We start from the raw sequence: 55917 nt of genomic DNA, 5'->3' as shown, positions 1-55917 counted from the left end.
GATCGCCTCGCGGATCGTCGAGACCGGGAAGACCTCTCCCCACGGCACCTCGATCGTGTGGACCTCGGCGAGCGCACGCTCGGCGATCTCCTTGAGCAGATGCCCGAAACGGCCGAAGATCGGCACGAGCACACGGTCGCCGGGGCGGATGAGCGACACCATCGCCGCCTCGATTCCGGCGCGGCTCGTGCCGTCGATGAGCAGCGTCGCGTCGTTCTCGGTGCCCCAGACCTGCCGGTACAGGCCTTGCGTCTCGGTCATGGTCGCGGTCATGAACGGGTCGTACTGCCCGACGAGCGGCGCGCCCATCGCGCGGAGGACGCTCGGGTACGCCGAGATGGGGCCGGGGCCCATCAGCAGGCGGGCGGGCGGGTCGATCGGGCCGGGGAGGTGGGTCATCGGGGCTCCGTGGTGCGGGGGTCGGGCTTCGGGCGATGTGCCGCTATGCAGCGGGCGGGAGGATCGGGCACAACTCCGGCAATCCGGGCGTGGCGGGCCGTGGATGCCGAGCTCTGCCGGTTCTGCAGGAGTTGTGCCGCGTTCATCACGCCGCACCGACCAGCGCCGCCAGCCGCCGGGCGAGACGCACCAGCGCGATGTCGGTGCCGGCGCGCGACACCAGACAGACACCCACGGGCGCGCCGGCGACCGTCAGCAGCGGCACCGAGACCGCGGGGAGGCCCGCCGCCGCCGCAGGGGCGGTCATGCGCAGGGTCGCCGCGCGGACGGCATCCACGTCCGCCGTGCGCAGCGGCGCGGGGCCCGGCACGGTCGGGAAGATGAGGACGGCGCCGTCGACGAGCTCGGACAGGTGCGCGGCGATCGGCTCGAGCGCGGCGCGGGCCGACGCCTCCTCGGCCGGGGTGATCTGCGACGCGACGCGGAAGCGCTCCGCGACCGCCGGTCCCACCGCCCCGGGATGCGCCCGCAGCCACTCGCCGTCGTTGCGCCAGGCCTCGGCCCCCTGGACCGTGCGGAACGCGGTAAAGGTGGCATCCAGGTCTCCCGAATCCACGGCGCGGAACGGGGGCGGATCGTCGGATGCCGCGAGCGCGGCGAGCAGGCGCGAGAAGGCCGTGCGGGTGTCGGGTTCGACGCACGCGAGGATCTCCTCGGGTACGAGGAACCGCCACGGGAGGTCGTCGCCGGAAGCGCCGTAGACGTTCTCGGTGGAGGCCGAGCCGTCGTAGCTCAGGCACCAGTCGGCGACGCGCTGGAGGGTCTCGCCGTCGCGGGTGAGCCAGCCGATCGTGTCGAACGACTGCGCGAGGGGCAGCATCCCCTGTCGCGGCACGAGGTCGTGGGTCGTGCGGAGGCCCCACAGGCCCTGATACGACGCGGGGACGCGGATGGACCCGGCCGTGTCGGTGGCGAGTCCGACGTCGGCGTGGCCGAGGGCGACGGCGGATGCCGGTCCGCTCGACGAGCCTCCGGGGAGGGCTCCGACGACCGCCCCGTTCGGTGGGGTGCCGTAGTGCACGTTGTCGCCCGCGATCGAGTAGGCGAACTCGTCGGTGCGGGCGATGCCGCGCAGCGACGCTCCCGCGCGGAGGAGGTCGGCGACGGCCGGGGCGGTGGCCTTCTCGGGACGCGCCTCCTCGAGGAACGTCGGGTTGCCCGCGCCGATGCGGAACCCCGCGATCGCGAACAGATCCTTGACGGCGACGGTGAGTCCCGCGAGCGGACCCTCCCACGCGCCCTGCAGGAACGGATCGCCGACGCTGCGCCAGATCGTGCGGTCGAGCGCGGGGGTGCGGGGCGTCACGTGGGCCGCGATGATGAGCCAGCGCCCGTCGACCCGCTGCCACACCTGCGTCTGCAGCCCCCGGCCACCGCCGCGGAACGCCGACACCGAGACGAGCAGGGCGACGTCGCCGTCGGTGCTCGCGGCTGGGGCGATGGATGCCGCGGCCTCGCGACCGGCCGCCTCGTCCGGGGAGCCGGATGCCGCGGCCTCGCCGCCGCGGGCGAGCGGACGGTAGTGCACCTCGGCGATCTCGCGCGGGGGAACGCCGCCGCGCAGCGCGCGGAACCCGCTGATCGCGTCGTGTCCGACGAGGAGCCCCGCGGTGTCGCCGCGGAGCGTGTCGTCGCCGGGGGCGAAGAACGCGTCGAGGGCGTCGAGGTCGTTGGCGACGATCGCCCGCTCGTACGCGTCGAACGCCTCCCGCAGGTCGCCCGGGATAGTGGCATCCGTCACCGTCGGTCACTCCTCGATGCGTCGCTGAAGGTTGAGTGTCCAAGACACGCGGATGCTCGCGCGACCCATCCGCGTGTTTTGGACACTGAACCACGAACTTGTTGCCGCGGAACGATGCCGGGCGCGGCGCCGGCGGCGTCCGCGGCCTCGGCACGGGCGAGGGCGGCGGCGAGCGCGGGGGTCATGCGGCACCCCCGTCGCCGGCCAGCGCCACCGGCTCCACGGCAGCGACCCCGGCGAAGTCCGCCTCGCGGATGCGGGCGTGGACGCCCGACACGATGTCGACGACCTGCGAGATGTCGAAGTCGGTCGCGGCGCTGAGGTACGCGTAGGCGAGGTGCTCGTCCATGCCCCAGCGGCCGCCGAGCAGCGACAGCGACGCGCGGACGCACGCGCGCATCGCGGCATCCAGGTCGGGATCCATCCCGGTCGGCACGAGGTACTCGGGTGTGCGGACGAGCGGGCCGGTGACGTTCCCGAACGCCGCGCGAGCGGCATCCGCGGGGATCACCTCGAAGCGCAGCGTCGCCCGGAGCGACGCCTCGAGCGCGGTGAGCGCGACCTCCCCGTCGCCCTGCGCGAAGTGCGGGTCACCGACGTACGCGAGCGCGCCCTCGACCTGCACGGGGAGGAACAGCGTCGTCCCCTCCACGAGCAGGTTGATGTCGATGTTGCCGCCGTGGGTTCCGGGCGGAACGGAGTGCGGGCGCTCGTGCCCCGCGACCGCGACGCCCATCGTCCCGAGGAACGGCGCGAGCGGGAACGCCACCACCGGGTCGGAGCCGTCCGCGAGGGGCAGTGTGCCGTACAGCGCCCCGTCGCGTTCGGCGACGGAGGCGAACACGCTGACGTTGCGCTCCCCCCGGGGCAGTTCGCCCACGAGCGCCCCCTTGCCGTGCCGGTTCGAGATCACGCCGTACGGCACGCGCGGGGCGAGCGTCTCGACCGTGATCTTCAGCAGATCGCCGGGGTGCGCGCCGCGCACGTGCACGGGACCGACGACGACGTGCGGACCGTCCGCCCTCACGTCACGGGGGACGGATACCGCGATCTCGATCGCGTCATCGAGCACCTGCTCCGCCGGAACACCGTGCGACGCGAAGTACGCCGCCGGGTCCTTGCCCTGATCGTCGAGGATGCCCTCGTGGCTCACGGTGTCGAAGGTCACGGTCTCCCCCGACGCGATCTCGAGCACCGCCGTGTCGGCCGCGCAGGGCAGCCGCCCCCACAGCACCGTCTCGGGCGTCGCGCGGACGTAGTGATCGCCGGGGATCGGGCCGACGCCCGGCTGCAGGATCGGCACCGCGCTCATGCCTCGACCACCGTGGTCACCAGCTCGCGCCCCGCGCGGAGCGTCACGGGCTCGCCGCGGCGGAACACCGACTCGCCGCGCAGCCATGTCTCGCGCACGACACCGGTGAGCGTCTGCCCGTGCCACGGCGAGACCGGGTTGCGGTATTCGAGGGCCGTGGCATCCACCACGAACTCCTCGTCGGGAGCGAACGCCACCAGGTGCGCCGGAGCGCCGGGCGCGATGACGCCGAGGCCCGCAAGTCCGGCGATGCGCGCGGGTCCGGTGGTCACGAGCGGCAGGAGGTCTTCGAGCGGGATGCCACGCCCCCGCGCCGCGGTGTGGACCGACGACAGGCCGGTCTGGAGTCCCGCGATCCCGCCCCAGGCCAGCCCGAAGTCGGGGTTGGACTTCAGCTCCACCGTCGCGGGCGAGTGGTCGCTGACGATGGCGTCGATGGTGCCGTCGACCACCCCCGCCCACAGCAGGTCACGGTTCGCGGCGCCGCGGATCGGCGGGCAGCACTTGAACGCCGCGGCACCGTCGGGCACCTCGGCGGCGTCCAGCGTGAGGTAGTGCGGGCACGTCTCGACGGTCAGGCGCACGCCCGCGGCCTTCGCGGCACGGACGTCGTCCAGCGCCTCGCCGTCGGACACGTGCACGATGTGCGCGCGGGCACCGGTGCGGCGAGCGGTCTCGATGACCCGGCGGATGGCCGCGCGCTCGCTGACCGGCGGGCGGCTGGCTTCGAAGTCGGCGTAGTGCGGGCCGAGGGCGCCGTCGGCGTGCAGGTGCGCAGGGTCCTCGGCGTGCACGATCAGCAGGCCGTCGAACTCGGCGAGCTCGACGAGGCACGCCTCGAGCTGCTCGGCATCCAGGTGTCCGAATTCGTCGATGCCGCTCGGCGACAGGAAGCACTTCACCCCGACGACCCCGGCATGCGACAGCGCGCGCAGTGACCCGAGGTTCTCGGGGACCGCCCCTCCCCAGTACGCCACGTCGACGGCGAGCTTCCCGACGGCGGCGGCACGCTTGGCATCCAGGGCTTTGGGGGTCGTCGTGACCGGCGAGCTGTTCAGCGGCATGTCGACCACGGTCGTCACTCCTCCGGCCGCGGCGGCCGCGGTGCCGGTGGCAAAGCCCTCCCACTCGGTGCGTCCGGGTTCGTCGAGGTGCACGTGGGAGTCGACGAGGCCCGGCAGCAGCACGGCGTCGTCGGGCAGCACGCGGTCGGCCATCGGGTCGAAGACGGTCACGTCCGTGATGCGACCCTCGTCGATCACGACGGTCGCGGGGACGAAACGCCCGTCCACGAACGTGCGGCGGGCGGCGATCCTGGTGCTCATGCCGATCACGCTAAAGGCCCCGCGTTTCGCCGATGTAACCGTCATCAACATTTGCGGGAACAGGTGAGGGCGTGTGGGGCGCTGGATGTGGCCCCGGGGCCACGAACGACGCCCCGGGGCCACGAACAACGCCCGGCGACCGCTCTCCAACCCCAGCGCTCTCGGAACGTACGCCCGCCCCGCACCCGAAATGTTCCCCACAGCAACATCGCGGACACATCCGGCCACAGCCCCGTAACGCGGCGCCCGTAGCGTTGCGGCCATGCACCTCACCGCCTTCAACGCGGCCTCTGCGGCCGACGCGACGGACGTCGTCCGCGTCTGGGCCGACATCCCCGGGTGGGTCGACGCCGTCGTCGCCGGTCGCCCCTACGCGGACGTCGATGCCCTCGCCGCCTACGCCGGAGACCTCGCCGCCACCTGGGCCCCGGAAGACCTCGAGCAGGCCCTGCACGCCCACCCGCGCATCGGCGCGAGGGTGTCGGGCGAGAACGCCGAGGCCGTGGCATCCCGTCGCGAACAGGCCGCGATGACCACCGCCGCCGATGACGACGTCGCCGCGATCGCCGCCGGCAACGCCGCCTACGAGGAGCGATTCGGTCGCGTGTTCCTCATCCGCGCGGCGGGGCGGACGCCGGGCGAGATCCGCGCGGAACTCGAGCGGCGCCTCGGCAACGCCCCCGACGCCGAGACCCTCGAGGCGACGCGGCAGCTCGCCGAGATCGCGCTGCTGCGCCTGCGGACGACCCTCGCGGACGACGCCCCCGACGAACCGGAGCCCGCCGAATGACGCACCTCACCACGCACGTCCTGGATGCCGCGACCGGCACGCCCGCGGCCGGTGTCGGCGTGACACTGGCGCACCTCGACGGCGCCATGATCGCCGAGGGCGTCACCGACGCCGACGGACGCCTCGCGCTCGGCCCCGACCGCCTCGACGACGGCGACTACGCGCTCACGTTCGGGACGGGGGCGTACTTCCGCTCGCGCGGCGTCCCGTCGTTCCACCCCGTCGCGACGGTCGCGTTCACCGTGAGCGGCGCGGGTCACCTGCACGTGCCGCTGCTGCTGAGCCCGTTCGCGTACTCGACCTACCGCGGCAGCTGAGGAGGAGCCATGAAGGTCATCGTCATCGGCGCGGGCATCGGCGGGACCTCCGCCGCCCTCGCGCTGCTCAAGCTCGGCCACGAGGTCGTCGTTTACGACCGCATGCGCGAGAACCGCCCGGTCGGCGCCGCACTGTCGCTGTGGTCGAACGGCGTGAAGGTGCTCAACTGGCTCGGACTCGGCGCCGAAGTCGCCGCGCTCGGCGGCCAGATGGACGACATGGCCTATTACGACGGCCACACCGGCGAGGAGATGTGCCGGTTCAGCCTGGCATCCGTCACCTCTCAGACCGGGCAGCGGCCCTACCCGGTCGCGCGCGCCGATCTGCAGGCGCTGATGATGGATGCCGTCGGCCCCGGCCGCATCCACCTCGGGATGCAGCTCGTCGAGGTCTCCGACGACGGCGAGACCGTCACCGCCACGTTCGCCGACGGTTCGACCGACACGGCCGACCTCCTCATCGGCGCCGACGGGGCTCGGTCGCTCGTGCGGGACTACGTCACCGAGCCCACCGGCATCCGTCCCGAGAGGCGCTACTCCGGTTACGTCAACTACAACGGCCTGGTGCCCGCCGACCCCCGCATCGGACCGCCGCACCAGTGGACGACCTACGTCGGCGACGGTAAGCGCTGCGCCGTGATGCCCGTCGCCGGCGACCGCTTCTACTTCTTCGTCGACGTTCCGGGACCCTCGGGCGTGCTCGAGGACCGCTCGGCCGCGCTCGAGGCCGCGTTCGGGGCGTGGGGCGCGCCGGGTGTCCGGGCGCTCCTGGAGACAATCGACCCCGACGCCTCGCTCAACCGCGTCGAGATCTGGGACATCGACCCGTTCCACACCTGGGTGCGCGGGCGCGTGGCGATCCTCGGGGATGCCGCGCACAACACCGCCCCCGACATCGGGCAGGGCGCGTGCTCGGCGCTGGAGGACAGCTTCGCCCTCGGCATCGTGTTCGCCACCACGACGCTCGGCGTCGAGGATTCGCTGAAGCGGTACGAACGCATCCGCACCGAGCGCGCCGGCGACCTCGTGCTGCGGGCCCGCAAGCGGGCGCACGAGACGCACGCGTTCGACGTCGAGGCCACGCAGGCCTGGTACGACGGCCTCCGCCGCGAGGACGGCACCGGCGTCATCCGCGGCATCGTCGGCAACATCGAGGGCAGCCCCGTGGAGCTCGGCGCGTCGGTGCTGCGCTGACGTCGGAGGGCGCCCGGCTCCGAGTCGGCGCGGGCCGAACTCCTGAGAAGTCGGGCGGTTCTGCGGCATCCGGCCCGCGAATTCGCGGGAGCGCCCCCGTCTGACGAGGGAAACTCAGGAGTTTCGCACTGGCGTCGACCTCGGCGCGGCAGTCATGCGCTCAGCGCGGCCTTTGATTCGGTGTCCGAGACACGCGGATGCCACGGACGACGGTCCGCGTGTCTTGGACACTCAACCGGGGTGCGGTACCGACGCGTGGACGCGCGCGCGGGTCAGACCCGCGCCGGGTCACACGTGGAAGACCGTGTGGACGTCGCCGCCGAGCACCTGGCGACCGCCGAGGGCGTCGATCTCGAGCAGCACCGCGGTGCCGGTGACCTCGCCGCCCAGGCGGGCGACGAGAGCGCGGCCGGCCTCGAGCGTGCCACCGGTCGCGAGCACGTCGTCGAGCAGCAGCACGCGCGTTCCGTTCGGGATGTCGTCGTGCATCTCGATCTCGGCGGTGCCGTACTCGAGGGCGTAGGAGACGGATGCCGCGGGCCTCGGCAGCTTGCCCGCCTTGCGGATCGGCACGAGCCCCACGCCCGCCGCGATGGCCGCGGCTCCGGCGAGGAGGAACCCGCGCGCCTCGATGCCCGCGACCACGTCGAAGCGGCCCGCGAAGGGCTCGAGCAGCGCGTCGATCGTGGCGCGCAGGGCCGTGGCATCCGCCAGCAGAGGCGTGATGTCGCGGAACGTCACCCCCGGCTCGGGGTAGTCGGGGATGCTGCCGATCAGCGATTCGGCGCGGGAGAGAGCGGAGGCGTCGGGCACCGTCCCAGCCTAGACGCGGGCGCACCGACCGCGCCGAGTGTCCAGAACACGCGGATGCCACGCGGCGCCGTCCGCGTGTCGTGGACACCGAACCCCTCACTGCGCCCGGTCACCCACGCGCGTGTCCAGGACACGCCGTAAGCCCGCGGGCCGATGCGGCGTGTCTTGGACACTCGATCCGCGGCCCCTCGCCCCACTGCAAGCGCTTGCACTACCCTGGATCCCATGACTTTCACGCAGCAGGACGCGCGCCCCGAACTCGAGTCCGCTCCCGGGTCCGAGTGGTGGCGGACGGCCGTCATCTACCAGATCTACCCCCGCTCGTTCGCCGACGCGTCGGGTGACGGACTGGGCGACCTGCCCGGCGTCACCGCGCACCTCGACGACCTGAAAGAGCTCGGAGTGGATGCCATCTGGCTGAGCCCCTTCCAGCGGTCGCCGCAGAAAGACGCGGGGTACGACGTCGCCGACTACCGCGACGTCGACCCGATCTTCGGCACCCTCGCCGACTTCGACGCGATGCTCGCGGGTGCGCACGAGCGTGGCATCCGGGTGATCGTCGACCTCGTGCCGAACCACTCCAGCGACCAGCACGTGTGGTTCCAGGAGGCGCTGAAGGCCGCCCCCGGCAGCCCCGAGCGTGCGCGCTACATCTTCCGCGACGGCAAGGGCGAGAACGGCGAGCTGCCCCCGAACAACTGGGAGTCCGTGTTCGGCGGCGGCATGTGGAAGCGCGTGACCGAGGCCGACGGCACCCCCGGCCAGTGGTACCTGCACATCTTCGACGAGTCGCAGCCCGACTTCGACTGGACCAACCCCGAGGTGCGCGCGGAGTTCCGCGACATCCTGCGGTTCTGGCTCGACCGGGGGGTCGACGGGTTCCGCGTCGACGTCGCGCACGGTCTCATCAAGGCCGCGGGGCTCCCCGACTTCACACCCGACCCCGAGGGCGGCTCGATGGGCGGCGACGCCGCCGGCGTGCCGTACTGGGGTCAGCCCGGCGTGCACGAGGTGTGGCGCGAGTGGCACGAGGTGCTCGCCGAGTACGACGGCGACCGCGCGCTGTGCGCCGAGGCGTGGCTCCCGACCGTCGCGCAGACGGCGCTGTGGGTGCGCCCCGACGAGATGCACCAGGCCTTCAACTTCGCGTATCTCGAGACGAAGTGGGATGCCGAGGCCCTCCGCGACGTGATCACCGACTCGCTCCACGAGTACGCCGCCGTCGGCGCGCCGAGCACGTGGGTCCTGTCGAACCACGACGTCGTGCGCCACGCGTCGCGCCTGGCTCTCACGGCTGAGAACCCGCAGGGCGCCGGCATCGGCCCGAAGTCCCCCGGCAAGCCCGACCCCGTGAAGGGTCTGCGTCGCGCCCGCGCGGCGACGTCGCTCATGCTCGCGCTGCCCGGCTCGTCGTACCTGTACCAGGGCGAGGAGCTCGGCCTGCCCGAGGTCATCGACCTGCCCGACGACGCCCGTCAGGACCCGACGTGGTTCCGCACGAACGGCGAGCGCTACGGCCGCGACGGCTGCCGCGTCCCGATCCCGTGGACCGCCGACGCTCCCGCCTACGGCTTCAACGACACCGGCGCCGCCTGGCTGCCGCAGCCCACCGAGTGGGCGGAGCTTGCACGGGACGTGCAGCGTGAGGACCCGGCATCCACTCTGTCGCTCTACCGTTCGCTGCTCGCCGAGCGCCGCGCGCACGGCCTGGGCGCGGGGTCGCTGGAGTGGCTCGACGGGTACGGCGACGACGTCGTGGCGTTCCGCAACGGACCCGTCACCGTGATCGCCAACCTCGGTGACGCGGCGGTGGACCTGCCGGCCGGCGACGTCCTCGTCGCGAGCGGACCGCTGGACGGCGACACGCTCCCGACCGACACGACCGTCTGGATCGCCGCGGCCTGAGCCGCCGGCATCCGGGATCCGCGAGACCGTGGTCGGCATCGACGAGGTCGCCCGCCGGGCGGGCGTGTCGACGGCCACGGTCTCGCGGGCCCTCAGCGGGCGCGGGCCGGTCTCGCCGGCGACCCGGGAGCGCGTGCAGGCCGCCGCGGACGAGCTGGGGTACGTCGTCTCGGCTCCCGCGTCGGCGCTCGCCACCGGACGCACGCGCGCGATCGGCGTGGTCGTGCCGTTCCTGGACCGCTGGTTCTTCAGCACCGTGCTGGCCGGGATCTCCGACGCGCTCGTGCGCCGCGGCTACGACATCACGCTCTACAGCGTCAGCGGCGAGCGCGCAGAACGCCGCCGCGTGTTCGACGACCACCTGCGCCGCCGTCGCATCGACGGGGTGATCACGATCGCCCTCGAGCTGGACGGCGGCGAGTCCGCGCTGCTCCGGGGTCTCGGCATCCCGATCGTGGCGATCGCCGGGCCGACTCCGCTGCTCACGACCCTCACGGTCGACGACCTCGCCGTGGGGCGGCTCGCCACGCGGCACCTGCTCGACCTCGGACACCGCCGCATCGCGCACATCGGCGCGGACGCGACGACCGACGCCGTGTCGTCGGTCCCGTCCCTGCGTCGGCGCGGGTTCACCGAGGAGATGGATGCCACCGGCGCCACGCCGCAGTACACCGCCGGCGACTTCACGATCGAGGGGGGATCCGCGGCGGCGCGGGATCTGCTCGAGAGCGCCGACCGCCCGACGGCGATCTTCGCGGCGTCGGACGAGATGGCGATCGGCGCCGTGCTCGCCGCCCGGGAACTCGGGCTGCGCGTGCCCGAGGACGTCTCGATCATCGGTGTCGACGGCAACGACCTGGGCCGCTGGTTCGGCCTCACCACGATCGACCAGTTCGCCCGCGGCCAGGGCGAGCGCGCGGCCGAAGCCGTGCTCTCGGAACTCGACGGCGCCGAGCCCGTCACGCGCCGCGGCACGCTGCCGTTCGCGCTGCTCGAGCGCGGTTCGACGGCGGCGCCGCCGAGCTGCTGAGGCCGCGGCGGGGCGCGGCATCCGGCACAACTCCTGCATTCCGCGGCTGACGGACCCGCAGAGGCGGAGCAGGATGCCATTCCGCCGGAGTTGTGCGCGGCCCCAGGCCCCGCCCGCGCGCCCGGCACAACTCCTGCACACCCCGCGCGCCAGGCCGCGTCGGAGCACCGGCGCCCCGGAACCGCAGGAGTTGTGCGCGCCCCGCACCGGCGGATGCGGCCGGTCAGCACCGCGGCGGATGCAGCGTGTCAGCGCTGCGAGGCCGCCAACGATCCGGTCGTGCTCGCGGCCGCCGGGTCGTAGATCAGGCACAGGATCTCGCGGTCGCCCTGCGCCCAGGTGTCGGCGGTCGGCGAGACGTAGGAGTAGTCGAGGGCCGAGTCGGCGTACGGGATGCCGACGAAGTCGCCGAACACCGCACCGCACCGATCGGTCGCCTGAGTCTGCAGCGCGTCGTCGCCCGGGAAGGTTCCGTCGTCGACCAGGAACGACGAGAACACCTCGTAGGTGTGGGGCTGGGCGCAGTCCAACACGTTGTCGCTGGTGATGAAGCCGCTGGCCACGTCGTCGAGGCACGAGCCGACCGGGAGGGCGAACGACTCATCGGGCTGTGCGGGATCCTCGGCCTGGGTGGAGGTCTCGTCGCTGGGCGGGACGAACGGATCCGCCGAGGAGCCCACACTGGACGAGGTTGCCGCCGCGAACGTGAAGAAGAGGAAGAGACCGATGGCGGCGAGGACGGTCAGCACCATCATGACTGCGCCCACAACGATGCCGCCGATCGCGAGGCCGCGGCCCTTCTCCCCCGTCCGCTTCACCTGCGCGAGGGCCACGGAGCCGGCGACGATACCGCCGATCGGGAACACGAACCCGAGGACCAGGGCCACGATCGCAACCGTGTTCGTCCGCTGCGGTGCGCCCGGAACCGGGGCAGGAGCGCCGTACCGGAGGTCCGGAGGAACCGGCGCGGACCCGACCGGCGGGGCGGGGTATGCAGCAGCAGAAGCCGTCGGGTCGCCCGCGATCGGGGCGGCGGCGGGTTCGGGAACGACTCCGTCCGGGACGCCCCCGACCAGGACCCCCTGTTGCGCCAGTCGCACCCCGGCCAGGTGCGCCGCGTCGCGGACGACATCGCCCGCCTTGGCCGCGCCGATGGCCCCGCCCTTGAAGAAACCCCCGACCGCGGAGTGCTCGAACGCGGCCAGGGTGCCCTCGGCATCCGGGGTGAAATGCACGTCGAACCGCACGTGCATGTCCTGCCCGGCGAACGCGCCCGCGACGATCGTCGTGCCGAGGCTCCCGCGCGAGACGTCGAGCGAACCGCCGGCCGTCGGCTGTACGGTGAAGCCCTGCTCGGCCAACGCGGAGCCGACGGCATCCCGTGCCTGGTCCAACGGAAGAAGAAGACGCAGCTCTGCGGTCGCCACGGGTGCCCCCTGATCTCGTCACCCCGCAGGTGACATGGTCGCGATCAGGCTATCGCCCTGCGGTCAGCGGATCCGGCCGACCAGATCGTCGCGTGTCAGGGTGTCGGCCTCGCCGAGGACGGCGCGGGCCGCGTCGCGAGCGTCCTCGACGTTCCACAGCAGCACCCCGACCACGCGCTCGTCGTCGAGGTAGTAGACGACACCGCGGTCGGTGTCGATCCAGTCCTCGACCGTCTCGAGCGACGCATCGAGCGTGCCGACGGCTTCGTAGCGGATGCCGAACACGGCCGAGTAGTAGTACGGCGTGTGCGTGTACGCCTCGGCGGCACCGGCGAGATTCCGGCCGACGGCACGGCCCATCTCGTTGGCGTTGTCGACGTGCTCGACGCGGCGACGACCGAGCAGTCGGTCGGGGTAGCTCGCGACATCGCCGGCGGCCCACACGTCGTCGGCCGACGTCCGCAACTGGGCGTCGACCACGATCCCGTCGTCCACGGTGAGTTCCGCGGCTTCGGCGAGGTCGGTCGCGACCTCGATGCCGAGCCCGCTCACCACGGCGTCCGCGCGGACCTCGTCGCCGCCCTCGAGTCGGAGCCGGATGCCATCGGCATCCGCCTCTCCGCCCTCGACCTTCGATCCCGCGACGATCTCGACCCCGGCGTCGCGGAACAGCTTCTCGAACCGCTCCGCGAGCGCGGCCGGGAACACGGCGTCGCCGAGCACGGCGCCGGTGTGGATGAGGACCGTGTCGACGCCGTTCTGGACGAGCGCGGCCGCGAGTTCGGAGCCGATGTACCCGCCGCCCACGACCGCGATGCGCCCGACCTGCTCGGACAGGGCGCGCAGCCGCCGGTAGTCCGCGGCGGTGCGGAAGGTCAGCGCCCGCTCGCCGCCGGAACGATCGTCGATCGGGAGGGGAACGGGGTGCCCGCCAGTGGCGATGAGCAGCTTGCCGTACGTGAACGTTCGGCCGTCGGCATCCACTTCGTGCGCCTCGGGGCGGATCGCCGTCGCCCGCGTGCGCAGCCGGATGTCGGCGCCGGTGTCGTCGGCGGTGCCGAGCGGTACCTTCTCCCACGTGAACTCGTCGTCGGTCCACAGCTTCTTGCTCAGGGCCGGACGCGTGTACGGCTCGTCGACGTCGTCGCTCAGGATGCCGATCGCCCCGTCGGCGTCGAGCTCGCGGATGCCGCGCGCGGCGGTGTCGGCGACCATCCCGCCGCCGACGATGAGGTAGTCGAAGTGTGTCGTGGCCATGCCGCCAGCCTCGCCTCCGCCGCGCCCCGCGCGGGACGGGTGGACAGGGGAGGTGGCATCGGGTAGCGGGTGGGCGGCGCCGGGTTTCAGTGTCCAAGACACGCGGATGCCACGGCGCATCGTCCGCGTGTTCTGGACACTGAACCGCAAACCGCACCGCGCACGGTCGGGCGTTCCCGGGGGCGGAGGTTCGGGTGTCCAGGACACGCCGTATGGCGTCGGGCAGATGCGGCGTGTCTTGGACACTCGCCCGAACCAGTGCACCGGCGCGGCACCACGCCTAGGCTCGAACGCATGAGCGTCGACCTCGAAAGCCTCTACACCGACCTGCACACGCATCCGGAGCTGTCGTTCCAGGAGACGCGGACCGCGGGGGTCATCGCCCGGCACCTCGCCGACCTCGGCCTCCCGGTCGAGGAGGGCGTGGGACGCACCGGCGTCGTCACGCGCATCGACAACGGTCCCGGACCGGTCGTGTGGCTGCGGGCCGACATGGACGGACTGCCCGTCGAGGAGCAGACGGGCCTGCCGTACGCGAGCACCGCGCGCGGCACCGACCCGGCCGGCAACGCGGTCCCCGTGATGCACGCGTGCGGCCACGACATGCACGTCACCGCCCTGATCGGCGCGCTCGAGCGCCTCGTCGCGACGACCGACGAGTGGTCGGGCACGATCGTCGCGGTGTTCCAGCCCGCCGAGGAGTACGGCGCCGGGTCGCAGGCGATGATCGCCGACGGCGTCCTCGACCGGTATCCGCGCCCCGACATCGTGCTGGGCCAGCACGTCACGCCCCTCCCCGCGGGCACGATCGGCGTGCGCCCGGGCACGCAGATGGCGGCATCCGACGGGCTCACCGTCGTGCTGCACGGCCGTGGCGGACACGGGTCGCGCCCCCACTCCACGATCGACCCGGTCGTCATGGCGGCGGCGACCGTCATGCGGTTGCAGACCGTCGTGTCGCGCGAGGTGGACCCGCGCGACGTCGCGGTCGTCACGGTCGGCTCGATCCACGCGGGCCTGAAGAACAACATCATCCCCGCCGAGGCGAAGCTCGAGCTGAGCCTGCGCTACCCCGATGACGAGGCCCGCGCCCGGGTCATGAGCAAGGTCGAGCGGATCATCCGCGCCGAGGCCGAGGCATCCGGAGCCGAGAAGACCCCGACCATCACGACCGACCACACCCTGCCGCCCACGATCAACGATCCGGATGCCACCTCCCGCCTGACCGCGGCCTTCCGTCGGGCGTTCGGCGAGGGCAGCGTCGTCGACCCCGGCATGTTCACCGGCAGCGAGGACGTGTCGTGGTTCGCGCGCGAGTCCGGCGCCCCGCTCGTGTTCTGGTTCTGGGGCGGCGTGGATCCGCAGACCTTCGCGGATGCCGTGGCCGGCGGCACGGTCGAACGGGACATCCCGACCAACCACTCGCCGTTCTTCGCCCCCGTGATGCAGCCGACCATCGACCGCGGCGTCGAGAACCTCGTGGTCGCGGCGCGGGAATTCCTGGACTGATCAGCCCGTCCGTGTGAGGGTGGGAGGAACCTCGGGGGGCCGTCCATGACCATCACGCAGAACGAAACCGACGAGAACGCCCTGCTTCCGGGCGCCGAGATCGTGGTCGGCATCCGGTCGCTCCTGGTCTGGGCCATCGTGGCGGCGACCATGCTGGCTGTGTTCTTGCAGGGCGGCATGAGCAGCTGCTCGGGTGGTGTCACCGGCAGCGGCGGCTTCCTCGACGCCACCGGACGACCGACCGACGTCACCCCGATGTGCGGCTCGGTCACGGTGAGCGCGCACCCCCTCGTGTACGTCGCGATCGGCGTGATCGTGCTGTTCTCGCTGACGAGGATCCTGGGCCGTGCCGACACCGTCGCGTGCGCGCTCGGCATCCTCCACAACGCCCGCCTGGTGATCGTGGTGCTCACCCTCGTCACGTTCGTCGTCGGGCACTGGGCGATCTCCACGCTGCACGTCGAGGACTGGAACAACTACTCCCTGTTCGCTCCCGTCCCCTTCGCGAGCTTCGACATCTCGACACGGCCGATGGGCGCGACCGGCTGAGCCGCCCCACGACGATTGACGCCCCTCTCCGACTGCTCGGGGAGGGGCGTTTCGTGTTCGACGAAGGATCACGGACCTCCCTCTCCGCATGGTCGTGCGCAGGCTCGCTCGTCCCCCGTCAAGCTAACGAGACGTGATAGCGGTTTCAATAAGTACTTGATAACGCTTTCAGAATCCGTTAGCGTCCCTCTCGTTCGACACGACGGAGAGACGAATGACGACGATGCACCCCGCCCCCACCGACGCGGCCCCGGCCCCGCGCCTCGCGTGGGGCACCGACCTCGTGGCGCTGACGTTCCAGTGGGACGACGACGCGCCCGTGGTCTGCGCGGCGATCCGCCTCGCCGGTCGCGACCTGCCGATCCACCGCATCCCGTTCGTCGAGGTGCTCACCGCGGACGCCGGCCACCGCCCCGCCTCCGGACGCCTCGCCCACACCGAACTCGGTCTGCGGATGCGCTACGTCGACCACACCGAGACCGTCCGCGACGGCGTGCACACCCTCGTCATCCGGCAGCGCTCGGGAGACCTGGAGGCGACTCTCACGCTCACCACCCGCGAGGGCGTGGCCGCGATCTCCAGCACCGTCGCCCTCACCAACGTCGGCACGGGTCGCGTCGCGCTCCGGTCGGTCGCCTCCTGGGCTGCCGGATTCACCGACCCCGGCGCGACCGACGACGCGTTCGCAGGCTGGGAGCGCCTGACGGGTGAGAGCGACTGGCTCGGCGAGGGGCGGTGGACGCGTACTCCTCTGCGCGGCCCGGACTTCGTGCCCCTCGCCGAGCACCTCACCGGGCACAATCCGCGCGGCGCCCTCACCGCCGTGTCCACGGGGACGTGGTCCACGGCGAAGGCCCTGCCGACGGGCGTGCTCGAGTCGCGCACGACCGGTCTCGCCCTCGCCTGGCAGATCGAGCACAACGGCGCGTGGCGCTGGGAGATCGGCGAAGACACCGCGGGCGGCTACCTCGCCCTCGCCGGACCCACCGACGCCGACGCGGCGTGGACCCACGTCCTCGAGCCCGCCGATTCGTTCACGAGCTTGCCCGCAACGGTCGCCTTCGCCCCGGATGCCACCGGCGCGGTGTCGGCGATGACCGACCACCGCCGCGCGACGCGGCGCCCGCACCCCGACAACGCCGCGATGCCCGTGGTCTTCAACGACTACATGAACACCCTCGACGGCGACCCCACCACCGAGAAGCTCCTCCCCCTCATCCGCGCCGCGGCCGAGGTCGGCGCCGAGGTGTTCTGCATCGACGCCGGGTGGTACGACGACTCCGGACACTGGTGGGACTCCGTCGGCGAGTGGATGCCATCGACCACCCGTTTCCCGGGCGGCCTCGTCGAGGTCATCGACGCGATCCACGCCGAGGGCATGGTGGCCGGGCTCTGGCTGGAGCCGGAGGTCGTCGGCATCCGGAGCCCCCTCGCCGACCGGCTGCCGGCCGAAGCCTTCCTGCAGCGCCACGGTCAGCGCGTCGTCGAGCACGACCGCTTCCACCTGGATCTGCGTCACCCCGCCGCCCGCGCGCACCTCGACGGCGTCGTGGATCGGCTCGTTGCGGACTTCGGTCTCGGGTTCTTCAAGATGGACTACAACATCAACCCCGGCCCGGGGACGGATCGGGACGCCGACAGCGTCGGTGACGGACTGCTCGGCCACAACCGCGCGGTGCTGGACTGGCTGGACGGTGTGCTCGACCGGCATCCGACCCTCGTCATCGAGAACTGCAGCTCGGGCGCAATGCGCATGGACTACGCGATGCTGTCACGGCTGGCGATGCAGTCGACCTCCGACCAGCAGGACTTCCGCAAGTACCCGCCGATCGCGGCCGCGGCCCCGATGGCGATCCTGCCCGAGCAGGCGGCGAGCTGGGCGTACCCCCAACCCGAGATGGATGCCGAGGAGTCGGCGTTCTGCCTCGTCACCGGCCTCCTCGGCCGCTTCTACGTCTCGGGTCACCTCAACCGGATGACGCGCGCGCAGCGCCACCGGGTCGCCGAAGCGATCACGGTCGCGAAGGAGCTGCGCGCCGAGATCGCCGGCTCCCACCCGCACTGGCCGCTCGGCCTGCCCGGCTGGGACGACCCCTGGATCGCGCTCGCCCTCCGCGGTTCCGAGGGCGATCTCGTCTCGGTCTGGCGCCGAGGCGACGACGCATCCGTGACGCTGTCCTTCCCCCACCTCGTCGGTCGCGACGTCGAGGTGACCCCGGTCTTCCCCCTGGACCTCCCGACCTGGCGCACCGAATGGGATGCCGCGACGGGAACCCTGCACGTGCGCGCCGGTGATGCCCGTATCTCCGCGCGTACTCTCCGGCTTTCGACCCGACCCGCCCCGGTCGACGAAGGCTTCGGCACCGGATCAGACTGATCACATCAACAAGGAGCAATTCAATGAAGAAGCGGTTCTTCGCTACGACGGCCGTCGCCGCCGTGGCAGCCCTCGCCCTCGCCGGCTGTTCGGACCCCGGCGCCGGCGGTGGCGGCAACGCGGGTCCCTCGGACTGGCCGGCACAGGACACCAAGCTCGACGGCACGACCCTCACCATCTGGGCCGCGCAGAACTCGAACAAGGTCCCCGACAGCGTCGTCAAGGGATTCGAGGCGGCCACCGGCGCCACGGTGGACGTCGTGACCATCCCCGACCCGTACGAGCAGAGCGTGCAGACGAAGGTCGCGACAGGCGACAAGCCCGACCTCGCCTTCTGGCAGCCCACGGCCTCACAGCTGACGGCACTGAACGCCTCGACCAACCTCCAGCCGCTGGACGGCGCACCCTTCATCGACGCCTACACGCCCGAGCTGAAGGACATCACCGGCATCCTCAACGGGACGCGGTACGCCGCGCTCATCACCACTCCGGCGGTCGAGGGCGTCTACTACAACAAGGAGGTGTTCGCGAAGGCGGGCATCACCAAGACCCCCGGGAACTGGGACGAGTTCCTCGCCGACGCGCGGCAGCTCAAGGCCGCGGGCGTCACCCCGTTCTTCGACTTCGGCGGCGGGACGCCCTGGGCCACGCAGTGGTGGGTGCAGGTGCAGCTCGCGGATGCCGCGAAGGCGGGGCTCTGGGATCGCGTGAACAAGAACGAGGAGAAGTTCACCGACCCCACGATCCAAGGCGCGATCGACACCTACCAGGGCCTCATCCAGGAGGGCCTGTTCAACGCGAACCTCACGACCGCGAAGTTCGAGGACCAGGGTCCGGCGTTGCTGTCTGGTCAGGCGGCCATGGCCGTGCAGGTGAACTCGTTCTTCGGTCAGCTGCAGTCGCTCGCCGACACCAAGGAGCTGAACGAGAAGATCGGCTTCTTCCCGATCTCCCCCAAGGGCAACGTCGGCACCTTCATCCCCGACCAGTCGAACGCCCTCGTGGCGTTCAAGACGGGGGATGCCAAGCGCGAAGCCGCCGCACGCCAGCTGCTGTCGTACTGGCTCGGCGACGGATACAGCGACTTCGTCCAGGCGCAGAAGACGGTCTCGCTGCAGAGCAACGTGAAGTCGTCCTCGGACGTGCCGCAGGCGCTGCTCGACGTGAGCGGCTCCCTCGGAGACTCGGTCGGATCGATGCAGGCACTCGCCGTCGCGAACCCCGACCTGTACCTCAACCTCGGTGACATGATCCAGGGCACCAAGACGCCCACGCAGGTCGCCGAAGCCACCCAGAAGCAGTTCGCCGAGCTGGCCAAGGCCATCGGGGCGCCCGGCTTCTGATTTCCCTCGGGGCGCCGGGACCCGACCCGGCGCCCCTCTCCCGGGAGGAACGACCCATGACATCCACTCTCGAGCGTCCCCACACGGTGACGCCGCCACCGCGTCCGACGCGGTCCGCCCCGCGCGGTCGGCAAGCGAAGGACCACCCCCTGCGGTTCCTGATCCCCGCACTGGCGGTCCTGGTGGTGTTCTTCGCCGTTCCCACCGTCTTCAACTTCGTCTACGCCTTCACGAACTGGTCGAGCTTCAAGAGCTCGATCGACTTCATCGGCACCGACAACTTCGTCTCGCTCTTCTCCAACGGCTCGCTCGTCAACGCGCTGTCGGTGACGTTGATCTACGCCGTGCTGGTCGCGATCTTCCAGAACCTCTTCGGTCTGGGACTCGCCCTGCTCCTCGAGCGCGACACCCGGACGAACCGCGCTCTCCGGGTCGCCTTCTTCGTTCCGGTGATCATGTCGGCCCTCGCGGTCGGCTACATCTTCCAGGCCATGCTCAAGCCGGACGGCGCACTCAACGGCATCCTGAGCTTTCTCACCGGCCAGAGCATCGACATCGCCTGGCTCGGCAGCACGACGTGGACGATCGTGGTCGTCGCCCTCATCCACGCGTGGAAGTGGATGGGCCTGTCGATGCTCATCTACCTCGCGGGCCTCAAGACCATCAACGACGACGTCCTCGAAGCCGCGCGCCTGGACGGCGCGGGATGGTGGACGACGTTCCGCGCGATCCGCTTCCCGCTGCTCGCCCCGGCGGTGACTTTCAACGTCGCCACGTCGCTGCTCGGCTCGATGAACGGCTTCGACATCGTCCAGGCGACCACCGCGGGCGGCCCCGGCGGGACCACCGAACTGCTCAACATCTTCATCTTCCGGACCTTCGGTCAGGGCCTGTTCGCCCAGGCCACGACGATGAGCCTCGTGCTGTTCCTCGTGGTCGCGATCCTGGCCTTCCCCGTGATCCGTTTTCTGCGCAAGCGGGAGGACGTGCTGTGACCGAGACCATGACCCTGACGACGGGCCGCGCCCGGCGACTCCCCCGACGCCGATCGCCGATCGGCCGTGCGGTCCAGCCGATCGCCGCGATCATCGTGGCGGTGGTGCTCCTCGGCATCCCGTTCCTGCTCACCGTGCTCACGGCGTCGAAGAGCCAGGCGGAGGCCTTCGTCCCCTCGCTCGCCCTGCCCACGGAGTGGCACCTTCTCGACAACTTCGCGACCGTCATCTCCGACGGCCGCATGATCGCGGCGTTCGGCGGCAGCCTGCTCGTCATGGTGCCGGCGGTGCTCGGCGTGCTGATCCTCGGCTCGATGGCGGCGTGGATCCTCGGGCGGCGCAAGTCCCGGGGACTGGCGTTCGTCTACGCGCTCGCGATCAGCGGCATCGTGCTGCCGCCGGCCGTCGTCACGATCGTGCTGCTGCTGCGCCAGCTGGGTCTGGCGGGCACCCCGGTCGGCATGATCGGGGTGTACATGGGCATGTACATGTCGACCGTGATCTTCTTCGTCACGGGCTTCGTGCGTACGATCCCGGTCGAGCTCGAGGAGGCCGCGCGCGTCGACGGCGCCTCACCGGTGCGGGTGTTCGTGAAGATCATCCTGCCGCTGCTCATGCCGGTGCTCGCTACCGCGACGATCCTCATCTGCCTCTACATCTGGAACGACGTGTTCTACGCGCTGTTCGTCGTGGGCGGCCGACTCGACACCCTGCCGCTGAACCTGTACCAGGTGGCGAGCGCCGGTCTGTATCTTCAGAATTGGCATCTGATCTTCGCCTACATCATCCTGATGAGCCTCCCGCTGCTCATCACGTTCATGGTGGCGCAGCGGAAGATCATCTCGGGCATCACCAGCGGCGCCGTCAAGTGAGAGCGGGCGCCGCACACGGACGGAGCGCAATGGACCCCTCCCGCACGAAACCGGCGACGATCGCCGACGTCGCGGCGCGGGCGGGGGTATCCGTGCCGACGGTGTCGCGGGTGCTGACGGGCGCGGCGCGGGTGAGCCCCGCCAAGCGCGAGGCCGTCGAGGCGGCCATCGCCGCCTTGGGGTTCCGGCCCAGCGCCGCCGCCCGCGTCCTGGCCTCCCGCAAGGCCCAGGTCATCGCGGTGATCGCGGGCGACACGTCGCAGTACGGCTACGCCGAGACCATCCGCGGGATCGAGGAAGCGGCACGCGCCGACGACTACACCGTGATGATCACCGTCGTCGAGAGCACGGACGACGACGAGATCGACCGTGCGATCGCGGCGACGCTCGCCCAGCCGCTGGCCGGGGTGTGCGTGCTGAAGTTCGACCCTCCCGGTGTCGCGGCGCTGCACCGCATCCCTCCGTCGCTGCCGGTCGTCGCCCTGTCCGGCGTCCGCGAGCCGGGGCTCCGCCAGGCGGTCCTCGACGAGTCGCGCGCCGCAGAGGAGCTCACCGATCACCTGCTGGACCTCGGCCACGCGACCGTGCATCACGTCCGGGTGCCGCCGTCGCGGCGCGAGGACGGTCGCACGACGGGCTGGCGTCGGGCGCTCAAGCGCCGCGGCGCGGTCGTCCCGCCGCTGAGCGACGCAACGTGGGATCCCCGTTCGGGCATCGAGATCGGCCGCCGTCTCGCCGACGACCCCTCGGTCACGGCGGTGTTCTGCGGCAACGACGAGATCGCGATGGGAGTGATCCGGGGGATCACGGCATCCGGTCTCCGCGTTCCGAACGACATCTCGGTCGCCGGGTTCGACGATCACCCGCTCGCCGCGCTGTGGTCTCCCCCGCTGACGACCGTGGATCAGGACTTCGCGGGTCTCGGTCGCCGGGGCCTGCAACTGCTGCTCAACGAGATCGCGGGCGAGACGGGCAGGCGTTTCTCGTCCGAGCGTCCCCAGCTGGTGGTGCGCGAGAGCACGGCGCCGCCGCGGTCGACCGCGGTGGTGCGCCGGATCGGCTGACGCCCGCGTTTCAACCCCCCTCTGCGGGCGCGGCCTGCGCGCTACGGTCTCGGGCGTGACGTTCAACGACAACGCCCGCGTCGGCGGCAACTCGGCAAAACGCCGCGGTGGCACCGTGGCCGCCGTCGGCGGCGGCGCGGTGGGCCTCGGCGGCATCGTGGTGCTGCTCATCTCTCTGTTCACCGGAACCGACCTGACGGGACTCATCGGCGGGGGTGGCGCGGCGGGGCCGCAGACCGGCGGCGAGCGCATCGCGAATTGCGAGACGGGCCAGGATGCCAACGCCAACGACGACTGCCGGCTCGCCGCCACGTCGCTCAACCTCGACCAGTTCTGGGGCACGACGGTCGAGGGATACACGAAGCCGCAGCTGATCATCGTCGACGGGTCGACCTCGACGCAGTGCGGCACGGCGTCGAACGCGACCGGGCCGTTCTACTGCCCGCCCGACCAGACGGTCTACATCGACCCGACGTTCTTCGCCGTACTGCGGCAGCAGTTCGACACGAACGCCGGACCCCTCGCGCAGCTGTACGTGCTCGCACACGAGTACGGCCACCACGTGCAGAACCTCATCGGTGTGATGGACCAGTACCCGAACAACGGCACGGGGCCGGCGAGCAACGGCGTCCGCACCGAGTTGCAGGCCGACTGCTTCGCGGGCGCGTGGGTCGCCGACGCCGCCGACCAGGTCGATGAGAACGGCACGCCGTACCTCGAGCCGCCCACGAGCGATCAGATCACCAACGCCCTGGCCGCCGCGGCCGCGGTGGGCGACGACCACATCCAGGCCGAGTCCGGCGGCGTGGTGAACCCGGAGAGCTGGACTCACGGCTCGAGCGAGCAGCGCCAGCGCTGGTTCGAGGCGGGTCGCTCCGGCGGTGTGAACGCGTGCGACACGTTCGCGGTCGCGGCGGGGAGCCTGTAGGCGCAGGCGCCTAGCGTCCGCGCAATGCCTCCCACGCGTCGTGCGCGGCATCCGCGAACGCCTCCACCTCGGGCACGGCCGCGGGGTCGACACAGAAGCCGACGCCCAACCAGCGGTCGTTCGAGATCGCTGCGACCCGCAGGGTGTGGTGCGGGGCGGGTTCGGACGACGTGTAGACGTGCGTCACCCGGCGACCCGCGACGGCGACCGGGACCCGCGGACCCGGGACGTTCGACACCGACAGCGCGAACTCTCGCGGTCCGTCCGCGAGCCCGCGCAGCGCGGTCCCGACGGGTCCGGCCGCGTGGAGCAGGTCGTCGAGCGACCGGGCGTCGCGATCGCGCTTGCGCTCCCGCGTCTGAGCGCTGAGCAGGTCGAGGCGACGCAGGTCGTCGGCTTCGTGCAGGCGCAAGTCGACGTCGACGAAGGAGTCTCGATTGCCCGCGGCCGCGGCATCCTCTCCGGCCTCGTGCAGGCTCACGGGGACCTGCGCGTTCAGGCGGGGCAGATGACCCCGGCGCTCGAGCACCCGACGCACCGCGCCGGCGACGACCGTGAGCAGCACGTCGTTGATGGTCGCGTGTTCGGGACGCGACGCCCCGACCTCGCGCGCCTCGCCGAGCGGCACGTCGGCGAACGCGAGCGCGCGCCGCGCGGTCAACGGGCGGTCGAACGGCGAGCGGGAACCGGGGTGGCCCAGTTCCCGAGCGAGGGTCAGCGGCATCCGCTCCCACTCCCGCCAGCGCGAGGCTCGCGCCTCGGGGTCCCGGATGCCGACGGCGTGCGCCGGAGCGTCGTGCGGCTCGAAGACCACCGCGTCGAGGAAGCGCACGGCGGTGATGCCGTCGGCCATCGCGTGGTGCAGGCGGATGGCGAGGGCCTCGCGGCCGTCCGCGAGCGGCCCGACGAGGTCGATCGTCCACAGGGGCCGCGCACGATCGAGCGGCTCCGACATGAGCCGCCCGACCACCTCGCGGAGATCCGTCGGGTCAGCAGCGGCAAACCGCCGCACGTGCGCGGCGATCTCCGGCTGCGCGTCCTCCCACGCCGGTGACCCGGAGCCGACGACCCGCTGCAGCGCCCGCGGGAACGCGCTCAGGCGGGAGAGGACGCCCGCACGCACGGCATCGAGATCCAGCGCCGGGCCGGGCTCGAGGAGCAGCAGTTTGAGAGTGTGCCCGCGCACGGCATCCGATTCGAGCGCGAGGATCCGTGCGTCGTCGGTCGAGAGGGGTTCCCCCATGCCGTCAACGGTAGCGGGCGAGGTCAGCCGAGCGGGTACACGCGCAGCGAACCCGCGCTCGCCTCGACGGACAGGTCATCGCCCGCGGGGGCGAGAACGGCGCTGAACACCCCGGCAGAGGACGACAGTTCCAGGACCGGCCCGTCGACGATGATGCGCACCGCCTCGCCGACCGGCACCGCCCACTCCCGCGTTCCCACGCGGACGACGGCATCCGTGTCGCCCTTGTCCACCACTGCGGCCTCCGCCCCGCCCGACCGGACGGTCAGGCGCCCGGCGGGAGCCGACCACTCGATGTCGGCCGCGAGGCCGGCAACCCGCCCGTCGAGGGCGAGCGGCCCGCGATGCCGGGCGACATCGGGATGCGGTGTGGCGGTGAGGACGGTCCCGCTGCGGCCGAGGCGGTACGGCACGCTGTGCGCGCCCTCCCACCCGGCGTCATGGTCGCCGATCCCGCGGATCCAGAACTGCACGCACGGCGCGCCCTCGGCGTCGAAGAACAGCGAGGGCGCGTAGAGGCCCTCGCCGTAGGTCAGGCGCCCCCACGCCTCGGCGTCGAAACGGTCGCCGTCGAATCCGCCGACGGCGTACCCCGCGTAGTGCAGGACGTCGGCGTCCCACACCGACGAGATCATCACGTCGCGGCCGTCGAGCGTGACGAACTGCGGACACTCCCACAGCGCCCCCATCCACACCGGCTCGGTCACGTCGGTGGAGCGTTCGAGCGCCACGCCGGCGTAGCGCCACGCGCGCAGATCGGGCGATGTCCACGACAGCGCCATCGCCGTCCCATCGCGGCCGGCGGCACCGACGAACATGCGCCACCCCTCGCCGTCGCGCCGGATGAACGGATCGCGGAACGCGATGAGGTCGAGCTCGGCGGGGGCGGTGACGACGACCTCGCCCTTCACCCACGGCCCCCCGAGGTCGCCCTCCGGCGTGGCAACGCGCACGCGCCCGATACCGAAGTCGGGTTCGGTGATCGCGGTGTAGAAGATGCGCACGTCGTCGCCGTCGACCACGAGGCATCCGGTCCAGATCCCGTCGTCGCCGTCGCCCGGGGCGAGGGCGACCGCGCGTTCGCTCAGCGAGAGCAGGTCGGGCCCACTGGCGTGGCCCCAGTGGCAGCCCGGGGCCCACTCGACGCGGCCGGGGACGTACTGGAAGAAGGCGTGATACTCACCGTCCCGCCAGGTGATGCCGTGGGGGTCGTTGATCCAGCCCGAGCGGGCGGTGAAGTGCAGCGCAGGGCGCATGGAGGGTCTCCGAAGGAAGGTCCCCGAGGGGAGGGTGACGAAAGATCAGGCGCGGGGAGCGGCCACGGACTCGCGCTCGACGAGCGGGCACGGCAGCAGGGTCGGAGGAACGGATGCCGCGCGCTCGCCCGAGCCGCTCACGACCGCGTACAGCGCGTCCACCGCCCACGCCCCCATCTCGTAGTGCGGGAGGGCGACGGTGGTGAGCGGCGGGAAGAGGCTCTCGGGGATCGGCGCCTGGTCGTCGAAACCGACCACCGAGAGGTCACCGGGGATCGACAGTCCCCGGTCGCCGGCGGCCCGATATGCCCCCATCGCCATGCGGTCGTTGTAGCAGAACAGCGCGGTGGGGGCGGCATCCAGGAGCGCATTCGCGGCGGCGTACCCGCCGCGCGCGTCCGAGCTCCCCTCGGCGACGAGCCCCTCGGTCGGCAGTCCCGCCGCGGACATCGCCTCGAGGTAGCCGCGCAGGCGCCCCCGCGTGGCCGGCACGTCTTCCGCACTGGCCGCGAAGGCGATGCGTCGGTGTCCGCGCGCGACGAGCATCTCGACGACGGCGGTCGCTCCCGCGCGCTCGTCGGGGACCACGGCGGGCAGGATGCCGGTGCTGTCGCGCGCGCCGATGAGGACGGCCGGGCGCGACGAGAGGTTCTCGGGCGCGACGATCTCGTCGTGGTAGACGGTGGCGTAGATGATCCCGTCCACCTGCCGGTCGAGGAACGCCTGCACCTGGACCGGCGGGACCTCCGGATCGGGATTCAGTTCGGAGTTGATGATCGCGAGCGTCAGATTGTGGCGACTCGCCTCCTCCTGCGCGCCGAGGATGATGCGACCGGCGTGCGGGGTCGTCGCGATCTCTTCGGTGAGGAGCCCGATCATCTCCGACGCCTGGGTCCGAAGGCCCCGCGCCAGGCGATTGGGACGGTAGCCGAGCTCCTCAGCCGCGGCGCGCACTCGCGCGGCGGTCTCCTCGCTGACGCGCGTGTGCGGGGTGGCGTTGAGCACGTGCGACACGGTGGTCTGCGACACCCCGGCGCGCGCGGCGACATCACGGATCCCCGCCGTCTTCTCGGTCAGCCGCGTCTCGGTCATCGTCGCCCCCCTCACGTTCGTACCATCTTCTGCCCCGCCGCGGTGCTGTGCGACGGCCGGACGGACGGAGTGAAGCGGATCGCGTTCGCCTCGGGGTCGGCATCCACCTCGTCCTCGGTGCCGGAGTCGAGGATCGTGTTGCCGCTCGAAGCCGGATCGACACGCACCGCGATCACCGCGAGCGGCCGCGCCTTGTCGGTCGACAGCAGTGCCTCGACCTGCGCCTCGAAGGCCGAGTCCTGGGATCCCGGATCGACGTCCGAGGCCACGACGTGGTTGTCGGACACCCGGTTGCCGCTCCCCCCGGCCACGCGCACGATCACCGGCGCCGCCCCGACCGGCCGCACCCGCGACGCCGCGACCACCTCGGAGAAGTGGTTGCCCATGATCGAGTTCCCGTCGCCCTCGACGTGCGCGAGTCCGAACGCGTCGTCGTAGCGCCCCTCGACCCCGAGGAACGGCGTCCACGGCTCGTGATCTCGAAGGAAGTGATTGGATGCCACGAGGTTCTCGGAGCTGCCCGCGGCGAGCACGATCATGCCCGGGTAGAACGAGTGCAGCCGGTTGTTCGTCACGCTCGAGCGGGTCACCGCGTGCAGCGAGACGCTGCTGGCTCCGCGCGGGAACACGTTGTTGGCGGTGATCAGCAGACCACCGTGGTTCTCGGCGTAGATCGAGTGGCCCGCGAATCCCGCGCCGATGAGGTTGTCGGTGATCTTCGACGCCTGCCCCCACCCGCGCAGCTCCACGCAGCTCCCGCACTCCGCGATGAAGTTGTCGTGGATCGACAGCGCGTCGGCGTTGTAGATCGTGAGCGCGTTCTCCAGGTACACGAACCCCATTCCGTTCACGCGGAAGGAGTCGTTGGCATCCTGGACGAAGATCCCGGTCTTGCCGTTGACGTAGGAGTTCTCGACATTGTCGTCGGGGCCCGGGGCGGTGAAGTGCAGACCGTCGATGCAGAATCCGACGAACTCCACCGAGCTGATGCGGGGGCTGCCCGTGCGGGCGACGAGGAACGCGGCTCCGGATGCCTCGTCGCCGGGGCGGACGTCATCCAGGTCGACCATGACCCTGCTGCCGCCCGGCCACAACTCGTGCAGACCCGACCACTCGGCCTCGGGCACGTTGAACCGGATGCTCGACGAGGTGAAGCCGTGACCGGCTCCCTCGATCCGGAGGAAGCTGACGTCGATGACGACCTGCGTACGCAGCCGGTAGTCGCCGGGCGGAATCTGGATGACGGCTCCGGGACGACCGCCGTCCTCGACGTCGCTGCCGCGCTGGCGCTCCTTCACGTCGCGGAGGATGTCGTTGATGACGGCGCCGATGTCGTGGGCGGCGTCTCCGAACGGCCATTCGGTGACGTCGTAGCGGTTGCTGTGGGGAGGCATCGGGAGGAACTCCTTGTCTGCGGGTGCCATGTCAGCCCTTGACGGCGCCCAGAGTGAGACCGGCGACGATGTGCCGCTGGAGGAAGAGCGTGAGCAGGATGACGGGCACCGAGTAGACCGTGGCGAGGGCGGTCATGCCACCCCAGTCGAGACCGAACTGGGTCTGGAAGTTCGCGATGACGACGGGGGTCGTCTGCGCGCGGACGGAGGTGAGCAGCAGCGCGAAGAGGAACTCGTTCCACGACGCGAGGAACGCGAAGATCGCGGTGACGGCCAGGCCGCCGGACACCACGGGCAGCACGACACGGATCATCGCCTGCAGTCGGGAGCAGCCGTCGACCTCGGCCGCCTCGCCCAGCTCGTCGGGCACGGCCTCGAAGAAGCTCGCCATCAGCCAGATCGACAGCGGCAGCGAGATCGTCGTGTGGGCGAGGGCGAGACCGAACGACGTATCGGTGAGGCCGAGCGAGCGCATCACCTCGATGAGCGGCGCACCGACGGCGATCGTGGGAACCATGCGCGTGACGAGCGCGGCGAGGATGAAGACGCGACCGCTCGGAGTGCGGAACCGCGTGATCGCATACGCCGCGGGCACGGCGAGCACGAGCGACAGCGCGGTCGAGATCACCGCGGTCACGACGCTGTTGATCAGCGCGGCCGGCACCCCCGCTCGGGACAGCGCCGAGACGTAGTTCTCGAGCGTCCAGACACCGGGAAGGACCGTGGGCGGCACCGCGATGGCATCCAGGGGTGTCTTGAACGAGGTCAGGAGCAAGTAGAGGAAGGGGAAGCCGTAGAGGACGACGGCGACGGCGAGCAGGGCCCACAGCACCACGCGACTGCGGCCGACGGTCTCGAGGGGATTCATCGCGCGGTACCTCCGGGACGCCAGATGAGCAGGACGGCCGCGATCGCCACGGCGAGCATGGCCACGAGGTAGACCGTGCCCATCGCGCTCGCCAGTCCGGGGTCGCCGAAGCGCGTCATCGTGCGGTAGATGAGCAGGCTCAGGGTGGTCGTGCTGTTCTGCGGGCCACCGTCGGTCTGGATGAGGATGATGTCGAACGCCCGGGCGGCGTCGATGCCACGGACGATCAGCGCCACGGCGATCACCGGCCGGAGCAGCGGAAGGATGATGCTGAACAGGATGCGGGGGTACCGCGCCCCGTCGATGCGCGCCGCCTCGATCACGTCGCCCGGGATGTTCTGCAGCCCGGCGAAGAGAACCAGGGTGATGAACGACGTGGTGAGCCAGATGTCGGGCACCGCCACCGAGAACAGCGCGATGCGGGGATCGCTGAGCCAGGCGATCTGGCCGGGGTCGGACAGGATGCCGACGCGGGTGAGCAGCTCGTTGACGATGCCGAAGTTGTCGATGAGCAGGAAGCGCCAGAGGAGTCCTGCGACGACAGGGGCGATCATCAGCGGATACATGAAGATCGTGCGGAACACCGCCGACCGCCGACCGAGGGCCGTGAACAGCAGGGCGACGGCGAGGCCCAGGACGAACTCCGCCGTCACCACCACGACCGTGTAGACCACCGTGCGCAGCGACGCCGACTGGAACGTCTCCGATCCGAAGGCCGCGACGTAGTTGGCGAAGCCGACGAACGTGCGACCCGCCCCCGCGAACGGCGAGATCTCGAAGAAGCTGTCCGAGACGAAGCGGACGAGCGGCCACAGCACGAACACGGCGAGGAAGAGCGCGGCCGGTGCCATGAGGGCCAGGGCGAAGCGCCGGTCGCCGGCGTCCTTGCTGCGGCGACGGCGAGGGGGCGGGGGGACGACCCGCGACGGGGCGGCCGGGGCCGCCCCGTCGCGAGCGGGAGGAGCGATGGTCTCCACGGGGTGCTTTCGAACGGGATCGTCAGTTGACGATCGACTGGATCTGCGTCTTGGCGTCGGAGAGGAGCTTGGCCGTGTCCGCGCCCGGCTCGACGGCCTTCTGCAGCATCGGCACGAGCACCGAATCGACGATCTCCTGCCACTGCGGCGTCGCCGGGCGCGGAGCCGAGCCGGGGGCCTCGAGGGTCTTCACCAGCGCGTCGTAGTTCTCGAACCCGGCGACACCGGCCTTGGACTCGAACGCGCTCTTGCGGGCGACGAGGCCCAGCGAGGTGTCGGCGGCGAGATCGTTGTGCTCGTACGCGAACGAGATGAAGTCCTTCGCGGCATCCTGCTTGGCCCCGCTCGCCGGTACCGAGAGGTACCAGGCACCCGGGACCCCGGCCACTCCGCCGGGTCCGCCGATCATCGGGGCGACGCCGATGGAGTCCTTGATCGGGGAGTCGGCCGGTGTCTGGCGGTAGGCGTGGCCCCAGAAGCGCATCATCGCGAGCTTGCCCTGGTAGAAGAGGTTCTGCGCCCCGGCCCAGTCGAGCTGGGCGGCGCCGGACGGCGCGTAGGGCAGCAGGCTCACGTAGAAGTCGAGCGCCGCCTTGTGCTTCGCGTCGTCGATGGTCACGTCGCCGTTCGAGGGATCGACGACCATCTGGGATTCCCCCGCCTGCGAGACGGTCGCGAGCCACTCGGTCTCGACCGCGCCCTTCACGTCGGTGCCGTAGAGGTCGACATTTCCGTCGCCGTCGGTGTCCCGCGTGAAGAACTCGGCGACGTCGCGGTACTGCTCCCACGTGGTGGGGGCGGCGAGGGGGTAGCCGTACTTCGCCTCGAAGTCGGCCTTGTTCTTGGCGTCGTCGAACAGGTCTGTGCGGTAGAAGAGGATCTCGGAATTCGTCCACACGGGCATACCGACGTGCTTCCCGTCGACCTGCGATTCTCCGACGAGTCCGTCGAACAGGTCGTTCTTGACGTCGTCGGTGAAGAGGTCGTCGAGCGGAGCCAGCCCCGGGGCGAAGGCCGGGAGCCAGATGGCATCCAGCGCGGCGACGTCGAAGGACGGCGTGCCGGACTTCAGCTCGGACTGGATGCGGTCGTACAGGCCGTCGTAGGGCAACTCGACGAGCGTGACGTCGACACCCTTGTCCTTCTTGTACAGATCGGCGATCGGCTGGAGCTCGGCCTTGCCGCCGCCCTCAACGACGACGGTGAGTGCGGTGGCTCCTTCCGACGTTCCGGCGCTGCCGCCGGCACCGCATCCGGTGAGGACGACGGCGGCCGCCGCCACGACGGCGAGCGGCCCGATCGCGCGCCGGACACGTCCGGTGCGCTGCTGCGTACGAAGCTTCATCACTTCGACTCCTTTGTGAGTGATTCGGGGAAGTGCGGGCGGGAGTCTTCGCCAATACGTTTTGGCAAATCGTCTTGGCGCGACGGTAACGGCCCCTGAGCGCACGCGTCAAGTGCGCCGCGCGGCCAAAGACTTTGGCGGTTACCGCCCTCACTTAGGAGAAGGCGGAGTTCGTGCGCGAGGGAGTGCGTCGGGCGGTGGCGTTCCACAACGGCCGCTTCCACGACGAGGTGCTCATGGGCGTTCTCGCCGAGAATTTCGGGGCGGCGCGGCGACCTGCACCCGGGCCATCAGATCCAGGGCTGGAACTCGGCGTCGATGTCGCGCCTCTCGTGAAGGACGCGGTGAACGCGGATCGCGTCGTCGTCGCATGTGTAGAACAGGAGGAAAGGGAAGCCCACCGCGCCGAGGACACGAAGCCCGGGGATTCCGGTTCGCGCCTCGGCCGTCGCGGAGCCGGAGGCGGGGAAATCGGCGAGCCGACGCACCGCGAGCTCGATCGCGTCGATGAAGCGAGACGCGGTCTCGGGGTCGGCCTGATCTCGATAGTGCTCGACGGCCCGCGCAATGTCGAGATCGGCCGCGCGAGACGAAACCTGTGTCACGAGGCGTCGCGGACGCTCGCACGGAGCCCGTCGAAGTAGTCCGCATCCATCCGCGAACCCTCACCCGACCTCATCCCCTCGAGGACGGCCTCGCGCACGACCGAAGTTTCGCGGTCACGGCGAATCAGCTCGCGCACGTACTCGCTGCTCGATGCGTAGAGGTGGGCGTGCACCTGAGCGTCGGCGAAAGCACGCAGATCATCGGGGAGCGAAATGTTCATCGTCGCCATGACGCCACCTTACTGCCGAATGGCAATCCTTGTCATCGGGGATCGTCGATGTGACGAGCCGCTCGGTCGTCGACCGTCGGGCTCGCGACGCCCGCGCGGTCGTCGACGAGCCGGCGGCGGCCGATCCAGCCGGTGAGGCCGCGGCCGTCCTTCCAGACGAACAGCAGCACCAGTGTTGCGAGCAGCAAGAGCCCCGAAGACAGCCCCCACGGGGCCGGCAGCGTCTCGAGCAACGAGTATGACGCCGCGCCGGTGAGGAATCGCAGAACCCGGGCGGCCCACGTCGGCAGCACTCCGTCGGTGTAGCGCACGCGCGTCGCGAGGTCACCGACCGAACGCCCGGTCGCGAGGATCACCCCGAGCCACACGACCGCCGCGACGGCGGTCCCCACCGTCGACGAGAGCGGCCCCGTACGACCCGGGTCCTCGAACAGCACGACCAGCACCGCCTGCAGCGTCACGGCGACGCCCGACTGGAGCAGACCCACGCCGAGCACGTCGCACAGGATGCCGAGCATCCGGCGCCCGCGCGTGACGGGGCGGGGGACATCGGCATCCGGGGTCTTCTCCAGTCCTCGGTGCTTCCGCGGAACGACGAACGCCACGAGCGATCCGAGAAGAGCGCCGGAGGTGTTGGCGATGAGGTCGTCGACGTCGAACACGCGGTACGCGCACGGGAAGATCCCCCACACGCCGGTCAGCTGCGTCGTCTCGATCACTCCGCTCACCGCGAGTCCGGCCAGACCGACGATCAGGATGCCACGACCCCCGAGCACGCGCAGGAAGAACCCGAGCGGCACGAACAGGAGCACGTTGAGCGCCACCTGGAGCACGACGGGGTCGGTGAGGTAGCGGCCCGAGACGGCGACGGCATCCCGGATCTCATCCACGAACTGGAACGGCCGCAGGTTGACGCCGGCGCACCGGTAGGCGTCGCCGTCCGGCAGCGGCACGAGCGTGTACGTCCAGATCGCCCAGAAGTAGACCGCGGCGCTCGCCCAGAGCAGGCTGCGCCCGAACGACAGACCACCCCGACGGCGGTAGCTGACCGCCACGAACGGGACGAACGCGAGGACGGCGACGACACCGCCGAGCAGCACCGCGAGGAGCCCGGATCCGACGATGTTGTGCACCCGGGAATCCTAGGGAATACATGCCCAGGCCACGGAGTTGGCCACGTTGCGGGGCGTATTGTGTCTCGCCCGTGGACTACAACCCGGTGAACGCCCCGTGCGTCAGATTGCATACGGGCGGCAGGACGCGTAATGTCGCGCGCCGTGACTGACGAAAGTCGCGAGCCCGGCGAACCGACGCCGATGGCCAAGCGCATCCTGATCGGCGAGCCTCTCACGTCGGAAAAACTCGACGAGCAGCTCCTGCCCAAGAAGATGGCCCTCCCCATCTTCGCCTCCGACGCACTCTCCTCCGTGGCCTACGCGCCACAGGAGCTGCTGATGATCCTGCTCATCGGCGGAACGGCTCTGCTGACCCTCAGCCCCTGGGTCGCGGCGGCCGTCGTGGTGCTGCTCGTCGTCGTCGTCCTGAGCTACCGCCAGCTCATCAAGGCGTACCCCTCCGGCGGTGGCGACTACGAGGTCGCCAGCAAGAACCTCGGCGAGGTCCCCGGCGTCGTGGTCGCCGCCGCGCTGCTGGTCGACTACGTGCTCACGGTCGCCGTGTCGGTGGCATCCGGGGTCGACAACATCATCTCGGCGCTGCCGGAGTTGAACCCGTTCCGCGTCGAGATCGCCGTCGGCTTCGTCATCCTCATCGTGATCGTCAATCTCCGCGGTGTGCGCGAAGCCTCGTCGGTGTTCGCGATCCCGACGTACCTGTTCATCGGGTCGGTCGGCCTCATGATCGTCGTGGGCCTCGGGCGGGCGCTGCTGGGCGACGTGCCGCAGGCATCCAGCGCCGGATTCGACGTCCAAGTGGAATCGATGACGCAAGCCGCGATGATCCTTCTCGTGCTGCGCGCGTTCTCGAGCGGCTGCTCGGCCCTGACGGGTGTCGAGGCCGTGTCGAACGGCGTGCCCGCCTTCCGCAAGCCCAAGATCCGCAACGCGCAGACGACCCTCACGATGATGGGCGGCATCGCCATTGCCCTGTTCGTCGGTCTGACGCTGCTCGCGCTGCTCGCCAACGTGCACTACGCAGAGAACCCCTGCAACCTCATCGGATTCGACTGCGCCAACAACCCGCAGCCGAGCCTCATGGCGCAGGTGGCCGCCGCCACGTTCGGCATGGGGAGCATCCCGTTCTTCATCATCCAGGCCGCGACCGCGTGCGTACTGCTCCTCGCGGCCAACACCGCGTTCAACGGCTTCCCCCTGCTCGGCGCCGTGCTCGCCCGCGACGGATACGCCCCCAAGGCCCTCAACACCCGCGGCGACCGCCTCGTGTACTCGAACGGCATGGTGATCCTCGGCATCGTCGCCATCGGCGTGCTGATCGTCTACCAGGCGAACCTCACCACCCTGATCCAGCTGTACATCATCGGTGTGTTCGTGTCGTTCTCGCTCGGACAGATCGGCATGGTCAAGCACTGGCGGCGGACGCTCGCGGGACTCCGCGGCCTCTCCCCCGAGGCCGCCCGACAGCAGAGCGCGCGTTATGAGCGTCGCTCGGCGATCTCCGGCCTGTGGATCAACTCGCTCGGCGCGACGTTCACCGTGCTCGTGCTGCTCATCGTCACGATCACGAAGTTCACGCACGGAGCATGGCTCGTCTTCATCGCGATCCCGATCCTCGCGACGCTCATGCTCGGCGTGAACCGCTACTACCGCGACGTCGAGCACGAGATCCGCATGGACGACTCGGTGCACTTCGGCTCGTCCGGCGACGTGGCGATCATCCTCGTGAACCGCCTGCAGAAGCCGGTCGTGAAGGCCATCGACTACGCCCTCGCCGCCAAGCACGACAAGACGCTCGCGGTCCACGTCGCGATCTCGGAAGAGGATGCCGCGAGCCTGCAGAAGGAGTGGGCGGCGCACGACATGCCCATCCCGCTCGTCATCATCGAGTCGCCGTACCGCACGTACACGTCGCCGGTGACGTCGTTCATCAAGTCGTACCGCGAGAAGCACGGCTCCGCGGTCGTCACGGTGTACCTGCCGCAGTTCATCGTCGGTCACTGGTGGGAGTCGATCCTCCACAACCGCCGCTCACGGCGTCTCGCGCAGCAGCTCATGCTCGTGCACGGCGTCTCGATCACCCTCGTGCCCTGGCTGCTCGACTCGTCCGAGCTCATCTACGGCCGCCGCTCCCGCCCGCTCCCGGGCCAGCAGCGCGGTGGCCAGCCCGTCGCCGAGGTGCCCGCCCACCGGCCGAAGGCGTCGAACTCCTCGGGATCCTGAGCCCTCGACTCGGGACCGAACTCCTGAGGAAGGACGGCTGATCCGGCGGAGCGTCGGGCGTGCGGGTCGCGGAGGCCGAATCTCAGGAGTTCGGCTCACCACATCGCGGGAGTAGACGCGGCGGCCCGCCTCCGACAGGGTGGATGCCATGCCGATCCTCGCTCTGCTCACCCTGGCCCTCATGGTGTTCGCGCTGATCGACGCGATCACCCGCCGCGACGACCAGGTCAAACACCTGCCGAAGTTTGCCTGGGTGTTCTTCATCGTCCTGTTGCCGCTGATCGGATCGATCCTGTGGTTCACGATCGGCCGCGAGTGGGAGCAGCGGCGCGAGCCGATGTCGTTCGGGGATCCCCGGCGGTGGCAGAGGGATACCGAGCCGGCTCCGGCGCCGCGCGCCCACGACCGCAGGACGACCGAGCAGCAGATCGCCGACCTCGAGCGCGAGATGTACCTCGCCGACCTCGAGGAGCAGGTGCGCCGCCGCCGCGCCGAGGGCGACGCCCAGGCCTGAGCCCGCGGCATCCCGCCCCGGCGCCGCACGCCGCGCCCCGCGAGCCCCGTTGAGTGTCCAAGACACGCGGACGCGGCGCGACACGATCCGCGTGTCTTGGACACTGAACCGGGCTACGGCACCGCCCACACCCGGCGCAACGGCGCGCGGACCGAATCAGGGCTCAGCGCCCCGCGCGGCGGAACAGCGCCACCGCGACCACCCACGCGACCGCGAGGATCCCCGCGCACCACGCCAGCGCGATCCACACGCTCGCGCCGACGGGCTGCTGCGCGAGCAGGGCGCGGATGGCATCCACGAGGGACGTCACGGGCTGATTCTCGGCGAACCAGCGCACGGGTCCGGGCATGGTGTCGGTGGGCGCGAAGGCCGAGCTCACGAACGGCAGGAAGATCAGCGGGTAGCTGAACGCGCTGGCGCCGTCGATGGTCTTCGCCGCGAGTCCGGCGATCACCGCCACCCACGTGAGTGCCAGCGTGTACGCCATCAGGATGCCGACCACCCCCAGCCACGCGCCGACCGAGGCGCCCGACCGGAAGCCGACGAGCAGCGCCACGCCGATCACCAGCGCGAGCGACACGGCGTTCGCCAGGAGCGACGTGAGGACGTGCCCCCACAGGACGCTCGCCGGCGCGATCGGCATCGACCGCAGCCGGTCGACGATCCCGCCGCGCACGTCGAGGAAGACGCGGTACGCGGTGTACGCGATTCCGGATGCCACGGTGATCAGCAGGATGCCGGGCAACAGGAAGTCCACGTAGGCGGTGCCGCCCGTGTCGACCGCGCCGCCCAGAACGAAGACGAACAACAGCATGATCGCGACCGGCATGATCGCGGTCGTCACGATCGTGTCGGGGCTGCGGAGGATGTGCCGGAGCGACCGTCCGGTGAGGACGGCGGTGTCGGAGAGGGCGTGCGTGGTCATGATTCCTCCTCGGAGAGCGAGTCGGCGGAACCGACGATGGCGAGGAAGATCTCCTCGAGGGTGGGCTGCTTCTCGACGTACTCGACGGTCGTCGGCGGGAACAGCGCGCGGAGCTCCGCGAGCGTCCCCTCGGCGATGATGCGGCCGTCGTGCAGGATCGCGATGCGGTCGGCGAGGTGCTCGGCCTCGTCGAGATACTGCGTCGTGAGCAGCACGGTGGTGCCCGACGCGGCGAGCGAGCGCACGGCATCCCACACCTCCGAGCGCGCCTGCGGGTCGAGCCCCGTCGTCGGCTCGTCGAGGAAGACCACCGCCGGGTCGCCCACGAGGCTCATCGCGATGTCGAGGCGCCGGCGCATGCCGCCGGAGTACGTGGATGCCGCTCGGCGCGCGGCATCCGTCAGCGAAAAGCGCTCGAGCAGCGCGTCGGCCACCCGAGCGGGGTCGGGCAGGTGGCGCAGGCGGGCGACGAGCGTGAGGTTCTCGCGTCCGGTCAGGACCTCGTCGACGGCCGCGAACTGCCCCGTGAGGCTGATCGCGCCGCGCACGTCCGCGGCGGCGCGGCGCACGTCGAGTCCGATGACGCTCGCCGAACCGGCGTCGGCCCGCAGGAGGGTGGCAAGGATGCGGATGAGGGTCGTCTTTCCGGCACCGTTGGAGCCGAGGAGCGCGACGATGGTGCCGCTCTCGACGTCGAGGTCGACGCCGCGGAGGACCGCGAGATCGCCGTACGACTTCTCGAGACCGCGCACCTGGATGGCGGGGGTGGTCATGGGGTTCCTTTCTGTTTCCGGGCGCGCCGAACAGCGCCCCGGGGAGGGGCTCTGATCGCACGGAGGGGCTAGTGGGTCTGATCCCGCTCGGCGTCGGAGATCGTCGACGTCAGTCGTGCGCGCTCCTTGTCGATCCAGTTCTTGCCGCTGTAGGCGGCGGCAAAGGTCTCGGCGAACTCGACCGGGTCGTCGCCGACGATGTCGTGGATCGGCGTGCCGTCGGCGGCCGCGCGTTCCCACAGGTCGGCGAGATCGGTGACCATCGCCACCGAGGTCTCGCCGTCGGTGACGCCGGCGCAGTACATGAGGTAGCGGTGCACCCCCTTCGCCGCGGCCGCGTACGGCGACGGCAGCGCCTCGATGCGCGCCATATCGGCGCGGTACTGCTTCTTCTGGGCGAGGACACCCGTCACCCTCTCGTACCAGGCCATGTCAGTTCCCTTCGTTGCGGAGCTGCTCGAGCCGGTCGGCGAGCAGAGTCCAGGTGATCCAGATTTCGGCGAGCTGCGCTCGTCCGGTGTCGTTGAGGGTGAAGATCTTGCGCGGCGGCCCCTTCTCGGATGCCACCTTCTCGACGTCGACGAGACCCCGCTGCTCGATGCGGACGAGGATCGCGTACACCGTGCCCTCGGCGAGGTCGGTGAACCCCCGCGCGCGGAGGTCGGCCGTGATCTCGTATCCGTACGCCGGCCGCCGCGCGAGGACCGCCAGGACGACGCCCTCGAGCACCCCCTTGAGCATCTCGGTGTCTTGTCTCGCCATGCGGTACTCCTCAACGTTGACTACCGGTACAAAGTAACACTGAGTACCGGTACTCAGCAAGAGTGAATACCGCGGCGTAAGCGCCCCGTATGCGTTCGGGGGCGGGCCGTAGGGAAACCGTGAGGACCGCGGGATTCCGCGGCGCACAGGAGTTGCATCGACACACGTGCCGCCCCGCGCGGCACCCGCGCCGCAGCAGTCGCGCGGAAGCCCTGTGAACCTGGAGTCATCGTGCTCGATGTCGTCTACCTCGTCGCGATCCTGGCGCTCTTCGCGCTGGTCGCCCTCATCGCGCAGGGGGTCGAGAAGCTGGGCCCGCAGCCCGGCGCTCCCTCCGCGCGCACCCCCGGCCGCGGCGCGCAGCCGCCCGCCGCCCCCACCGCCGCACCCGAGCGAGGGGGCGACTCCGCATGAGCATCCTCGCCGCCGTCCTCGCCGTCGCCGCGATCGTCTACCTCGTGATCGCGCTCGTCCGTCCGGAGAAGTTCTGACATGGATGCCGGAAGCATCTGGTCCATCGTCCTGACCAGCCTCACCCTCGTCGTCGCCCTGGGCCTGGCGTACCGCCCGCTCGGCGACTACATCGCCCGCATCTACACCGGCGAGCGCGACCTCGCCGTGGAGCGCGGCACCTACCGCCTCATCGGCGTCGACCCGCGCGGCTCACAGACCTGGCAGGCGTACCTGCGGTCGGTGCTGCTGTTCTCGGCCGCGGGCGTCGTGTCCGTCTACGCGATCATGCGTCTGCAGCCGCTGCTGCCGTTCTCGTTGGGCCTCGACGCCCCGGGCGAGGCGCTGTCGTTCAACACCGCGGTCTCGTTCGTCACGAACACCAACTGGCAGTCGTACTCGGGCGAGACGACGCTCGGCTACACGGTGCAGTTCGCGGCGCTGACCGTCCAGAACTTCGTGAGCGCCGCCGTCGGCATCGCGATCGCGGTCGCTCTGGTGCGCGGTTTCGCGTACCGCCGCAGCGGCGTCATCGGCAACTTCTGGGTCGACCTCGTGCGCGGCACGTACCGTCTGCTGCTGCCGTTCTCGATCGTCGCGGCGGTCGTGCTGCTCGCCGGCGGCGTCATCCAGAACCTGAGCGGATTCACGGATGCCACGACCCTCGCGGGCGCGGCACAGTCGATCCCGGGTGGGCCGGTGGCATCCCAGGAGGCGATCAAGCTCCTCGGCACCAACGGCGGCGGGTTCTTCAACGTGAACTCGGCGCATCCGTTCGAGAACCCGGCGCCGTGGACGAACCTGTTCGAGATCTTCCTGATGCTCGTGATCCCGTTCTCGCTCCCCCGCGCGTTCGGCCGCATCGTCGGCGACGACCGCCAGGGCTACACGATCCTCGGCGTCATGGGCGCGATCTTCGTGGCATCCGCTGCCCTCCTCACGTGGGCGGAACTCGCCGGCGCCGGAACGGCCCCGCAGCTCGCCGGCGGCGCGATGGAGGGCAAGGAGGTGCGGTTCGGCATCTTCGGCTCGACGCTGTTCGGCACCACGAGCACGCTCACCTCGACGGGTGCGGTCAACTCGATGCACGACAGCTACACGGCGCTGGGCGGCATGATGCCGATGATCAACATGATGCTCGGCGAGATCGCGCCGGGCGGCGTCGGCTCAGGCCTGTACGGGATGCTGATCCTCGCCGTGATCGCGGTGTTCGTCGGGGGCCTCCTCATCGGCCGGACGCCCGAGTACCTCGGCAAGAAGATCGGGCCCCGCGAGATCAAGCTCGCGAGCCTGTACATCCTCGTCACGCCCACGCTCGTGCTGGCCGGGACCGCGCTGAGCTTCGCCCTGCCCGGCATCCGGGACGACGTCGAGACCACCTCGATCCTGAACCCGGGCGTCCACGGCCTGAGCGAGGTGCTCTACGCCTTCACCTCGGCGGCGAACAACAACGGCTCGGCGTTCGCGGGACTCACCGCGAACACCCCGTGGTTCAACACGGCCCTCGCGGTCGCGATGCTCCTCGGGCGCTTCCTGCCGATCGTGTTCGTGCTGGCCCTGGCGGGTTCGCTCGCGGCGCAGGATGCCGTTCCCGCCACCGCCGGAACCCTGCCGACGCACCGCCCGCAGTTCGCGGGCCTCCTCGCGGGCGTGGCGGTCATCGTCACGGCCCTCACCTACTTCCCGGTCCTCACCCTGGGACCCCTTGCCGAAGGACTCGTCTGACCATGTCCACGCTCACCCACGCCCCGGCTCCGGCCGAGGCCCCGACCCCGGCCGCTCCGCGCCGCGCCTTCAGCGCCGCGCAGATCGTCGCCGCGCTCCCCGGCGCTGCGAAGAAGCTCAACCCCGCGTCGCAGTGGCGCAACCCCGTGATGTTCCTCGTGTGGGTGGGGGCGGCCCTGACCACCCTCATCGCCATCACCGAGCCGTTCCTCGGCGGCGGGGATGGATCCCTCCCGTTCGGGTTCACGTGGGGCATCGCGATCTGGCTGTGGCTCACGGTGTTCTTCGCGAACATCGCCGAGTCGGTCGCCGAGGGCCGCGGCAAGGCGCAGGCCGCGACGCTCCGGAAGACGCGGACGACGACCACCGCCCGCCGCGTCGTCTCCTACGACACGAAGGCCGACCCCCTGGCATCCACCGCCCGGATCGAGGAGGTCCCGTCGGACGACCTGCGCGTCGGTGACGTCGTCCTCGTCGAGGCGGGGCAGCTGATCCCGGGCGACGGCGACATCGTCGCGGGCATCGCGACCGTCGACGAGTCGGCGATCACCGGCGAGTCGGCCCCCGTCGTGCGCGAGTCGGGCGGCGACCGGAGCGCCGTCACCGGCGGCACGCGCGTGCTCAGCGACCGCATCGTCGTGACCATCACGTCGAAGCCCGGCGAGACGTTCGTCGACCGCATGATCGCGCTCGTCGAGGGCGCGTCGCGTCAGCGGACGCCGAACGAGATCGCGCTGAACATCCTGCTGGCGAGCCTGTCGATCGTGTTCGTCGTGGTGGTCCTGGTGCTGAACCCGATCGCGTCGTACGCCGCGTCGCCGGTGTCGATCCCGGTGCTCGTCGCGCTGCTCGTGTGCCTGATCCCCACGACGATCGGCGCGCTGCTGAGCGCGATCGGCATCGCGGGCATGGACCGCCTGGTGCAGCGCAACGTCCTGGCGATGTCCGGCCGCGCCGTCGAGGCCGCCGGCGACGTCACGACCCTGCTGCTCGACAAGACCGGAACGATCACCTATGGCAACCGTCGCGCGTCGGCGCTCGTCCCGATGCCGGGCGTTGGCGCACCGATGCTCGCGGAGTACGCGTCGATGTCGTCGCAGGCCGACCCCACGCCCGAGGGCACGTCGATCGTCGAGCTCGCCGCCGCGCAGGGGATCGTCGCCGAGATGCCCCGCGGCGCGGAGCCCGTGCCCTTCACGGCCCAGACCCGCATGAGCGGCCTCGACCTCACCGACGGCACGCAGGTCCGCAAGGGCGCCGCGTCGGCCGTGGTCGCCTGGCTCGCGGCATCCGGATCGCCCGTTCCCGAGACGCTGCGCGCGCAGCTGCAGCAGGAGACGGATGCCATCGCCCAGTCCGGCGGCACCCCGCTGGTCGTCGCGACCCTCACGCCGGCGGGCGAGGGGCGTGTGCTCGGCGTGATCCACCTCAAGGACGTCGTCAAGGACGGCCTCCGCGAGCGGTTCGGGGAGCTGCGGGCCATGGGCATCCGTACCGTGATGATCACGGGCGACAACCCGCTCACCGCGAAGGCCATCGCCGCCGAGGCCGGCGTCGACGACTACCTCGCCGAGGCCACGCCCGAGGACAAGCTCGCGCTCATCCGCCGCGAGCAGGAGGGCGGCAACCTTGTCGCCATGACCGGCGACGGAACGAACGACGCCCCCGCGCTCGCGCAGGCCGACGTCGGCGTCGCGATGAACACCGGCACGTCGGCCGCGAAGGAGGCCGGCAACATGGTCGACCTCGACAGCGATCCGACGAAGCTCATCGACATCGTGCGCATCGGCAAGCAGCTGCTCATCACGCGCGGCGCGCTCACGACGTTCTCGCTCGCCAACGACATCGCGAAGTACTTCGCGATCATCCCGGCGATGTTCATGGGCGTCTTCCCGGGACTCGCGGTGCTCAACGTCATGCAACTGTCGTCGCCGGCCTCCGCGGTGCTCAGCGCCATCATCTTCAACGCGATCGTCATCATCGTGCTGATCCCGCTCGCGCTCCGCGGTGTGAAATACCGCGCGGCGAGCGCCTCGAGCATCCTCAGCCGCAACCTGCTCGTGTACGGGCTCGGCGGCATCCTCGTCCCCTTCATCGGCATCAAGCTCATCGACCTCGTCGTGAGCCTGCTCCCGGGTTTCTGAAAGGCCCCGTCATGCGCACCACCCTGCGTACCGCCGGCGTCGCCGTCCGCGCGATGCTCGTCTTCACTGTGCTCCTCGGCGTCGGCTACATGCTGCTGATCACCGGCATCGGCCAGCTCGCCCTCCCCGCCCAGGCCAACGGCTCGCTCGTGCGGTCCGCCGACGGCACCGTCGTCGGCTCGTCGCTCATCGCGCAGTCGTTCCAGGATGCCGACGGCACCGCGCTGCCGCAGTACTTCCAGTCGCGTCCGTCCGCCGCCTCCTGGGACGCCGCCGCTTCGACCGGGTCGAACCTCGGCCCGGAGAACGCGGATCTCATCGCGTCGATCCAGCAGGGCCGCGCGACGTTCGAGCAGCTGAACGGTTCCGGCGCGATCCCCGCCGACGCGGTCACCTCGTCGGGCTCGGGCCTGGACCCGGACATCTCCGTCGCCAACGCGGAACGGCAGGCCGCGCGGATCGCCGACGCCCGTGGCATCCCGGTCTCCGACGTCGAAGCGCTCATCGCGCAGCACACGCTGCCGCGCGACCTGGGGTTCCTCGGCGGCCCGCGAGTGAACGTCCTCGAGCTCAACCGCGCGCTGGACGCGCTCTGACGCGGCGTGACGCGCGAGAATCGCTGACATGCGCACGCTTCCCGCCGCCGCCGTCGCCCTCCCCGGGCGACGGCGGTTCGGCGCGCCCGGCGCCGCGGCGGTGCCCGGCACCGCCTCCACGTTGAGTGTCCAAGACACGCGGTTGGCCGCGCGGCGCATCCGCGTGTCTTGGACACTGAACCCGCCGCACCACGGGAGCGCCCGGTGAAGCGCGGGCACCTGCGCGTGCTGCTCGGGGCCGCGCCGGGCGTCGGCAAGACGTACGAGATGCTCGAGGAGGGGCGCCGGCTCCGCGAAGAGGGCCGCGACGTCGTCATCGCGATCGTCGAGACGCACGGCCGCGCCGCCACCGCCGCGCAGGCCGAGGGGCTCGAGGTCGTCCCGCGCCGCGCCGTCGCGCACCGGGGCGTCGACCTCGACGAGATGGACCTGGATGCCGTGCTCTCCCGCCGCCCCCAGATCGCGCTGGTGGACGAGCTCGCGCACACCAACGCCCCCGGGTCCACGCACGAGAAACGCTGGCAGGACGTCGAGGCCCTGCTCGATGCGGGCATCGACGTCATCACGACGGTGAACGTGCAGCACATCGCCTCGCTCGGTGACGTCGTCGAGAAGATCACCGGTGTCGTCCAGCGCGAGACGGTTCCGGATGCCGTGGTCCGCGCGGCCGACCAGATCGAGGTCGTCGACCTCGCCCCCCAGTCGTTGCGCGACCGGCTGGCATCCGGATTCGTGTATCCCGCCGAGCGGATCGACGCGGCCCTGTCGAACTACTTCCGCCTCGGCAACCTCACCGCGTTGCGCGAGCTCGCGCTGCTGTGGCTCGCCGACGAGGTCGACTCCGCGCTGCAGCGGTACCGCGTCGAGCAGGGCATCGAGGGGTCATGGCAGGCGCGCGAGCGGGTCGTCGTCGCGCTCACCGGTGGCGTGGAGGGCGAGACGCTGATCCGGCGCGGCGCCCGCATCGCCGCCCGCTCCGCCGGCGGCGAGCTGCTCGCCGTGCACGTGTCGACGCAGGACGGGCTCCGCGCCGAGGAACCCGGCGCCCTGGCCGCGCAGCGCGCGCTCGTCGAGTCGCTCGGCGGCACGTATCACCAGGTCGTGGGCGACGACGTCGCGGCCGCCCTCGTCGACTTCGCCCGGTCGGTGAACGCGTCGCAGCTCGTCATCGGCGTCAGCCGCCGCGGACGCCTCGGCGCCGCCCTCACGGGCCCGGGCATCGGCGCGACCGTGATCCGCCTTTCCGGCGACATCGACGTGCACATCGTCAACCACGCGCGCGCCGGCGGACGCTTCGCGCTCCCCCGCCTCGCCGGTCCCGCGCTGAGCGCCAAGCGCCGCATCCTCGGCTTCGTGACGGCGCTCGCGGGCGGACCGGTGCTGTCGTGGCTGCTCATCGCCACGGGCACGGAGGAGTCGATCACCACCGACGTCCTGGCCTACCAGCTGCTCGTGGTCGTCGTGGCCTTGATCGGCGGCATCTGGCCCGCGGTGTTCGCGGCGGTGCTGTCGGGGCTGACCCTCGACTTCCTGTTCATCCAGCCGCTGTACACGGTGACGATCGCCAACCCCATCCACGCGATCGCCCTGGTGCTGTACGTCGTCATCGCGATGCTCGTGAGCGTCGTCGTCGACCAGGCCGCTCGGCGTGCCCGCGCCGCACGTCGGGCCGCCGCCGAGTCCGAGCTGCTCGCCACGGTGGCGGGCAGCGTCCTCCGCGGCGAGAGCGCGGTGCCGGCGTTGGTCTCCCGCGCCCGCGAGGCGTTCGCGCTCGCGGGCGTGCGACTCGTGGCATCCGATGGATCCGTGCTCGCCACCGACGGCGAACCGGTCCGCGATGGCCGGGCGACCTCGGTGCCCGTCGGCGACGGACGCGCGGTCCTCGAACTGCACGGCAGGGACCTGGATGCCACGGAGCGGCGCCTCCTCGACGTCGTCGTCGCGCAGCTCGCCGCCGCCCTCGAGCGCACCGATCTGGCCGAGACCGCCGCCGAGGCGGGGGTCCTCGCCGCCACCGACCAGGTGCGCAGCGCCCTGCTCTCGGCGGTGAGCCACGATCTGCGCCGGCCTCTCGCCGCCGCCGTCGCCGCGCTCGGTGGACTGCGCGCCGCCGGCGATCAGCTCTCCGCGGACGATCGCCGCGAGTTGCTGGAGACCGCCGACGAGAGCCTGGCCACGCTGTCGGTGCTCGTCACCGACCTGCTGGACGTCAGCCGCGTGCAGGCCGGAGTGCTCGCGGTGTCGCTGGCTCCGGTGGACGCCGCGGGGATCGTTCTGGTCGCGCTCGACGAGCTCGGCCTCGGTCCCGACGACGTCGAGCTGGCGCTCGACCCCGACCTGCCGCCGCTGCAGGCCGACCCGGTGCTGCTGCAGCGCGTGCTCGTGAACGTCCTGAGCAACGCCGTGCGCTTCACCCCCGACGGGGGTCGGGCGCGAGTGGCGACGAGCCGCCTGGGCGGGGTCGCCGAGATCCGCGTGATCGACCACGGCCCCGGCGTCGCTCCCGAACGCCGAGGCGACATGTTCGCGCCGTTCCAGCGCCTCGGCGACACCGACAACACCGTCGGCCTCGGCCTCGGCCTCGCGCTGTCGCGCGGGTTCGCCGAGGGCATGGGCGGAACGCTGACCCCCGAGGACACCCCCGGCGGCGGGCTGACGATGGTGATCGCGCTGCCGGTGGCGGCGGATGCCGGTGCCCGTCGCGACGCTGAGGGCGCGGCAGCCCGCCGCGACACGACGCCCGAGGCCCCGCGGGACGCCGAGGCCCCGGCATCCCTTCCCCGAACGGAGACCCGATGAAGGTCCTCATCGCCGACGACGATCCGCAGCTCGTGCGGGCGCTGCGGATCACCCTCGCCGCGCACGGATACGACGTTGTCGCCGCGGCAGACGGAGCGGCGGCGATCACCCTCGCCGCGCAGGCGCACCCCGACATCGTGCTGCTCGACCTCGGGATGCCGCATCTCGACGGCGTGCAGGTGATCCAGGCCCTGCGCGGATGGACGACCGCGCCGATCATCGTCGTGTCCGGCCGCACCGGTTCCGCGGACAAAGTCGAGGCGCTGGATGCCGGCGCCGACGACTACGTCACCAAGCCGTTCCAGATCGACGAGCTGCTCGCCCGCCTGCGGGTGCACGGGCGGCGGGCCGTTCCCGCGAGCGGGGAGTCGGTCGTGCGATTCGGCGACGTCGAGATCGACCTCGCCGCGAAGGCCGTCACGCGCGCCGGCTCCCGCGTGCACCTGACCCCGACGGAGTGGCGGATGCTGGAGTTCCTCGCCCGCAACCCCGGCTCACTCGTGACGCGGCAGACGCTCCTCAAGGAGATCTGGGCGAGCGAGCAGGTCGCCGACAGCGGGTATCTGCGCCTGTACATGTCGCAGCTTCGCAAGAAGCTCGAGGCCGAGCCGTCGGCGCCGGTGCATCTGCTGACCGAGCAGGGCATGGGCTACCGGCTCGTGCTGTAGGGCCGGGGCGCGTGCCGAACTCCGGAGAAATCCGCCGTTTCGGCTCCGCCGCGCGGGATCCGGCCCGGACTCAGCCGAAATCTCCGGAGTTCGGCGCGGGCTCCGTGGCCTCCTCCGCCTCGACGGCCTCGAACTCCGCCTGCACGCGGGCGCAGCGGCACGCGTAGACGATCGAGTGCAGCAGCATCAGCGGACCTCGCCGACGGTGTGGCATCCGGGGCACGGGAACGCGACGCGGTCCCCCGACCGGACGTCCCCGGGAAGGATCACGCTCCCTGCGGCCACGCCGCGCGCGTCGACGATCGCGAATTGCTCGTCGTACGCGTGCGACACCCGTCCGAGCAGACGCGCCTCGCGCCACACCGCGTCGAGTCCCGCGACGCACGCGTCGATGCGCAGCGTGCGGGGCTCGGCATCCACCACCGTCGCCACCACCACCGTCGTCGACAGGATCGTGGATGCCACCCCTCCCGACGCCGGGATCACCGCGGGGCCCGTGCACACGCAGGGCGTGCCGCAGATGTCGGCGTAGCGGCCGATCGACACCGCGCGGACGGTGACATCGTCGAGCGTGGGGGTCGAGCCGGCGGGCCAGGCCGTCGCGTCGAAGGGGGCCGGGATGCTGGAGCGGAGGGTGGGGAGAAGGGCGGTGAGGGTCATGCATCCGGTCTACGCCCGCGGGGGCCGGGGCTCCGGGGCACTGACGCTTTCCGTGCGGCCGCGGCGCGGTTCCTCACGGGCCCGGCGCGGGGCGGGCCCGGCGCGGGGCGGGGCTGGCGCCGGCGCCGGTCAGCGCCCCCCTGGGACCCAGCCCCGGCCCACCCGCCGCCGCGTAGCCTAGAAGCGTGACCCTCCCCTTCGACGTGGCCGCGGTGCGGGCCGAGTTCCCGATCCTCGGCACCGAGATCGACGGCCGACCCCTCGTCTACCTCGACTCCGGCGCGACGAGCCAGAAGCCCCGCGCGGTCCTGGATGCCGAGCGCGACTTCCTCGAGACCGCCAACTCCGCGGTGCACCGGGGCGCCCACACGCTCGCCGCCGAGGCGACGGAACTGTTCGAAGACGCCCGCGCGGCCGTCGCGGAGTTCGTCGGGGGCACGCCCGAGCAGCTCGTGTGGACCTCCGGCGCGACCGCGGGCCTGAACCTCGTCGCGGGTTCACTCGGCTACGCCGGGCGCCTCCGCGCGGGCGACGAGATCGTGGTGACCGAGGCCGAGCACCACGCGAACCTCATCCCGTGGCAGGAGCTCGCCGCCCGCACCGGCGCGCGCCTGCGCCACATCCCCGTGCACGACGACGGCACGCTGGACATGGCCGCGGCCGAAGGCCTCATCGGCGCGCGCACCAAGGTCGTCGCGTTCCCGCACGTCTCGAACGTCCTGGGCATCGTGAACCCCGTCGCCGAGCTCGTCACCCTCGCCCGCAGCGTCGGCGCGCTGACCGTCCTCGACGCGTGCCAGTCCGCACCCCACCTCGTGCTGGACCTGCCGGCATCCGGGGTCGACCTGGCCGTCTTCTCGGGCCACAAGATCTTCGGCCCCTACGCGATCGGCGGCCTCTGGGGCCGCGAAGAGGTGCTCGCCTCACTCCCGCCTTTCACCACCGGCGGATCCATGATCACCACCGTCACGCTCGAGAAGGCGGAGTTCCTGCCGCCGCCGCAGCGCTTCGAGGCCGGCACGCAGCCGGTGTCGCAGGCGATCGGGCTCGCCGCCGCCGTCCGCTGGTTCGGCGCTCTCGATCGCGACGCCGCGCACGCGCACGAGGCGGCGCTCGAACGACGCCTCCGCGAGGGACTTCGCTCGATCGACGGCATCCGTCTGCTCGGAGACACGGATGCCGCCGACCGCGTCGCCCTGCAGGCGTTCGACGTCGAGGGGGTGCACGCGCACGACGTGGGGCAGTTCCTCGACAGCCGCGGCGTCGCCGTCCGCGTCGGCCACCACTGCGCGCAGCCGCTGCACCGCCGCTTCGGCCTCGCGGCGTCGGTGCGCGCGAGCGCGGCGATCCACACGACGACCGACGAGGTCGACACCTTCCTGGATGCCGTCTCCGGTGTCCGCCGCTTCTTCGGGGTGCACGCATGAGCGGCCTGGAATCCCTGTACCAGGACCTGATCCTCGACCACTCGAAGAACCGCCGCGGTTTCGGACTGGCCGACCCCGGCGCGCACAGCGCCACGGTGCATCAGCGCAACCCGATCTGCGGCGACGAGATCACGCTGCGGGTCGACGTCGACGGCGGCCGCGTGGCATCCGTCAGCTGGGAGGGCGCGGGCTGCTCGATCTCGCAGGCGTCCGCGTCGATGCTCGTCGCCCTGCTCGACGAGGACGGCGGTGACGACGGGATGCCGACGGCCGACGCCGAAGCGCTGATCGCCCGCTTTCGCGAGGCCCTGCGCTCGCGCGGCCAGATCCCCCTCGACGAGGAGACGTTCGGCGACGCCGCGGCGCTGTCCGGCGTCTCGAAGTACACCGCGCGCGTGAAGTGCGCGATGCTCGCGTGGGTCGCGCTGGAGGAGGGCCTGCGCCAGGCCTGACCCGCTCGGCCGGTGCGCCTGTCCGGCCGCACAACCTCAGCAATCCGCACAACCTCAGCGGCATCCAGCCCCGCCTGGCTGACCGAGCGCAGATCACTGACTTTGCGCCCCGGTCCGACCCGCGCCGCACAACCTCAGCAATCCGCACAACCTCAGCGGCATCCAGCCCCCGCCGACTCACGCAGCGCAGATCCCGAACCTTGCGCCCTCCCCCGCGCAACCGGTCGGCGCTATCCTGCGGAGCGACGACGTCGGAAGGATGGATGCCATGGCGGCAAACGGAGCGGGATTCAGCGACGACGAACGCGCGGCGATGAAACAGCGCGCCGAAGAACTCAAGGCCATGAAGGGCTTGAAGGGTGCGGCGAAGCTGGAGAAGGAGAACGAGGCGTGCCTCGAGGCGATCGACAAGCTCGAGGGCGTCGACCGTGCGGTCGCGGAACGCGTGCACGTCATCGTGCTCGAGGAGGCTCCGCACCTCACGCCCAAGACCTACTACGGCTTCCCCGCGTACGCGAAGGACGGCAAGGTCGTGGTGTTCTACCAGCCGGCGTCGAAGTTCAAGACGCGCTACGGCACGGTGAGCTTCGACGAAACGGCGCAGCTCGATGACGGCCCCATGTGGCCGGTGTCGTACGCCGTGATCGAGGTCACGCCCGAGGTCGAGCAGAAGATCCGCGAGCTGGTGCGCCGGGCGGCCCCGGCCGCCTGACGCGGCGCCGGGGCGTGGCATCCACGGATCCGGGCCGAAGCTCGCAGAATCCCGCGTTCTTCGCAGATTCCAGCCCGAATTCTGCAAACTTCGCGCGATCCTGCGAACATCCGAGACTCGTGGATGCCACGACCTCAGCCGACGAGCACGCCCTCGAGCCGCCGGTAGCTGTCCTCCATGCCGCCGACCATGCCCGTGGCGAGGACCATGTCGCGGGTGGCGGCATCCGGATACTCGATGAGCAGCGTCAACAGCGTGACGCCGTCCTCCTCGTAGAGCGAGAGGTCGTTCGTCGTGGACGGGAAGTCGGTGCCGGTCATGTGCTCGGTCTGGACCACCCGTCGCGGTGCTTCGACGTACAGCACCTCGCCGTCGAAGCCGAAGCCCTCGCCCGGGGTCCCCTCCTCGGGCTCCCACGCGGTGCGGTAGGTCGCACCGACGGTGTCGCCGATCTCGCACACCGTCATGCGCCAGCCGTCGGGGCCGAGCAGCCAACGCCGCATCAGGTCGGGGTCGGTGTGCGCGCGCCACACGAGGTCGCGCGGACCGTCGATCAGCCGCGTGATCCGCACGTGCTGGTCGCTCAGCACCTCGAGCTGCGTGCCCTTGCCCTGCGCGTAGTCGCGGAGGTCCTGCACCACGATGTCGAGCTGGTTCATCGCCAGGGTCGAGCCCTCGACGACGCCCATGGCTACGACCTGCTCGAGCGCCTCGGTCGACGCGAAGCGCGAAACGCTCGTGAGGCGCGAGCCCTCGGGCGTCGCCTCGAACGTCAACGTCATGCGCATCGCCGGCATCGTGTCGATCGGCTCGCCGTCGTCGTCGGCGAAGGAGTCGATGACCTCGTACCCGCGCGGCGGGTCGATCGACACGAACTCCCAGCGGCCGTTCGCCCGCTCCCCCGTCGGCGAGGTCATGCGGTAGGTCGCGCGCCCGCCGGGCGTGAAGTCGAACGAGCCGAAAGTCGACGGCCAGCCGGGAGGACCCCACACCCGCTCGAGCTGCCGCGGATCGCTGAACACCGCCCACAGCCGCTCGGGGCCGACCGGGAAGTCGGCGATGAGGGTCAGCGTGAGCGCTTCGGCGTCGGTCTCGACGGAGGTGACGGGCATGAGGGACTCCTTCGTTTCTCAGTTCGGCTGGCTGGATGCCGCGGCATCCGGGTCTTCGGCTTCTTCGGCGAACAGGGCGTCGAGGCGGTCGATGCGCCCGCGCCAGAGGTCTTCGTACGAGCGGAGGAGGCGCTGCACGTGCGCGATGGCCGCGGGTTCGGCGCTCACGAGACGCTCCCTCCCCTCGGCGCGCTTGCGGACGAGGCCGGCCTCGACGAGCACGCCGATGTGCTTCGAGACCGCCGCGAACGACATCGCATACCCCGCGGCGAGCGCCGACACCGATTGCTCGGCGACGAGCGTGCGCCGGACGATGTCGCGCCGCGTCGCATCGGCCAGCGCGTGGAACACGCGGTCGATGTCGGCGTCGGTGGGAGCCAATCGTTCAACCATTTGGTTGCACGTTAGCAGCGGTGGCGGGCGGCGGCAAGGGATCAGTGCCCGCGAAGTCCTGGCCGCGCAACCTCCGCGATCCGCGCAACCTCCGCGATCTGCGCACGCTCAGCGGTCTGTGCAACCTCCGCGATCCGCGCAACCTCAGCGATCTGCGCACACTCAGCCAGGAGCGACCGGATGCCACGGACCCGGCGCGAATCACGGAGGTTATGCCGTGCACCCGCGACGCGTGCCGCCCCCGCACCCCACACCGCAGGGGTTCTTGCACCCGGCCCAAATTCCATTCACGCGCATTCATCACCCACCGGAGGGGTAGGCTCGAAGCACGAGGACGGACCGTCCGAGAAGATCTCCCGGCACCGCGCCCGCCCGGGAAGAAGGCCACCCATGGCTCAGTACGACGTAGCGAACCGTTCGGCGATCGTGACGGGAGCGGGCAGCGGAATCGGGCGCTCGACCGCCCTGCTGCTGGCCCAGAACGGCGCCGCCGTGGTCGTCAACGATCTCAACGCCGACCACGCCCACAAGGTCGTCGAGGAGATCCGTGCCGCCGGCGGCACGGCCGAGGCCTCGGTCGGCGACGCCACCGACGTCGCGTGGATCGCGTCGTCCGTCGAGCTCGCGAACACCCTCGCGCCGCTCCGCATCGGCGTGAACAACGCCGGCATCGGTGGCGCCGCCGCCCCGACCGCGGAGTACACCGACGAAGCGTGGGACAAGGTCATCGCGATCAACCTCAACGCCGTGTTCCGCAACATGCGCGCGCAGATCCCCTCGATCCTCGCCAACGGCGGCGGCTCGGTCGTGAACGTCGCGTCGATCCTCGGCAGCGTCGGCTTCGCCACCTCCCCCGCCTATGTGACCGCCAAGCACGCGGTCGTGGGCATGACGAAGAACGCCGCGCTGGAGTACTCGGCCCAGGGCGTCCGCGTGAACTCCGTGGGACCCGGCTTCATCGACACCCCGCTGCTCGACGCCGTCGGCGACGACGTCAAGGAATTCCTCGTGAGCAAGCACCCCATCGGCCGCCTCGGCAAGCCCGACGAGGTCGCGAACCTCATCGCCTTCCTCGCCAGCGACGCCGCGAGCTTCATCACGGGCAGCTACCACCTGGTCGACGGCGGCTACACTGCCTCCTGATCCCGGATGCCGCGCGGCCCGCGCCCGTTGACGGGTCAGGGCCGCGCGAGCTCCTCGAACTCCCCCTCCGGCAGAGCCACCCACCCCTCGCGCCGCGCGACCTCGAGATCGCCGGGCCCGGGCCGGACGAAACGGCCCGTCGCGGCAGCGCGCGTCGCGAGGGCCGCGATCACCGCGTCGAACGCGTCGGCGGATGCCACGGCGAGCGCCGCGAACTCGCCGACGTCGAACCACGGCGCCCGCTGCTGCAGCACCGCGAGCAGAGTCGCCCGGCGGGTGGCATCCACTCGGTATTTCGTGGTGTCGAAGCCCCAGATCCTCAGTGCGCCGCCGGGATACACCTCGAACAGGCGGCCCTCAGCGGCACGGTCGACCGGGAAGCCGCCGGCCGCGAGTCGGCGGAGGAGTCCGGCTCCGCGCAGGGCCGTGACTCCGAGGCGGTCGGTCGAGACGCTCAACGGCCAGCGGCCGATGCGGTCGCGCACGACGGCGTCGGTGCGGCGGTAGACGAGGCCACGGCGCCAGTCGGCTCCGCCGTCGACCTCGCCGAGCGCGGGCGCGGTGCCCCCGTGGTGGGCCTGGACGAAGTCGACGAACGCGTCGGGCCACCCGAGCGGACAATCGAGTCCGAGCCAGCCGTCTTGGCCGATGGATGCCACGATCCCGGCGTCATCGACCCCCACCGTGAGCCGCACGAGGCGCGCCCCGCCCGACGACCACACGATCTCGGCGAGCGCGGTGCCGGGAACCCCTGCGGCGAGGTCGACGCCGATCGTTCTCATCCCCGCAGGCTACGCGGGGCGTCCGACGTCGTGGCCCGCGCCCCGCGAACCTGGGAGGATCGACCCATGCCCGCCGACGACGAACTCCCCGACTCCCTCGAGCCGGGGCTGAACGTGCCGCCGCGGAAGGAGCCCCCGGCACCCCCGACGCCGAAGGGCGACCTGCGCGCGGTGTCGATCATCGCGGTGGTCACGGGCGTGATCGTGGTGGCCTGGCACTTCTTCCTCGTCTCGGTGAGTGCGGTCGCCGAGCTCGACCAGTTCCTGTGGATCCAGATCGGCATCTGGGCGCTCGCGGTGGTGTCGTTCGTGCTCGGCATCCTGAGTCTGAACGCGCGCATGGCGCGCGAACTCGCCGCCGCCGGCTTCATCTCGGGCGTCGCCGCGTTCCTGCTGTCGATCGCGATCGGCCTGTTCAGCGGCGCGAGCTTCCTCTCCTGAGGTCCCGCGCCGGGCAGGGCGCCGTGTGCCCGTTCGGTGTCCACAACACGCGGACGGGATGCCTTGGCATCCGCGTGTCTTGGACACTGGGGCGCGCAGACCGGCAGGGTCGACCGCCGAGTGTCGTCAGGACGTGAGGCGCAGAGCCCGGATTCAGTGTCCAAGACACGCGGACTGCGCTGTGTGGCATCCGCGTGTCTTGGACACTGAACGGGTGGCGGCAGCGCACCCGCGGAATGCCCGGCGACCCGGGACCGTTCGGGAAAGCATGACCGACGCCCTGGAGCGCGCCCTCGACACCCTCGACGTGCGCACGGGCTCGTCCCGCCGCGTCGCTCTCGCTGCGGGCGGAGAGCTCGTGCTCCCGATCGGATCGACGACCTTCGTGTACGTCCACCGAGGCGAGATCACGGGCGACCTCGCGCTCGGCACCGGATGCCAGGTCGACGCCCCGACCGGCGGCGGGCGTTCCGTCAGCGGCCGCCGCACCCTCCTCGCGGGGGATGCGGCCATGTCGCTCGGATGCCGCACGCTCGTCCTCTCGTCGCAGTCCGGCGCCGAGGTCATCGTCGTCACCGCGGAGATCACGCCCTCCGAGGCCGTGGCATCCCTCCCGGGACCTGGATCCCCGCTCCGTCGGACCCGGTCGTCGCGGCGGTCAACGCCGCTCTCGTGCTGCTCATCGACCACGACCTGGCGGTGTCGACCTTCGCGGCGCGGGTCGCGGCCTCCGCGCGCGCCGACGGATACGCCGCGGTCAGCGCGGCGCTCGGCGCCGCCGATTCCCCGCTCCACGTCTCCGCGGCGACCCGCACCGCCCGCCTGCTGGCGCGGGTGCGCCGCGGGCTGGAGCCGGAGCGGGCCCTGGCCGAAGCGCTGCAGGAGGGCAATGGCATCCCGGGGTTCGGTCATCCGCTCTACGACAGCGTCGACGACCGGGCCGACGCCCTGTTCCCGCTCCTCGCCACTCTGCCCGACGGCGAGGGGACGATGGATGCCGTGCGCCGACTTCAGGACGTCGTCGCCGACCGCGCCCGCCTCGCGCCGAACGTGGATCTGGCGCTGGCGGCCCTCGCCTCGGCGGCGCGACTTCCGGAGGACACCGCGGCCACCGTCTTCGTCGTCGGCCGCACGGCCGGGTGGATCGCGCACATCGCCGCCGAGTACGCCGAGCCCGCGATGCGGCTGCGCCCGCGCGGGGAGTATGTGGGGCCGTGACCGCCCGCGCTGCCGTGCCGTCACGCGGAGTCCGTGCCCGACACGCCGCGGCCTAAGGCCGCCTCCCGGCGTGTCTCTCGAGAACTCCGCCCGACGGTGGGGCCGTCAGCCCGCCTTCCAGCCCTTCGCCAACTCGACGACCGCGGCGACCGCGGCCTCGGTGTCGGCAGGCGTGCCCCCGGCGCGGCCCGCGGCGAGGCCCGCGACGAACGCGCTCAACGGGGCGGCGGGCCGCGCCACGCCGTTCGCGACGTCGCGCGCCAGGTCGAGGACCAGCGCGATCGGCACATCGCCCTCCGCGAGCCCGAAGCGCTCGGCGAGCGCCGCGCTCCACTCGTTCAGGGCCTCGGGCGGCAGGGTGCGGGATTCGGTCACGGCTCCTCCTCGGGCTCGCTCGCGGCCGAGCCTCCGGCCGCCGTCAGATCGTCCCACGTGTCGATGTCGCGCGACAGCGCCGCGGGCGCGTCGACGAACGCGATCCGCAAGCTTCCGAGGAGCGTCCGCATCGCGGCATCCCGTCCTCCGTCCGGAATCGTGGATGCCACCTCCCGCAGCGCCGCGGCCCGGTAGCGGCCCGTGAGCCACTGGGGTCGACCGCCCTCGACGAGGCAGACCCCGTCGGCGTCGGCGGGGATCGGCGGCAGCGCG

The 55917-nt window shown here is 71.2% G+C and carries 55 protein-coding genes and 1 pseudogene (1 of these 56 only partly in view); 29 read left to right on the top strand and 27 right to left on the bottom strand.

Annotated features, from left to right (window positions below; translation table 11 throughout):
• The 4 genes from AVW09_RS09220 to allB form a co-directional block, all read right to left on the bottom strand.
• Positions 1–399: the 5' end (the start) of a pyridoxal-phosphate-dependent aminotransferase family protein gene (locus AVW09_RS09220; protein ID WP_063257795.1), read on the bottom strand. 831 nt of this gene lie to the left of the window's left edge; the window shows 399 of its 1230 coding nt (coding positions 1–399); its start codon is at positions 397–399; its stop codon lies beyond the left edge, outside the window.
• A gap of 145 nt (positions 400–544) precedes the next feature.
• The gene (locus AVW09_RS09215) at positions 545–2200 is read right to left on the bottom strand and encodes an AtzH-like domain-containing protein (RefSeq protein ID WP_063257794.1); all 1656 of its coding nucleotides are present in this window, start codon (positions 2198–2200) and stop codon (positions 545–547) included.
• 181 nt (positions 2201–2381) lie between these two features.
• A complete protein-coding gene (locus AVW09_RS09210) occupies positions 2382–3512 on the bottom strand; it encodes an acetamidase/formamidase family protein (RefSeq protein ID WP_063257793.1) in 1131 nt (376 codons plus the stop codon).
• Positions 3509–4837, bottom strand: coding sequence for an allantoinase AllB (gene allB / locus AVW09_RS09205; protein WP_063257804.1), 1329 nt, complete (start codon positions 4835–4837; stop codon positions 3509–3511). Before allB ends, AVW09_RS09210 begins: the two co-directional genes overlap by 4 nt.
• A gap of 262 nt (positions 4838–5099) precedes the next feature.
• Here allB and uraD point away from each other — a divergent pair, with 262 nt between their 5' ends.
• From uraD to hpxO, 3 genes are read left to right on the top strand one after another with little or no spacing between them, the layout of a single operon-like run.
• Positions 5100–5627 (top strand): 2-oxo-4-hydroxy-4-carboxy-5-ureidoimidazoline decarboxylase, encoded by a 528-nt coding sequence (uraD, locus tag AVW09_RS09200; RefSeq protein ID WP_063257792.1) that lies wholly within the window; start codon positions 5100–5102, stop codon positions 5625–5627.
• A complete protein-coding gene (gene uraH / locus AVW09_RS09195) occupies positions 5624–5944 on the top strand; it encodes a hydroxyisourate hydrolase (RefSeq protein ID WP_063257791.1) in 321 nt (106 codons plus the stop codon). The genes uraD and uraH overlap by 4 nt, the downstream gene beginning before the upstream one ends.
• A gap of 9 nt (positions 5945–5953) precedes the next feature.
• Complete coding sequence (hpxO, locus tag AVW09_RS09190) at positions 5954–7138, top strand: FAD-dependent urate hydroxylase HpxO (RefSeq protein ID WP_063257790.1); 1185 nt, start codon at positions 5954–5956, stop codon at positions 7136–7138.
• 288 nt (positions 7139–7426) lie between these two features.
• Here the strand turns inward: hpxO and AVW09_RS09185 are convergent, their stop codons facing one another.
• Positions 7427–7951 (bottom strand): adenine phosphoribosyltransferase, encoded by a 525-nt coding sequence (locus tag AVW09_RS09185; protein ID WP_063257789.1) that lies wholly within the window; start codon positions 7949–7951, stop codon positions 7427–7429.
• Between the two features lie 225 nt (positions 7952–8176).
• Here AVW09_RS09185 and AVW09_RS09180 point away from each other — a divergent pair, with 225 nt between their 5' ends.
• Together AVW09_RS09180 and AVW09_RS09175 are read left to right on the top strand one after the other, a co-directional pair.
• Entirely contained in the window at positions 8177–9856 is a 1680-nt protein-coding gene (locus AVW09_RS09180; protein WP_082822903.1) for a glycoside hydrolase family 13 protein, read from the top strand.
• A 28-nt stretch (positions 9857–9884) separates the two neighbouring features.
• Positions 9885–10886, top strand: a complete 1002-nt coding sequence (locus tag AVW09_RS09175; RefSeq protein WP_063257787.1) for a LacI family DNA-binding transcriptional regulator — start codon at positions 9885–9887, stop codon at positions 10884–10886.
• Positions 10887–11134: 248 nt separating this feature from the next.
• Here the strand turns inward: AVW09_RS09175 and AVW09_RS09170 are convergent, their stop codons facing one another.
• A complete protein-coding gene (locus AVW09_RS09170; protein ID WP_063257786.1) occupies positions 11135–12313 on the bottom strand; it encodes a DUF4190 domain-containing protein in 1179 nt (392 codons plus the stop codon).
• 63 nt (positions 12314–12376) lie between these two features.
• Positions 12377–13570, bottom strand: a complete 1194-nt coding sequence (locus tag AVW09_RS09165; protein WP_063257785.1) for an NAD(P)/FAD-dependent oxidoreductase — start codon at positions 13568–13570, stop codon at positions 12377–12379.
• A gap of 294 nt (positions 13571–13864) precedes the next feature.
• Between AVW09_RS09165 and AVW09_RS09160 the strand changes: the two genes are divergently transcribed.
• The 8 genes from AVW09_RS09160 to ypfJ all read left to right on the top strand — a co-directional run bounded on the left by AVW09_RS09160 (position 13865) and on the right by ypfJ (position 23207).
• A complete protein-coding gene (locus tag AVW09_RS09160) occupies positions 13865–15079 on the top strand; it encodes an amidohydrolase (protein ID WP_063257784.1) in 1215 nt (404 codons plus the stop codon).
• A 45-nt stretch (positions 15080–15124) separates the two neighbouring features.
• The gene (locus AVW09_RS09155) at positions 15125–15628 is read left to right on the top strand and encodes a hypothetical protein (protein ID WP_063257783.1); all 504 of its coding nucleotides are present in this window, start codon (positions 15125–15127) and stop codon (positions 15626–15628) included.
• Between the two features lie 214 nt (positions 15629–15842).
• A complete protein-coding gene (locus tag AVW09_RS09150; protein WP_082822902.1) occupies positions 15843–18005 on the top strand; it encodes a glycoside hydrolase family 36 protein in 2163 nt (720 codons plus the stop codon).
• Positions 18006–18028: 23 nt separating this feature from the next.
• Positions 18029–19348 carry an ABC transporter substrate-binding protein gene (locus AVW09_RS09145; RefSeq protein ID WP_063257782.1) on the top strand — a complete coding sequence of 440 codons (1320 nt, stop codon included), beginning with the start codon at positions 18029–18031 and terminating at the stop codon, positions 19346–19348.
• A gap of 56 nt (positions 19349–19404) precedes the next feature.
• Positions 19405–20343, top strand: a complete 939-nt coding sequence (locus tag AVW09_RS09140; RefSeq protein ID WP_231901810.1) for a carbohydrate ABC transporter permease — start codon at positions 19405–19407, stop codon at positions 20341–20343.
• The gene (locus AVW09_RS09135) at positions 20340–21215 is read left to right on the top strand and encodes a carbohydrate ABC transporter permease (RefSeq protein ID WP_231901809.1); all 876 of its coding nucleotides are present in this window, start codon (positions 20340–20342) and stop codon (positions 21213–21215) included. Before AVW09_RS09140 ends, AVW09_RS09135 begins: the two co-directional genes overlap by 4 nt.
• A gap of 29 nt (positions 21216–21244) precedes the next feature.
• Positions 21245–22279, top strand: a complete 1035-nt coding sequence (locus AVW09_RS09130; protein WP_063257781.1) for a LacI family DNA-binding transcriptional regulator — start codon at positions 21245–21247, stop codon at positions 22277–22279.
• Positions 22280–22334: 55 nt separating this feature from the next.
• On the top strand, positions 22335–23207 hold the full coding sequence (gene ypfJ / locus AVW09_RS09125) for a KPN_02809 family neutral zinc metallopeptidase (protein ID WP_063257780.1): 873 nt from the start codon (positions 22335–22337) through the stop codon (positions 23205–23207).
• Between the two features lie 10 nt (positions 23208–23217).
• Here ypfJ and AVW09_RS09120 read toward each other — a convergent pair whose 3' ends face one another.
• From AVW09_RS09120 to AVW09_RS09075, 10 genes are all read right to left on the bottom strand, one after another.
• The gene (locus tag AVW09_RS09120; RefSeq protein ID WP_063257779.1) at positions 23218–24450 is read right to left on the bottom strand and encodes a wax ester/triacylglycerol synthase domain-containing protein; all 1233 of its coding nucleotides are present in this window, start codon (positions 24448–24450) and stop codon (positions 23218–23220) included.
• Positions 24451–24473: 23 nt separating this feature from the next.
• Entirely contained in the window at positions 24474–25706 is a 1233-nt protein-coding gene (locus AVW09_RS09115) for a glycoside hydrolase family 32 protein (protein WP_063257778.1), read from the bottom strand.
• A gap of 45 nt (positions 25707–25751) precedes the next feature.
• Positions 25752–26798 (bottom strand): LacI family DNA-binding transcriptional regulator, encoded by a 1047-nt coding sequence (locus tag AVW09_RS09110; RefSeq protein ID WP_063257777.1) that lies wholly within the window; start codon positions 26796–26798, stop codon positions 25752–25754.
• Between the two features lie 11 nt (positions 26799–26809).
• Positions 26810–28222: a NosD domain-containing protein gene (locus tag AVW09_RS09105; protein ID WP_231901808.1), complete on the bottom strand. Its 1413-nt coding sequence runs from the start codon at positions 28220–28222 to the stop codon at positions 26810–26812.
• A gap of 1 nt (position 28223) precedes the next feature.
• Positions 28224–29060 carry a carbohydrate ABC transporter permease gene (locus tag AVW09_RS09100; RefSeq protein ID WP_063257776.1) on the bottom strand — a complete coding sequence of 279 codons (837 nt, stop codon included), beginning with the start codon at positions 29058–29060 and terminating at the stop codon, positions 28224–28226.
• The gene (locus AVW09_RS09095; protein WP_063257799.1) at positions 29057–29911 is read right to left on the bottom strand and encodes a carbohydrate ABC transporter permease; all 855 of its coding nucleotides are present in this window, start codon (positions 29909–29911) and stop codon (positions 29057–29059) included. The genes AVW09_RS09100 and AVW09_RS09095 overlap by 4 nt, the downstream gene beginning before the upstream one ends.
• 148 nt (positions 29912–30059) lie before the next feature.
• Complete coding sequence (locus AVW09_RS09090) at positions 30060–31382, bottom strand: ABC transporter substrate-binding protein (protein ID WP_082822901.1); 1323 nt, start codon at positions 31380–31382, stop codon at positions 30060–30062.
• Positions 31383–31672: 290 nt separating this feature from the next.
• On the bottom strand, positions 31673–31987 hold the full coding sequence (locus tag AVW09_RS09085) for a type II toxin-antitoxin system RelE/ParE family toxin (RefSeq protein WP_063257775.1): 315 nt from the start codon (positions 31985–31987) through the stop codon (positions 31673–31675).
• Positions 31984–32217, bottom strand: a complete 234-nt coding sequence (locus AVW09_RS09080; RefSeq protein ID WP_063257774.1) for a type II toxin-antitoxin system ParD family antitoxin — start codon at positions 32215–32217, stop codon at positions 31984–31986. The genes AVW09_RS09085 and AVW09_RS09080 overlap by 4 nt, the downstream gene beginning before the upstream one ends.
• A 32-nt stretch (positions 32218–32249) precedes the next feature.
• Positions 32250–33350 carry a VanZ family protein gene (locus AVW09_RS09075; protein WP_063257773.1) on the bottom strand — a complete coding sequence of 367 codons (1101 nt, stop codon included), beginning with the start codon at positions 33348–33350 and terminating at the stop codon, positions 32250–32252.
• Between the two features lie 132 nt (positions 33351–33482).
• Here AVW09_RS09075 and AVW09_RS09070 point away from each other — a divergent pair, with 132 nt between their 5' ends.
• Positions 33483–35573, top strand: coding sequence for an APC family permease (locus AVW09_RS09070; protein ID WP_063257772.1), 2091 nt, complete (start codon positions 33483–33485; stop codon positions 35571–35573).
• Positions 35574–35721: 148 nt separating this feature from the next.
• Complete coding sequence (locus AVW09_RS09065; RefSeq protein WP_063257771.1) at positions 35722–36087, top strand: PLD nuclease N-terminal domain-containing protein; 366 nt, start codon at positions 35722–35724, stop codon at positions 36085–36087.
• A gap of 163 nt (positions 36088–36250) precedes the next feature.
• On the opposite strand, the gene AVW09_RS09060 is transcribed toward AVW09_RS09065, so the two are convergent.
• The 4 genes from AVW09_RS09060 to AVW09_RS09045 all read right to left on the bottom strand — a co-directional run bounded on the left by AVW09_RS09060 (position 36251) and on the right by AVW09_RS09045 (position 38547).
• Positions 36251–37012, bottom strand: a complete 762-nt coding sequence (locus AVW09_RS09060) for an ABC transporter permease (RefSeq protein WP_063257770.1) — start codon at positions 37010–37012, stop codon at positions 36251–36253.
• A complete protein-coding gene (locus AVW09_RS09055) occupies positions 37009–37785 on the bottom strand; it encodes an ABC transporter ATP-binding protein (RefSeq protein ID WP_063257769.1) in 777 nt (258 codons plus the stop codon). The genes AVW09_RS09060 and AVW09_RS09055 overlap by 4 nt, the downstream gene beginning before the upstream one ends.
• A gap of 68 nt (positions 37786–37853) precedes the next feature.
• Positions 37854–38216 (bottom strand): DUF1048 domain-containing protein, encoded by a 363-nt coding sequence (locus AVW09_RS09050; RefSeq protein ID WP_063257768.1) that lies wholly within the window; start codon positions 38214–38216, stop codon positions 37854–37856.
• A gap of 1 nt (position 38217) precedes the next feature.
• Positions 38218–38547: a PadR family transcriptional regulator gene (locus AVW09_RS09045; RefSeq protein WP_063257767.1), complete on the bottom strand. Its 330-nt coding sequence runs from the start codon at positions 38545–38547 to the stop codon at positions 38218–38220.
• 231 nt (positions 38548–38778) lie between these two features.
• Between AVW09_RS09045 and AVW09_RS09040 the strand changes: the two genes are divergently transcribed.
• The 8 genes from AVW09_RS09040 to AVW09_RS09015 are packed head-to-tail and all read left to right on the top strand — an operon-like array spanning position 38779 to position 46929.
• Positions 38779–38961 (top strand): hypothetical protein, encoded by a 183-nt coding sequence (locus AVW09_RS09040; RefSeq protein ID WP_063257766.1) that lies wholly within the window; start codon positions 38779–38781, stop codon positions 38959–38961.
• Positions 38958–39038, top strand: a complete 81-nt coding sequence (locus AVW09_RS17250) for a potassium-transporting ATPase subunit F (RefSeq protein WP_022878711.1) — start codon at positions 38958–38960, stop codon at positions 39036–39038. The genes AVW09_RS09040 and AVW09_RS17250 overlap by 4 nt, the downstream gene beginning before the upstream one ends.
• A gap of 1 nt (position 39039) precedes the next feature.
• Entirely contained in the window at positions 39040–40722 is a 1683-nt protein-coding gene (kdpA, locus tag AVW09_RS09035) for a potassium-transporting ATPase subunit KdpA (RefSeq protein WP_063257765.1), read from the top strand.
• 2 nt (positions 40723–40724) lie between these two features.
• The gene (gene kdpB / locus AVW09_RS09030) at positions 40725–42866 is read left to right on the top strand and encodes a potassium-transporting ATPase subunit KdpB (protein ID WP_063257764.1); all 2142 of its coding nucleotides are present in this window, start codon (positions 40725–40727) and stop codon (positions 42864–42866) included.
• Between the two features lie 11 nt (positions 42867–42877).
• On the top strand, positions 42878–43462 hold the full coding sequence (gene kdpC, locus AVW09_RS09025) for a potassium-transporting ATPase subunit KdpC (protein WP_063257763.1): 585 nt from the start codon (positions 42878–42880) through the stop codon (positions 43460–43462).
• 28 nt (positions 43463–43490) lie between these two features.
• Positions 43491–43670: a hypothetical protein gene (locus tag AVW09_RS17685; RefSeq protein ID WP_156496040.1), complete on the top strand. Its 180-nt coding sequence runs from the start codon at positions 43491–43493 to the stop codon at positions 43668–43670.
• Positions 43667–46261, top strand: coding sequence for an ATP-binding protein (locus AVW09_RS09020; protein WP_082822900.1), 2595 nt, complete (start codon positions 43667–43669; stop codon positions 46259–46261). The genes AVW09_RS17685 and AVW09_RS09020 overlap by 4 nt, the downstream gene beginning before the upstream one ends.
• Positions 46258–46929 (top strand): response regulator, encoded by a 672-nt coding sequence (locus tag AVW09_RS09015; protein WP_063257762.1) that lies wholly within the window; start codon positions 46258–46260, stop codon positions 46927–46929. Before AVW09_RS09020 ends, AVW09_RS09015 begins: the two co-directional genes overlap by 4 nt.
• Before the next feature lie 186 nt (positions 46930–47115).
• Here the strand turns inward: AVW09_RS09015 and AVW09_RS09010 are convergent, their stop codons facing one another.
• Positions 47116–47589: a hypothetical protein gene (locus tag AVW09_RS09010; protein ID WP_063257761.1), complete on the bottom strand. Its 474-nt coding sequence runs from the start codon at positions 47587–47589 to the stop codon at positions 47116–47118.
• Between the two features lie 185 nt (positions 47590–47774).
• Between AVW09_RS09010 and AVW09_RS09005 the strand changes: the two genes are divergently transcribed.
• From AVW09_RS09005 to AVW09_RS08995, 3 genes are all read left to right on the top strand, one after another.
• On the top strand, positions 47775–49016 hold the full coding sequence (locus AVW09_RS09005) for a SufS family cysteine desulfurase (protein WP_063257760.1): 1242 nt from the start codon (positions 47775–47777) through the stop codon (positions 49014–49016).
• Entirely contained in the window at positions 49013–49468 is a 456-nt protein-coding gene (sufU, locus tag AVW09_RS09000) for a Fe-S cluster assembly sulfur transfer protein SufU (protein ID WP_063257759.1), read from the top strand. The genes AVW09_RS09005 and sufU overlap by 4 nt, the downstream gene beginning before the upstream one ends.
• Before the next feature lie 268 nt (positions 49469–49736).
• Positions 49737–50180: an iron chaperone gene (locus AVW09_RS08995; RefSeq protein ID WP_156496039.1), complete on the top strand. Its 444-nt coding sequence runs from the start codon at positions 49737–49739 to the stop codon at positions 50178–50180.
• Positions 50181–50314: 134 nt separating this feature from the next.
• On the opposite strand, the gene AVW09_RS08990 is transcribed toward AVW09_RS08995, so the two are convergent.
• Complete coding sequence (locus tag AVW09_RS08990) at positions 50315–51292, bottom strand: SRPBCC family protein (protein ID WP_063257757.1); 978 nt, start codon at positions 51290–51292, stop codon at positions 50315–50317.
• Between the two features lie 18 nt (positions 51293–51310).
• Positions 51311–51685 (bottom strand): ArsR/SmtB family transcription factor, encoded by a 375-nt coding sequence (locus AVW09_RS08985; protein ID WP_063257756.1) that lies wholly within the window; start codon positions 51683–51685, stop codon positions 51311–51313.
• Positions 51686–52075: 390 nt separating this feature from the next.
• On the opposite strand from AVW09_RS08985, the gene AVW09_RS08980 reads away from it, so the two are divergent.
• A complete protein-coding gene (locus AVW09_RS08980; protein WP_063257755.1) occupies positions 52076–52828 on the top strand; it encodes an SDR family NAD(P)-dependent oxidoreductase in 753 nt (250 codons plus the stop codon).
• Positions 52829–52863: 35 nt separating this feature from the next.
• Here the strand turns inward: AVW09_RS08980 and AVW09_RS08975 are convergent, their stop codons facing one another.
• The gene (locus tag AVW09_RS08975; RefSeq protein ID WP_063257754.1) at positions 52864–53610 is read right to left on the bottom strand and encodes a DUF429 domain-containing protein; all 747 of its coding nucleotides are present in this window, start codon (positions 53608–53610) and stop codon (positions 52864–52866) included.
• Positions 53611–53676: 66 nt separating this feature from the next.
• Here AVW09_RS08975 and AVW09_RS08970 point away from each other — a divergent pair, with 66 nt between their 5' ends.
• Together AVW09_RS08970 and AVW09_RS08965 are read left to right on the top strand one after the other, a co-directional pair.
• A complete protein-coding gene (locus tag AVW09_RS08970; protein WP_063257753.1) occupies positions 53677–54051 on the top strand; it encodes a hypothetical protein in 375 nt (124 codons plus the stop codon).
• Positions 54052–54486: 435 nt separating this feature from the next.
• Positions 54487–55269 (top strand): citrate/2-methylcitrate synthase, encoded by a 783-nt coding sequence (locus AVW09_RS08965; RefSeq protein ID WP_082822899.1) that lies wholly within the window; start codon positions 54487–54489, stop codon positions 55267–55269.
• Between the two features lie 105 nt (positions 55270–55374).
• Here the strand turns inward: AVW09_RS08965 and AVW09_RS08960 are convergent, their stop codons facing one another.
• Complete coding sequence (locus tag AVW09_RS08960; RefSeq protein WP_063257751.1) at positions 55375–55644, bottom strand: DUF6457 domain-containing protein; 270 nt, start codon at positions 55642–55644, stop codon at positions 55375–55377.
• Positions 55641–55917 (bottom strand): annotated as a pseudogene (locus AVW09_RS17925) (hypothetical protein); the annotation flags it as partial. The gene AVW09_RS08960 and the pseudogene AVW09_RS17925, both read right to left, overlap by 4 nt.

Source organism: Microbacterium sp. T32 (genome assembly GCF_001619615.1).
Taxonomy (GTDB): Bacteria; Actinomycetota; Actinomycetes; order Actinomycetales; family Microbacteriaceae; genus Microbacterium.
Note: the sequence above shows the minus strand (reverse complement) of the source record. Positions and strands in the feature narration are given on the sequence as shown.

Excerpts from the sequence above, each read along its gene's own strand:
- sufU (WP_063257759.1), top strand. The coding sequence starts at position 49,013 with ATGAGCGGCCTGGAATCCCTGTACCAGGACCTGATCCTCGACCACTCG.
- uraD (WP_063257792.1), top strand. The coding sequence starts at position 5,100 with ATGCACCTCACCGCCTTCAACGCGGCCTCTGCGGCCGACGCGACGGAC.
- AVW09_RS09105 (WP_231901808.1), bottom strand. The coding sequence starts at position 28,222 with ATGGCACCCGCAGACAAGGAGTTCCTCCCGATGCCTCCCCACAGCAAC.
- AVW09_RS08995 (WP_156496039.1), top strand. The coding sequence starts at position 49,737 with ATGGCGGCAAACGGAGCGGGATTCAGCGACGACGAACGCGCGGCGATG.
- AVW09_RS17250 (WP_022878711.1), top strand. The coding sequence starts at position 38,958 with ATGAGCATCCTCGCCGCCGTCCTCGCCGTCGCCGCGATCGTCTACCTC.
- AVW09_RS09050 (WP_063257768.1), bottom strand. The coding sequence starts at position 38,216 with ATGGCCTGGTACGAGAGGGTGACGGGTGTCCTCGCCCAGAAGAAGCAG.
- AVW09_RS09090 (WP_082822901.1), bottom strand. The coding sequence starts at position 31,382 with ATGAAGCTTCGTACGCAGCAGCGCACCGGACGTGTCCGGCGCGCGATC.
- allB (WP_063257804.1), bottom strand. The coding sequence starts at position 4,837 with ATGAGCACCAGGATCGCCGCCCGCCGCACGTTCGTGGACGGGCGTTTC.
- AVW09_RS09150 (WP_082822902.1), top strand. The coding sequence starts at position 15,843 with ATGACGACGATGCACCCCGCCCCCACCGACGCGGCCCCGGCCCCGCGC.
- AVW09_RS09010 (WP_063257761.1), bottom strand. The coding sequence starts at position 47,589 with ATGACCCTCACCGCCCTTCTCCCCACCCTCCGCTCCAGCATCCCGGCC.
- AVW09_RS08980 (WP_063257755.1), top strand. The coding sequence starts at position 52,076 with ATGGCTCAGTACGACGTAGCGAACCGTTCGGCGATCGTGACGGGAGCG.
- kdpA (WP_063257765.1), top strand. The coding sequence starts at position 39,040 with ATGGATGCCGGAAGCATCTGGTCCATCGTCCTGACCAGCCTCACCCTC.
- AVW09_RS09015 (WP_063257762.1), top strand. The coding sequence starts at position 46,258 with ATGAAGGTCCTCATCGCCGACGACGATCCGCAGCTCGTGCGGGCGCTG.
- AVW09_RS09140 (WP_231901810.1), top strand. The coding sequence starts at position 19,405 with ATGACATCCACTCTCGAGCGTCCCCACACGGTGACGCCGCCACCGCGT.
- AVW09_RS08985 (WP_063257756.1), bottom strand. The coding sequence starts at position 51,685 with ATGGTTGAACGATTGGCTCCCACCGACGCCGACATCGACCGCGTGTTC.
- AVW09_RS09120 (WP_063257779.1), bottom strand. The coding sequence starts at position 24,450 with ATGGGGGAACCCCTCTCGACCGACGACGCACGGATCCTCGCGCTCGAA.
- AVW09_RS08965 (WP_082822899.1), top strand. The coding sequence starts at position 54,487 with ATGCCAGGTCGACGCCCCGACCGGCGGCGGGCGTTCCGTCAGCGGCCG.
- AVW09_RS09065 (WP_063257771.1), top strand. The coding sequence starts at position 35,722 with ATGCCGATCCTCGCTCTGCTCACCCTGGCCCTCATGGTGTTCGCGCTG.
- AVW09_RS09155 (WP_063257783.1), top strand. The coding sequence starts at position 15,125 with ATGACCATCACGCAGAACGAAACCGACGAGAACGCCCTGCTTCCGGGC.
- AVW09_RS09115 (WP_063257778.1), bottom strand. The coding sequence starts at position 25,706 with ATGCGCCCTGCGCTGCACTTCACCGCCCGCTCGGGCTGGATCAACGAC.
- AVW09_RS09165 (WP_063257785.1), bottom strand. The coding sequence starts at position 13,570 with ATGGCCACGACACACTTCGACTACCTCATCGTCGGCGGCGGGATGGTC.
- AVW09_RS09145 (WP_063257782.1), top strand. The coding sequence starts at position 18,029 with ATGAAGAAGCGGTTCTTCGCTACGACGGCCGTCGCCGCCGTGGCAGCC.
- AVW09_RS08975 (WP_063257754.1), bottom strand. The coding sequence starts at position 53,610 with ATGAGAACGATCGGCGTCGACCTCGCCGCAGGGGTTCCCGGCACCGCG.
- AVW09_RS09095 (WP_063257799.1), bottom strand. The coding sequence starts at position 29,911 with ATGGCACCGGCCGCGCTCTTCCTCGCCGTGTTCGTGCTGTGGCCGCTC.
- AVW09_RS09210 (WP_063257793.1), bottom strand. The coding sequence starts at position 3,512 with ATGAGCGCGGTGCCGATCCTGCAGCCGGGCGTCGGCCCGATCCCCGGC.
- AVW09_RS09045 (WP_063257767.1), bottom strand. The coding sequence starts at position 38,547 with ATGGCGAGACAAGACACCGAGATGCTCAAGGGGGTGCTCGAGGGCGTC.
- kdpB (WP_063257764.1), top strand. The coding sequence starts at position 40,725 with ATGTCCACGCTCACCCACGCCCCGGCTCCGGCCGAGGCCCCGACCCCG.
- AVW09_RS08970 (WP_063257753.1), top strand. The coding sequence starts at position 53,677 with ATGCCCGCCGACGACGAACTCCCCGACTCCCTCGAGCCGGGGCTGAAC.
- AVW09_RS09160 (WP_063257784.1), top strand. The coding sequence starts at position 13,865 with ATGAGCGTCGACCTCGAAAGCCTCTACACCGACCTGCACACGCATCCG.
- hpxO (WP_063257790.1), top strand. The coding sequence starts at position 5,954 with ATGAAGGTCATCGTCATCGGCGCGGGCATCGGCGGGACCTCCGCCGCC.
- uraH (WP_063257791.1), top strand. The coding sequence starts at position 5,624 with ATGACGCACCTCACCACGCACGTCCTGGATGCCGCGACCGGCACGCCC.
- AVW09_RS09100 (WP_063257776.1), bottom strand. The coding sequence starts at position 29,060 with ATGAATCCCCTCGAGACCGTCGGCCGCAGTCGCGTGGTGCTGTGGGCC.
- AVW09_RS09070 (WP_063257772.1), top strand. The coding sequence starts at position 33,483 with ATGTCGCGCGCCGTGACTGACGAAAGTCGCGAGCCCGGCGAACCGACG.
- AVW09_RS08990 (WP_063257757.1), bottom strand. The coding sequence starts at position 51,292 with ATGCCCGTCACCTCCGTCGAGACCGACGCCGAAGCGCTCACGCTGACC.
- AVW09_RS09060 (WP_063257770.1), bottom strand. The coding sequence starts at position 37,012 with ATGACCACGCACGCCCTCTCCGACACCGCCGTCCTCACCGGACGGTCG.
- AVW09_RS09080 (WP_063257774.1), bottom strand. The coding sequence starts at position 32,217 with ATGGCGACGATGAACATTTCGCTCCCCGATGATCTGCGTGCTTTCGCC.
- AVW09_RS09180 (WP_082822903.1), top strand. The coding sequence starts at position 8,177 with ATGACTTTCACGCAGCAGGACGCGCGCCCCGAACTCGAGTCCGCTCCC.
- AVW09_RS09110 (WP_063257777.1), bottom strand. The coding sequence starts at position 26,798 with ATGACCGAGACGCGGCTGACCGAGAAGACGGCGGGGATCCGTGATGTC.
- AVW09_RS09055 (WP_063257769.1), bottom strand. The coding sequence starts at position 37,785 with ATGACCACCCCCGCCATCCAGGTGCGCGGTCTCGAGAAGTCGTACGGC.
- kdpC (WP_063257763.1), top strand. The coding sequence starts at position 42,878 with ATGCGCACCACCCTGCGTACCGCCGGCGTCGCCGTCCGCGCGATGCTC.
- AVW09_RS17685 (WP_156496040.1), top strand. The coding sequence starts at position 43,491 with ATGCGCACGCTTCCCGCCGCCGCCGTCGCCCTCCCCGGGCGACGGCGG.
- AVW09_RS09130 (WP_063257781.1), top strand. The coding sequence starts at position 21,245 with ATGGACCCCTCCCGCACGAAACCGGCGACGATCGCCGACGTCGCGGCG.